Annotated in this window: 48 protein-coding genes and 1 other annotated feature (1 of these 49 cut by a window edge); of the genes, 14 read left to right on the forward strand and 34 right to left on the reverse strand. The window is 43.1% G+C overall.

Annotation, left to right across the window (positions count from 1 at the left end; translation table 11 throughout):
• Positions 1-2565, forward strand: partial view of a cation-translocating P-type ATPase gene (locus N4597_RS10025; RefSeq protein WP_260903775.1) — the 3' portion only. It extends 60 nt beyond the left edge of the window; only the last 2565 of its 2625 coding nucleotides appear in the window; its start codon lies off the left edge, out of view; its stop codon occupies positions 2563-2565.
• A gap of 58 nt (positions 2566-2623) precedes the next feature.
• On the opposite strand, the gene N4597_RS10030 is transcribed toward N4597_RS10025, so the two are convergent.
• The 10 genes from N4597_RS10030 to N4597_RS10075 all read right to left on the reverse strand — a co-directional run bounded on the left by N4597_RS10030 (position 2624) and on the right by N4597_RS10075 (position 11866).
• Positions 2624-3490 (reverse strand): PD-(D/E)XK nuclease family transposase, encoded by an 867-nt coding sequence (locus N4597_RS10030; RefSeq protein ID WP_260903777.1) that lies wholly within the window; start codon positions 3488-3490, stop codon positions 2624-2626.
• Between the two features lie 137 nt (positions 3491-3627).
• Complete coding sequence (locus N4597_RS10035) at positions 3628-4782, reverse strand: acetyl-CoA C-acetyltransferase (protein WP_260903780.1); 1155 nt, start codon at positions 4780-4782, stop codon at positions 3628-3630.
• A gap of 8 nt (positions 4783-4790) precedes the next feature.
• Positions 4791-6035, reverse strand: a complete 1245-nt coding sequence (locus N4597_RS10040; RefSeq protein WP_260903782.1) for an ABC transporter permease — start codon at positions 6033-6035, stop codon at positions 4791-4793.
• A complete protein-coding gene (locus N4597_RS10045) occupies positions 6028-6918 on the reverse strand; it encodes an ABC transporter ATP-binding protein (protein ID WP_260903785.1) in 891 nt (296 codons plus the stop codon). The genes N4597_RS10040 and N4597_RS10045 overlap by 8 nt, the downstream gene beginning before the upstream one ends.
• A gap of 102 nt (positions 6919-7020) precedes the next feature.
• Entirely contained in the window at positions 7021-7320 is a 300-nt protein-coding gene (locus N4597_RS10050) for a hypothetical protein (RefSeq protein ID WP_089144531.1), read from the reverse strand.
• A 75-nt stretch (positions 7321-7395) separates the two neighbouring features.
• Positions 7396-8094 (reverse strand): hypothetical protein, encoded by a 699-nt coding sequence (locus tag N4597_RS10055; protein ID WP_260903789.1) that lies wholly within the window; start codon positions 8092-8094, stop codon positions 7396-7398.
• Entirely contained in the window at positions 8084-8821 is a 738-nt protein-coding gene (locus N4597_RS10060) for a hypothetical protein (protein WP_260903791.1), read from the reverse strand. Before N4597_RS10060 ends, N4597_RS10055 begins: the two co-directional genes overlap by 11 nt.
• 208 nt (positions 8822-9029) lie before the next feature.
• Complete coding sequence (locus tag N4597_RS10065; protein WP_172578903.1) at positions 9030-9968, reverse strand: NAD(P)H-binding protein; 939 nt, start codon at positions 9966-9968, stop codon at positions 9030-9032.
• A gap of 12 nt (positions 9969-9980) precedes the next feature.
• A complete protein-coding gene (locus N4597_RS10070) occupies positions 9981-10922 on the reverse strand; it encodes an NAD(P)H-binding protein (RefSeq protein ID WP_172575700.1) in 942 nt (313 codons plus the stop codon).
• Positions 10923-11014: 92 nt separating this feature from the next.
• Positions 11015-11866, reverse strand: coding sequence for a LysR family transcriptional regulator (locus N4597_RS10075; protein WP_260903793.1), 852 nt, complete (start codon positions 11864-11866; stop codon positions 11015-11017).
• A 331-nt stretch (positions 11867-12197) separates the two neighbouring features.
• On the opposite strand from N4597_RS10075, the gene N4597_RS10080 reads away from it, so the two are divergent.
• Positions 12198-12635 (forward strand): hypothetical protein, encoded by a 438-nt coding sequence (locus N4597_RS10080; RefSeq protein ID WP_225363567.1) that lies wholly within the window; start codon positions 12198-12200, stop codon positions 12633-12635.
• Here the strand turns inward: N4597_RS10080 and N4597_RS10085 are convergent.
• Positions 12622-13614: a dihydroxyacetone kinase subunit DhaK gene (locus N4597_RS10085; RefSeq protein WP_260903796.1), complete on the reverse strand. Its 993-nt coding sequence runs from the start codon at positions 13612-13614 to the stop codon at positions 12622-12624. The two genes, N4597_RS10080 and N4597_RS10085, sit on opposite strands and share 14 nt — an antisense overlap.
• 154 nt (positions 13615-13768) lie before the next feature.
• Here N4597_RS10085 and dhaK point away from each other — a divergent pair, with 154 nt between their 5' ends.
• From dhaK to N4597_RS10105, 4 genes are read left to right on the forward strand one after another with little or no spacing between them, the layout of a single operon-like run.
• Complete coding sequence (gene dhaK, locus N4597_RS10090) at positions 13769-14764, forward strand: dihydroxyacetone kinase subunit DhaK (RefSeq protein ID WP_101812316.1); 996 nt, start codon at positions 13769-13771, stop codon at positions 14762-14764.
• Positions 14765-14780: 16 nt separating this feature from the next.
• Entirely contained in the window at positions 14781-15362 is a 582-nt protein-coding gene (gene dhaL, locus N4597_RS10095; RefSeq protein ID WP_260903800.1) for a dihydroxyacetone kinase subunit DhaL, read from the forward strand.
• A 1-nt stretch (position 15363) separates the two neighbouring features.
• Entirely contained in the window at positions 15364-15741 is a 378-nt protein-coding gene (dhaM, locus tag N4597_RS10100) for a dihydroxyacetone kinase phosphoryl donor subunit DhaM (protein ID WP_056976727.1), read from the forward strand.
• Between the two features lies 1 nt (position 15742).
• Positions 15743-16447 carry an MIP/aquaporin family protein gene (locus tag N4597_RS10105; RefSeq protein WP_056976728.1) on the forward strand — a complete coding sequence of 235 codons (705 nt, stop codon included), beginning with the start codon at positions 15743-15745 and terminating at the stop codon, positions 16445-16447.
• Positions 16448-16521: 74 nt separating this feature from the next.
• Here N4597_RS10105 and N4597_RS10110 read toward each other — a convergent pair whose 3' ends face one another.
• From N4597_RS10110 to N4597_RS10145, 8 genes are all read right to left on the reverse strand, one after another.
• Positions 16522-16779: a hypothetical protein gene (locus tag N4597_RS10110; RefSeq protein ID WP_167589074.1), complete on the reverse strand. Its 258-nt coding sequence runs from the start codon at positions 16777-16779 to the stop codon at positions 16522-16524.
• Positions 16780-17134: 355 nt separating this feature from the next.
• Positions 17135-18160, reverse strand: coding sequence for a helix-turn-helix domain-containing protein (locus N4597_RS10115; protein WP_260903803.1), 1026 nt, complete (start codon positions 18158-18160; stop codon positions 17135-17137).
• A gap of 185 nt (positions 18161-18345) precedes the next feature.
• Positions 18346-21318, reverse strand: coding sequence for a DEAD/DEAH box helicase (locus N4597_RS10120; protein WP_260903804.1), 2973 nt, complete (start codon positions 21316-21318; stop codon positions 18346-18348).
• Positions 21305-21727 (reverse strand): (deoxy)nucleoside triphosphate pyrophosphohydrolase, encoded by a 423-nt coding sequence (locus N4597_RS10125; protein WP_260903806.1) that lies wholly within the window; start codon positions 21725-21727, stop codon positions 21305-21307. Before N4597_RS10125 ends, N4597_RS10120 begins: the two co-directional genes overlap by 14 nt.
• A 154-nt stretch (positions 21728-21881) precedes the next feature.
• Entirely contained in the window at positions 21882-22955 is a 1074-nt protein-coding gene (locus N4597_RS10130) for a DUF4767 domain-containing protein (protein WP_260903811.1), read from the reverse strand.
• 279 nt (positions 22956-23234) lie between these two features.
• Entirely contained in the window at positions 23235-23918 is a 684-nt protein-coding gene (locus N4597_RS10135; RefSeq protein WP_313958058.1) for a PD-(D/E)XK nuclease family transposase, read from the reverse strand.
• 303 nt (positions 23919-24221) lie between these two features.
• Positions 24222-26129 (reverse strand): copper-translocating P-type ATPase, encoded by a 1908-nt coding sequence (locus tag N4597_RS10140; protein WP_260903813.1) that lies wholly within the window; start codon positions 26127-26129, stop codon positions 24222-24224.
• Positions 26129-26497: a cupredoxin domain-containing protein gene (locus N4597_RS10145; protein ID WP_050610661.1), complete on the reverse strand. Its 369-nt coding sequence runs from the start codon at positions 26495-26497 to the stop codon at positions 26129-26131. Before N4597_RS10145 ends, N4597_RS10140 begins: the two co-directional genes overlap by 1 nt.
• Before the next feature lie 158 nt (positions 26498-26655).
• Between N4597_RS10145 and N4597_RS10150 the strand changes: the two genes are divergently transcribed.
• Positions 26656-26946, forward strand: coding sequence for a bacteriocin immunity protein (locus N4597_RS10150; RefSeq protein WP_260903816.1), 291 nt, complete (start codon positions 26656-26658; stop codon positions 26944-26946).
• Between the two features lie 157 nt (positions 26947-27103).
• On the forward strand, positions 27104-27430 hold the full coding sequence (locus N4597_RS10155; RefSeq protein ID WP_260903819.1) for a type II toxin-antitoxin system RelB/DinJ family antitoxin: 327 nt from the start codon (positions 27104-27106) through the stop codon (positions 27428-27430).
• Positions 27431-27660: 230 nt separating this feature from the next.
• Here N4597_RS10155 and N4597_RS10160 read toward each other — a convergent pair whose 3' ends face one another.
• From N4597_RS10160 to coaA, 5 genes are all read right to left on the reverse strand, one after another.
• Positions 27661-27777: a putative metal homeostasis protein gene (locus tag N4597_RS10160; protein ID WP_009551130.1), complete on the reverse strand. Its 117-nt coding sequence runs from the start codon at positions 27775-27777 to the stop codon at positions 27661-27663.
• 8 nt (positions 27778-27785) lie between these two features.
• Positions 27786-28055 (reverse strand): 30S ribosomal protein S14, encoded by a 270-nt coding sequence (gene rpsN, locus N4597_RS10165; RefSeq protein ID WP_009551132.1) that lies wholly within the window; start codon positions 28053-28055, stop codon positions 27786-27788.
• A 204-nt stretch (positions 28056-28259) separates the two neighbouring features.
• On the reverse strand, positions 28260-28466 hold the full coding sequence (locus N4597_RS10170) for a hypothetical protein (RefSeq protein ID WP_167589051.1): 207 nt from the start codon (positions 28464-28466) through the stop codon (positions 28260-28262).
• A gap of 213 nt (positions 28467-28679) precedes the next feature.
• Positions 28680-30233: a glutamine-hydrolyzing GMP synthase gene (gene guaA, locus N4597_RS10175; RefSeq protein WP_275066811.1), complete on the reverse strand. Its 1554-nt coding sequence runs from the start codon at positions 30231-30233 to the stop codon at positions 28680-28682.
• 101 nt (positions 30234-30334) lie between these two features.
• Entirely contained in the window at positions 30335-31258 is a 924-nt protein-coding gene (coaA, locus tag N4597_RS10180) for a type I pantothenate kinase (RefSeq protein ID WP_050610649.1), read from the reverse strand.
• A 126-nt stretch (positions 31259-31384) separates the two neighbouring features.
• Between coaA and N4597_RS10185 the strand changes: the two genes are divergently transcribed.
• Positions 31385-31963, forward strand: coding sequence for a GDSL-type esterase/lipase family protein (locus N4597_RS10185; protein ID WP_056976791.1), 579 nt, complete (start codon positions 31385-31387; stop codon positions 31961-31963).
• 123 nt (positions 31964-32086) lie between these two features.
• Here the strand turns inward: N4597_RS10185 and helD are convergent, their stop codons facing one another.
• Positions 32087-34387 carry an RNA polymerase recycling motor HelD gene (helD, locus tag N4597_RS10190; protein ID WP_089144819.1) on the reverse strand — a complete coding sequence of 767 codons (2301 nt, stop codon included), beginning with the start codon at positions 34385-34387 and terminating at the stop codon, positions 32087-32089.
• Between the two features lie 169 nt (positions 34388-34556).
• On the opposite strand from helD, the gene N4597_RS10195 reads away from it, so the two are divergent.
• Together N4597_RS10195 and N4597_RS10200 are read left to right on the forward strand one after the other, a co-directional pair.
• Positions 34557-35204 (forward strand): VTT domain-containing protein, encoded by a 648-nt coding sequence (locus tag N4597_RS10195; RefSeq protein ID WP_056976789.1) that lies wholly within the window; start codon positions 34557-34559, stop codon positions 35202-35204.
• Between the two features lie 45 nt (positions 35205-35249).
• Entirely contained in the window at positions 35250-35912 is a 663-nt protein-coding gene (locus tag N4597_RS10200; RefSeq protein WP_260903827.1) for a histidine phosphatase family protein, read from the forward strand.
• A gap of 66 nt (positions 35913-35978) precedes the next feature.
• Here N4597_RS10200 and guaB read toward each other — a convergent pair whose 3' ends face one another.
• From guaB to N4597_RS10245, 9 genes are all read right to left on the reverse strand, one after another.
• Positions 35979-37463 (reverse strand): IMP dehydrogenase, encoded by a 1485-nt coding sequence (gene guaB, locus N4597_RS10205; protein ID WP_050610644.1) that lies wholly within the window; start codon positions 37461-37463, stop codon positions 35979-35981.
• Between the two features lie 183 nt (positions 37464-37646).
• Positions 37647-40508, reverse strand: a complete 2862-nt coding sequence (locus N4597_RS10210) for a DEAD/DEAH box helicase (protein ID WP_260903829.1) — start codon at positions 40506-40508, stop codon at positions 37647-37649.
• Complete coding sequence (locus N4597_RS10215) at positions 40508-41287, reverse strand: tyrosine-protein phosphatase (RefSeq protein WP_056976785.1); 780 nt, start codon at positions 41285-41287, stop codon at positions 40508-40510. The genes N4597_RS10210 and N4597_RS10215 overlap by 1 nt, the downstream gene beginning before the upstream one ends.
• Before the next feature lie 69 nt (positions 41288-41356).
• A complete protein-coding gene (locus N4597_RS10220) occupies positions 41357-42700 on the reverse strand; it encodes a hemolysin family protein (protein ID WP_050610641.1) in 1344 nt (447 codons plus the stop codon).
• 138 nt (positions 42701-42838) lie between these two features.
• The gene (locus N4597_RS10225; protein WP_056976783.1) at positions 42839-43657 is read right to left on the reverse strand and encodes a MetQ/NlpA family ABC transporter substrate-binding protein; all 819 of its coding nucleotides are present in this window, start codon (positions 43655-43657) and stop codon (positions 42839-42841) included.
• Between the two features lie 39 nt (positions 43658-43696).
• The gene (locus N4597_RS10230) at positions 43697-44386 is read right to left on the reverse strand and encodes a methionine ABC transporter permease (RefSeq protein ID WP_260903830.1); all 690 of its coding nucleotides are present in this window, start codon (positions 44384-44386) and stop codon (positions 43697-43699) included.
• Complete coding sequence (locus N4597_RS10235) at positions 44376-45422, reverse strand: methionine ABC transporter ATP-binding protein (protein ID WP_172579816.1); 1047 nt, start codon at positions 45420-45422, stop codon at positions 44376-44378. The genes N4597_RS10230 and N4597_RS10235 overlap by 11 nt, the downstream gene beginning before the upstream one ends.
• A gap of 47 nt (positions 45423-45469) precedes the next feature.
• Positions 45470-45700 (reverse strand) — a binding site (T-box leader).
• A 94-nt stretch (positions 45701-45794) separates the two neighbouring features.
• Entirely contained in the window at positions 45795-46223 is a 429-nt protein-coding gene (locus N4597_RS10240; protein WP_089144827.1) for a flavodoxin, read from the reverse strand.
• Positions 46224-46384: 161 nt separating this feature from the next.
• Complete coding sequence (locus tag N4597_RS10245; protein WP_260905315.1) at positions 46385-48337, reverse strand: sucrose-specific PTS transporter subunit IIBC; 1953 nt, start codon at positions 48335-48337, stop codon at positions 46385-46387.
• A 279-nt stretch (positions 48338-48616) separates the two neighbouring features.
• Between N4597_RS10245 and N4597_RS10250 the strand changes: the two genes are divergently transcribed.
• The 3 genes from N4597_RS10250 (at position 48617) to N4597_RS10260 (ending at position 52138) form a co-directional block, all read left to right on the forward strand.
• Positions 48617-50116: a sucrose-6-phosphate hydrolase gene (locus N4597_RS10250; RefSeq protein ID WP_260903833.1), complete on the forward strand. Its 1500-nt coding sequence runs from the start codon at positions 48617-48619 to the stop codon at positions 50114-50116.
• An 18-nt stretch (positions 50117-50134) separates the two neighbouring features.
• Entirely contained in the window at positions 50135-51127 is a 993-nt protein-coding gene (locus tag N4597_RS10255) for a LacI family DNA-binding transcriptional regulator (protein WP_050610635.1), read from the forward strand.
• A gap of 129 nt (positions 51128-51256) precedes the next feature.
• Positions 51257-52138, forward strand: coding sequence for a magnesium transporter CorA family protein (locus N4597_RS10260; RefSeq protein ID WP_202021744.1), 882 nt, complete (start codon positions 51257-51259; stop codon positions 52136-52138).
• The last annotated feature ends 19 nt before the right edge of the window (positions 52139-52157 follow it).

Here is a 52157-nt window from a genome sequence, read left to right on the forward strand (position 1 = left end):
AAAACTGGGCTTAGCCAAACCGAAGCGGCCACTCGTTTGCAAGCGACTGGTCCTAATAAATTAAGCGACCATAAGCAAACTAGTCTTTTAACCAAATTTATCCTGCAGTTTAAGGACTTAATGATTATTATCCTAATGATTGCAGCCTTCGTGGCCCTCCTAGCCGGGGAAGGCTCTGACGCAATTATCATTTTCTTGGTCATCATCCTTAACGCCGTTTTCGGGGTCTTCCAGGAAGCTAAGGCGGAAAATGCGATTGCCGCCCTCCAAAAGATGACCACCCCCAAGTCACGGGTACTCAGAGACCAAACCGTGCAGGTCATTGACTCAGAAGACCTGGTCCCAGGCGATGTTGTCTTGCTTGAAGCCGGGGACATCATTCCGGCCGACGTCTACTTTTTGGAGGCAAACGCCCTTAAGGTCGAAGAAGCGGCCCTAACTGGTGAATCGGTGCCGGTTGAAAAACAAGCTAGCCCTCTGCCTGCTAAAGACATCCCCTTAGCAGAACAAACCAACCTGGGCTTTATGAACACTAACGTAACCTACGGTACCGCCCAGGCGGTCGTAGTTGAAACTGGAATGGCTACCCAGGTCGGCCAGATTGCCAAGATGCTAACGGAAGTTGACCAAACGGTCACTCCCCTTCAAAAAAATATTAGCCACCTCAGCAAGGTCCTATCGGTCCTAATTTTGGTGATTGCGGCCTTTATCTTTGCCTTTGGAACCCTAACTGGGCGCGAAAGTCCCTTAGATATGCTACTGACGGCCATTTCACTTGCAGTGGCAGCCATTCCCGAAGGCCTCCCGGCGATTGTTACTATTACCCTAGCCTTAGGGACCCAAAAGATGGCTAAAAAGCACGCCCTCATTCGCAAGCTGCCCGCAGTAGAAACCCTGGGTGCCACCCAAATTATTGCCTCCGATAAGACCGGGACTTTAACCCAAAATAAGATGACGGTCGAACAATTTTACACTGACGGCCAACTCAAGCCCGCCGCCCAGCTTAAATTTCAGGCTGATTCCAAGTTGGCCCTGGCCATGTTGTTAGCCAACGACAGCCAGCAAACCCCGACCGGCTTGGTGGGAGATCCAACCGAAACGGCCTTAATCCAACATTTCTTAGGTCAGACTGGGTTTGATTGGGATAAGGTTTGCGCCGCCTATCCCCGTACAGCCAGCCTCCCCTTTGATTCCGACCGGAAACTAATGTCCGTCCAAACGGGTGAGTTACTCTTAACTAAGGGCGCACCAGACGAGCTACTGCGGCGGGCCAACTTTATCGAAGAAGCCGGGCAAGTAACGCCCCTCACCAAGGCTAAACGACAAGAGTTAGCAAAGGTCAATAAGCAATTAGCCGACCAAGCCTTACGGGTTTTAGGCTTTGCTTATAAAAAGCTGGCCCCAGCTGACCAACTTAACCTTGAAGCGGAGCAGGACCTAATCTTTGTCGGTCTAATTGGGATGATTGACCCCGAACGTCCCGAGGTCAAAGCGGCTGTGGCTGAGGCAAAGCAAGCCGGCATTAGACCCTTAATGATTACTGGCGACCACATGGACACCGCCCGCGCCATCGCAATTCGTTTGGGAATAATTGCTCCCACCGATACTAAGGGCGTAATCAGTGGTGCTCAGCTAGACCAACTGAGCGACCAGGAATTAGCCCAACACGTCGATGAATACTCGGTTTACGCCCGGGTAGCACCCGAGCACAAGGTGCGGATTGTTAAGGCTTGGCAGGCTCACGGCAAAATTGTCGCCATGACCGGTGACGGGGTTAACGACGCCCCCGCCTTAAAAACAGCTGATATTGGGGTCGGTATGGGTATTACCGGGACCGAAGTTTCTAAAAATGCCGCCGACATTGTCCTAGCCGACGATAACTTTGCGACTATCATTTTGGCGGTCAAGGAAGGACGCAAGGTCTTTGCTAACATCCAAAAGGCCATTCAGTACCTCCTATCGGCTAACCTGGGCGAAGTCTTGACCCTCTTTTTGATGACCATCTTTAACTGGTCAATCTTTGCGCCGGTACAAATTCTTTGGATTAACCTGGTAACCGACACCTTCCCAGCTATTGCTTTGGGAGTAGAACCAGGCGATAAGGGCTTAATGGACCAAGCTCCCCGGGGCTTAAAGTCTAACTTCTTATCAAATGGCGTTGGTTTCAACATCATTTACCAAGGATTACTGGAAGGATTACTGACGCTAGGGGTGTATTTATACGCCATTTGCTGGCCGGTCCACCAAGACCCAACCTTAATTCACCAAGACGCCTTAACCATGGCCTACATCACCCTAGGTTTCTTACAGCTCGTTCACGCCTTTAACTGTAAGTCCCTTACCGCTAGCGTCTTTTCCAAGCAAATTTTTGCTAACAAGTTCTTTAACTGGGCGATTTTAACTTCGGCCTTGCTCCTAGCTGCCACCATCTTTATTCCCCAATTCAACGCCCTCTTCCACGTTAGCCCCCTTGACCTTAGTCAGTGGGGAGTTGTCCTTTTGGCGGGAGCCCTCTTAGTTATTATTGTCGAACTAGTTAAAGCCTACCAACGAACTAAAAAATAAGTAGCCGTAAAAAAGCAGGCAACCTCAGTTTAGGTTCCCTGCTTTTTTGTCGTCCTTGTTACCGGTAGTAATATTTAGTCAGTAACTCGTCAATGTGAGCCTGATCTTTAAAAATCGCCTTGAGGCTCGTAAGCAAACTATCTAGGTCCCGCTGGTTTTGCACCGCGTCTTCGATCAATAGCTTGGCCGCTTCTTCGCGGCCTTCATCCCGGCCCTCTTGCCAGCCTTTTTCATGACCTTCTTGCCTAGCATAGCTTTCTGCCATCGTAATTATTGATTCAATGCTCATAAAGTACTCCCTTCTGGTGTCATTTCCCTTAAGTCGTCTAAATTCTTGATCAACTGCGGCCGTAAAGTCGTCGCTAACCTGCCCCGTATTAAAATAGGTCAGCAAAGCGACATAATCGGCCGGCAAACCTGCTAAGTCAGTGGCTTTTAAGTTAAATATAACATTGGTTTCCCCCCTGTCAACTAAAATATCTTCCTGGCCTTCAACCGTCGTTTTCAGCTTGTAGACTGGGCGGTTGCGACCATAAAGGTCAAAGTCACACAAAAAAGCAATTAAGGTTTGCTTGCGCTCATTAAAAGACTGACCGGCCGCCAAAGCACGTTGAGTTAGACTGGCCTGGTAGATGGCAATGCGCTTTTCGAGGTCATGGCGGTTTTCGTTTTGTAATTCGACGTTGATAATATTATCCAAGTCGTCTTCGCCATAAGTGTCAAACCGAGGCCGATAAAAGACCTGGTGATTTTTGAAACTGCGCTCACTAGTGAGTGCTGCAAAATTCCCCACCTGTCTTTGAAAGAGTCGTTCGACTAAGCCTTTAAATAAGGCGCGATTTTCGCCAAAGACCCAGTTGAAAATAATATTGTTTTTGATGGTTGCTTGCTGCCAGCGTTTTGCTAAGACTGATCTTGTTAGCATATTTATCCCTCCTATATTAAGATACGCAAACAAAGCAGCAATTAATTTAAAAAAATTTGCTTAAAATTATTAAAACTATTTAATTTTACCTACTAAAAAAGCGTGTCTCTCCATGAGTCACACGCTTAATGCTATAGTTATTTAGCTTCGACTGCCAAAGCTACCCCTTGGCCGCCACCCACACACAGGGTGGCCAGCCCTAGGTTAGCCTGCCGTCTTTTTAGTTCATACAGGAGGGTTACCAAAATCCTGGCACCAGATGCGCCTAAAGGATGCCCTAGGGCCAACGAGCCCCCGTTAACGTTTACCTTGCTAGTGTCCAGTTGCAGTTGGTCTAACACCGCTAAAGCCTGGGCAGCAAAGGCTTCGTTAGCTTCGATTAAGTCAAAATCGGCTAACTGTAAGTCGCTTTGGGCCAAAAGCTTCTTGACGGCCTCAATTGGTCCTAAGCCCATCACCTGTGGATCAAGTCCCACGTTGGCGTAGGATTTAATTTCCGCCAGGTAATCTAGGCCGCGCGCTTGGGCAGTTTCCTTAGCCATCAAAACCAAGGCGGCTGCCCCGTCGTTTAGGCCCGCAGCATTACCAGCCGTTACCGTGCCGTTGGCCTTAAAAACGGGCTTGAGCTTGGCTAGCTTCTCGAGGCTGGTATCGTACCGAATTGTTTCATCGCTTGCTAGTTGTGCTAGAGGCACAATTTCTGCCTCAAATCGACCTGTCGTCTGCGCCTTTTGGGCTTTGAGCTGGCTGGCCAGGGCAAATTCATCTTGAACTTGCCGACTGATTTTAAATTGGGCGGCCACCCGCTCAGCCGTCAGCCCCATGTGCTCGCCACTAAAGGCGTCTTGTAAGCCGTCATGAATTAAGCTATCAATTACCTGGCTATCATTTAAGCGGGCACCAAATCGCATGCTAGGCAAGAGGTAGGGGGCAGCGCTCATGTTCTCGCTGCCGCCACAAACGACCACCTGCGCATCTCCGGCCTTAATCATGCTAGCTCCTAGGCAGACAGCTTTTAGGCCCGAACCACAAACCATATTGATGGTGGTGGCCGCCACCTTTTGGGGCAGACCCGCTTTTAGGGCAATTTGCCGGGCTGGATTTTGCCCCAAGCCTGCCGCCAAGACGTTTCCAAAAATCACTTCGTCCACTAGCTCGCCATCAATTTGTGCTCGAGCCAGTGCCTCTTTAACCACGCTTTGTCCCAGTTCCACGGCGCTAACATCTTTTAAGGCGCCCCCGAATTTTCCCAGAGGACTGCGACAAGCGGAGACAATTACCACGTCAGACATAAGGATTCCTACTTTCTTCTCAAAGCTTGACCTAAAGTCACAAAGAGTGACTTATTACTATAAGTTAAGGCATTACGTTGGTAAGCATTTACCGCCAGGAAGTATAGGCCAATCGCGGCTAAGGCGGAGATTCCAACTGCAATCCAACCAGCACTTAGGCTAGCTTCCCCTAAGGCTAGGCGCACCACCATCGGCCCATTGATGATAAACGGAAGGTAAGACAAAATCTTAACGGCTAAAACGTTCGGAGCATACATTGCTATCAAAGCAAAAATGTATGGCACCATCACCAGCATCCCCACCATCGAAGAAAGCTGGCTAATATCTTCTACCCGCGAAACAAATGAAGCCAGTAAGGCGGCTAAGAGGACGTAAAGCACCAGTGACAGGACAATAATCAAACAGATTAATAACCAAAATTGGGGACCAAAGCTAGTTAGGTATTTTTCCAAGTGCAAATCACTTACCAGTTTGCCGTAACCAGCCACCTGTAAGCCAACGTAGAACAAGCCGCCCATCAGGAGGTAAGTTACCAGCTGGAAGCTAATCAAATAAGCAATCCCCAGCATCTTGCCACTAAAATGTTCCCTAGCCGGAACTGAGGCTAATAAGGCTTCGATTAAGTGGCTACTCTTTTCGTTTCCCAGCTCACTACCAACAATCCCGATGTAGCTAGAAACTACTAAAAATAAGATTACCACCACTACAAAGCTGATTCCCTTAGCAATCTGCTTATCGTCTTCCGATTTTTGATTACTTTGGCGAATAACCTCGGTTTTAAGGGGAACGGCCGCGGTGATTTCTTGCCACTGCTTCGGACTAAGCCCGGCTTTTTGGGCTGCCAGCGACGACTTGAGTTTACTCAAAATGGCCGTTAACACCTGGGTCGGCTGGTTCTTATCATTACCGGCTTGGTAGAGGTAGCGGGCCGACTTAAAATCACCCTTTATTACCAAGACCCCGTCGACCTTTTTTTGTGCTAGCGCTTGCTTAATTTGCTTTTGGTTCGTTAAGGTCAGCTTCTTATCCAGGCGGTACCCATCCGCAGGCAAGCTCATCAGGGCAGCTTTGACTTGGGGGTTAGCCACAACCGCAATCTTGGGCTCACTTTTGGTGACCGACTTAGCCACGAAGTAGTTAATTCCACCGATTATGAGACACATTAACAGCGGGCCAAAGATCATCCAATAATAGCTCGCAGACCTTAGGCGCCGACTAAAGACCCCCAAGGCCACAATTTGCTTTTTACTCATGCTTGCTCCCCCCTAACACCATTTTGAAAATATCATCTAAACTAGGCTCCAGCAACCGGTAACCTTCTAAGTTAGGAGAATTTTTAACCTGCTCCAAACAGGCCCGGGCTTGCTGCTCGCTTTCAAAGGTTAAAATTTTACCAGGGTGGTCATCCTTGATGGCCTGATAGCCCGTGAAGTTTTGCCAGTCAAAGTCACCTTCTAAATACAGCTTTTGCCGCTCAAAACTGGCCCGAACCTGGTCTAAGCCCCCGTACAAGCGGCGCTTACCGTTAACGAGCATCAAAACCTTATCCGAAACTTCAGTCACGTTTTGCATATTGTGGGAAGAAAAAATTACCGCTGCCCCCTTGCTCCGCGCCTCCTTAATAACTTCAATCAAAGCCGCCACGTTAACCGGGTCCAACCCAGAAAAGGGTTCGTCTAAGATTAACAGCTTCGGTTCATGGATCATGGTCGTAATCAGCTGTACCTTTTGTTGGTTACCCTTGGATAATTCCTTAATCTTTGAGGTAACCTGACCTTTCACGTGCAATTTATCCATCCAGTCGCCTAACCTGGCCTTGGCTTCCTTAGTCGTTAACCCGTGTAGGCGGGCAAAATAGACTACCTGTTGTTCGATGGTCATATCCATATAAAGACCACGTTCTTCCGACATATAGCCAATCTCATTTAAATCATTCGGGCCAAGTTGGTGGCCTAAAAAACTTAGGCTCCCCGCGGTTGGCTCCAGAAAGTTCAAGATCATTTTAAAGGTCGTCGACTTACCGGCCCCGTTTTGACCAACTAAACCTAAGACTTCCCCTGCTGCCAGCTCAAAACTTAGATTACAAACTGCAGTCAAGTCGCCAAATTTCTTGGTGACATTTGTTACCGTCAGCATCTTACCCCTTCTTTCTGTGAAAACTTTTTCATTAAATTCAATTAATTATACCACATCGCTTAAGCTGATAAAAAAATAGGACCCCACTGAGGTCCTACTAACTTAAGTCCAAGGATCATAACGAAAGAAGGGTAAAATTGACCGCTCCCGTGACAATGCCTCCATCTCCTTTAAAAGCTGAAAGGCCTCGTCATTTACCTTCAGATGACTCAAACGACAAATCCGGTAACTATCTAACACCAACTGTTCCACAATGTTTTGGGGCGCAATTTGGCGGGCCTCAAGCTCTGCTTGGGCACGCTTGATTACCTCCTCTAAGTTAGGATTAGCCGGCGCCTGCTTGGCAAAAGCCGCCACTAATTCATTAGCCTTAGCCGCCAAGTATTTTTTACTCTTAATCATCCCGTATCACCTCAAAAATTACGCTTAACTTCCTTAATGATAACACATTTTCTAAGCGCTTTTAGCCCGGATTTCTCAGCCTTTCCGCAGGCGCGTAAAGAGTTGGACCCAACTTTGCACTGGTTGTTTCTCTAACAGCTTCGCATACTTTGCCTGCAAGCCACTGTTGCGGTAATTATAATTACGCTCTGCCTGTAAGTCCCCTAGCTTAGTTAAGGCAACCTGTGCCTTGTCAGAAGTCGTGGTTATTTGCCCGGTATTGGCCTTGGTTAGTAAATAGTTGACAGCCTGCTGACGGTCCTTATAGTAATGACGCTTCTTGCGACTAGCCCGCAAATCCTTAAGTAAGGCCAAACCTTCGTGCGCCCGGTAGTCCCCTAATTCGATGGTGTGCAGCAAGTCTTGTAAGACCGTCCCATCTTCTTGGGAAATCTTGACAGTAATTTCCTCTAGCAGGTAAGGACTAGCTGCCAAGAAACGACTAACTCGCTCCAACTCGGCATAAAAGGCTTGATCCTTAGCCGCTAGTAACTGGTGGGCGTACTCCCTTAGCTCCGTGTCTTTCTTAACGACTTGTTCTTGTTTGACCTGCTGTTTTAGCTTAGCTGTTTCTTCAATGGCTAGTTCTTGTGCGCCTGTTTTGTCAAGCTCAGCTAAAATCTCTTCGGTCCGACTCAAGGTATCCCACTTGCTCGCTAGCATTAAGTCTTTAGTAAAATTATTGTCTTTCCGCCGGTAGTAACGTGCACCGGCTCCCTCATTCTTAACAATCACTTAGGTCATCTACTTGCCCCCTAAGTCCGTCGCTTTGTTCCAAGTAACGCTTGAAATTATTTTTTAGTTGCTCATCCTTGAAATGGTAGGTCCGCGCGCTAGCAACCTTTAGGTAGTTCTGTAAGGCATCATTGCACTTATCAAGGTCGATACTATTATCTTCCGCCGGAATTAGGGGGGCAATAATCGCCAACAAATCCTTAGCCTTTCTACGCTTAATTCGACTTTGACTCAAGCAATTATAAATCTGCACCTTCCCCATAATCCCAGGCTGGCCTAACTCGGCTAAATGTAAAATATCTTGCAAAACCGCCCCATCAGCCTCAGAAATTTCCTTGCGCAATAAACTTGCAATCTCACCAAGGTGCCGTAAAAACAGCACTGTCTCTTTAACCTGTGCTAGCACTTCTTCCTGACTACATCTGATAAATTTTTGGCTATAGTCGCTAACCACCGGTGCTTTTTGCGTCTGAAATTCATCCGTCAATGAATTTAGTAGATTCTCTTTTAAGGCTTGTTTCTCTTCTAACTTATGCAATGCTTCCCTAGCCGCCGAAATACTCGTCCACTTACTAGCATGGTTATCCTTAGGCGAAAATTTCTTAGTATTTTGGTTGTAGTAAACATACTGACCTTGCTCAAGCTTAGCAATGACGTACATTTGCTCTAACCGCATGATGGCCGGTTGCCCCATAACCGGTTCTAATCCAGTTGCTAATTGCTGCATAACGACACCCCTTTTCAATTATCAAATTTCAGTTCGCCGAACATATGACCTATTTTTATTATATCACTATTTTGATAACCGTAAAGAAAAAACGTACAAAAGTTTGCTAGAAATCTTTTCACCATAAAAAAAGAGCAGTCACCATCATGTATTTGAGTAAATACATCCTGACAACTGCTCTTTTTAAAATTTACTTTGTTAACAATCCTCATTCTGTTGGGTGACGATCACCTAACTGAAAATCGGCTTGGTGTTGAAACATATACCTAACAGTTAATGGTTTTCTACCTGTTAATTTTGAAAAATCGCTTACTGGAACGTCAAGGTACCCAGCTCTAACAGTTGTTCCAAAGGTTACCATTCCTTCTGAAGTTGCTTGAATTGGACTCTTAGAAAAATCACCGTCAGTATTGCGAGGCACTCCAATGCTATCAAAATACTCGTACAATTCTTCATCTGTACGCTTAACATACTTAATTTCATTACCACTAACTTCATTAGCAATTTTCAAAAAATCTGTATACGTTAGTGGTTCAATTCCATTAATATTAAGAACTTCTCTGTGCAATAAATCATTATTTAATGCATTTGCTGCTGCTAAGGCCGCATCTTGTCGCGAAATAAACCATACGCGGCCATCCCCCATATTTTTCTCAATCTTAGTCTCGCCATTATTTACTGCCCGATAATAATCGGTAATAAATGCTTCTGCAAATAAAGAGTTTCGCAGAAAAATATAGTCTAGCGACGTATTCTGAATGAGCGCTTCTGTGTACCCATGATCCCTATTCTCGATGCTAGGATTGAAAGGATTTCCAGCCGATAAAACTGATGTGTAAATTACTTGGCCTACATGTGCTTTTACACAGGCTTCAACAAAGTTTTTATGTGCTTGTCGTCTCTTTGCTCCCACAAATGGCATTGAAATCAATAAGACTTTATCAGCATCCTGATAGATTGCTTGTAAACTATCTGCTGAATTAAAATCTGCTACAGCTGTATTAATTCCTAATTTCTTGTATTCAGCGAGTTTTTCAGCTCTAGGCGCTGTAAAAAGTAGCTCTTCTTTAGGAATTAATTTTAAGACATTGTCAGCTACAACTTTACCAAAATTACCATCTACACCATTGATTACAATTTTTCTCATCACTGTGCCTCCCTAATTATCTTTAGAGTGACGATCACCAATCTGAAAATCTTCATTATGCGCAAACATATAAGCAACTGTTAAAGGCTTAGAACCCGTCAGTTTCTCAAAATCATCGGTATGTTCTGCCATCTTACCTTCACGAATAGCTTGACCAAAGGTTACCATTCCCTCTGAAGAAAATGGCGCTTCGGATTCTTCTTTAAATTGACCATCCGTTGTCCGTGGTACACCCATCGCATCAAAGATTGCATAGTTTTCTTCATCAGATACTTCTTGATAACTTACATTATTACCTGTTTGTTCATTACCAATTCTTATAAAATCACTAATTGTCATTAATTCAGGGCCGTTAATATTTAAAATTTGGTGATGCATATCAGTAGCCAACAAAGCATACGCTACTGCCTTAGCGCAGTCTTTCCTAGAAATATAGGCCATTTTACCTGCCCCTTGATTATTTGTTAACACTCCACTTGTTTTTACATACGTAAAGTAATTAGTAATCATTGCTTCGGCATATTGCGAATTTCTCAAGAAAATATAGTCTAAGCCAGAATCTTTGATGTAGTTTTCCGTATAGATATGATCTAATTTTTCTTTACTTGGATTAGTTGGATCATCTGCGTTAACCAAAGAAGTATAGATAATTTTTTTTACTCCAGCTTCTTTAGCAGCATCAATTACATTTTTATGGGCATTCTGACGCTTACTACCGACAAATGGCATTGAAATTAATGCCAAAACGTCCCCACCCTGAAACTTTTCTGCTAATCCATCCGCATTATTAAAGTCAGTTTGGCGCACTGCTACTCCCATGCTTTTGTACTTATCTAAGTTTTTTTGATCGTATCCACAAAAAACTAAATCTTGAATTTGAGCTAATTCTAAGAGATCCGCTGCTGCTTGCGCTCCAAGGTTGCCATCAACACCCGTTAAAATTAATTTAGTCATAAAATCACCCTCTATATTTATTTTCATTTTTAGTTTATGTGATTTTATTAACAAATTCAAACATGAAATAACTATACAGGTATAGGTAATACCTATACCTCAATAAAGCGTTTTTGAATTTCCGTAAGCCCCACTTTCCTCCAAGCTAGAACAACACTATAAACATGAGGAGAATCAACGATTTTAACTAACTTTATTCCTTCTTCTTTAAGCGTTAACTCATATGTCTTAGGAAAAAATCCTAACAAATTTTCTTGTTTCATATAGAATATTTCACTTTCTATGTCATCAACAATTCTGTTAATTTTCAGTTTACCTTGTGACCTTTTTATCATGATATCATATGATTTTCCGATTATTTTGGGAGACAACATAACTAAGGGGTAAGATTCGAGTTGAGTTAGCGTTACTTCGTTTACTGTTGCTAACGGATTATCTTGACTAATTCCTAGCCAATACTCCCCACTAGTCAATTCTTTAGTTTCAACTCCTGCTACACCTTGAAACTCAGAATCAAATGTAACTGCAAAATCATATTTACCACTTAATAAGTTACTAGCAATTTCTCCCAAATTAACTTTATGCAAAGTAAAGTTAGGTTGCTTTTTACCTTTGAGCAGTAAATTTAGCGACTGAATATCGACAATAGATGCATACTCTATATTAAGTTCCACTTGATTATTCTTCGCTTTTTCCATCTGTTCTTCAAGTAATGTAAATTGCTGTAAAACTTTCTTGGCATTTCGATATAATACTTTACCAGCTTGCGTCATAACTACCGGTTGCTGACGCTTTATTAATTCACACTGGTAATATTGTTCTAACTCTTTAACTTGTTGCGAAATACTAGTTTGAGCTATTCTATTTTTTAACGCTGCCTTAGAAAAAGTCCCCTCATCAACCACATCCACAAAATATTGTAATTTAACTAAACTTACATTCATCTCTACCACCTACTATGCATTATAACTTTAACTTTTAAATAAAAACGGATCCATACTATCTCAACCTGATTATACCTTAAATTCCAACAAGCGTGGATTTCTATTAAATGGTAATAATAGGCACCAATTCATCGTTTTGTTAATAAACATTTCCCATTTATCAATTACAAGTCGGGTATGATACAATGATTTAATAAAGTATTCATAAATAATGATTTTTATTTTAGGTAGGTGTCAATTCTTGTCCTACATCCTTCAAAAACGAATCTCGCAAATATTTATAGAACAGGTTTCTAAACGAGGATTCAACCACGTGAGCGTGGCTTCTCTCATGAAAAAAGGCAACATTCGTCGCCAAACTTTTTATGATAATTTTAAGGATAAATATGACTTGCTAGAATGGACTATTCGCTCAATGATGGAAGACGACATTATTAGCAATTTAGACTACTTATCTTGGGAAGAAATCATCCCCCTCGTTTTTTATGATATTGAGATCAATGCTAAATTCTTTCGTAGTGTAATTGCAGATCAAACTGAAGTTGATGTTGTTAAAGAAATATCACTATATATGACAACACTTCTTCTACACATACTTGAAACAAAAGGCTTAGTCAAAAATGACCAAGCCCGTGATTTCGTAGAAACTTATAGCTTAGGTATGACTTATACAATGACTAATAACCTCTATAAACCACACCCCAAAGAATATGATGAACTATCTAAAAAAGTTGTCAATGCAATCTACTTCACCTTCAAATACTATTAGGCCAAGCATAACAAGTGCTTGGTTGTTTTAAGTACTCTAGCCATTTATCCTGCAAGCGTAAAATTGATACGGAAATTCCTGACATATCATGTGAAGTCATAAAGGAACCAGTTTTTATGAATGGAATCTTTAGTCCCTCTAATTCCAAAAGTTCTGTGATATCTGCAGTAAAGGTTAATTCTTCCATTGGGGATATCTTTCCGATATTATTAACTAGGAGCGCCACGTTCTCTTTTTTTTGCCACCTAAAGTTTAAGCGCATCTTGTTAACAATCTCGCGCGCCATTAACTCTGATTTTTGCCAATGCTCTTTACGATAACCGGCTTCACCATGGATTCCAATTCCATAATAAATATCATCTTTTCCCAAAGATAGAGTGTGACAACTCTGTTTATATAAAACGGAATCACTAAAAGCCAAGCCTATCGTTTTGGTTTCCGGCAAGAGTTGCTCACAAACCATCTTTAAGTCTACTAGGCTCTTCCCCTTTTTCGCCAACGTACCAATAATTTTTTCAATTAAAATGGTTCCAGCTAACCCACGGCGATATTTTCTTAATGAACTTGCATCAACCGAAATATCATCATTTACAATCCCGTATTCTATCGACCAACCTATGTTTCTCAAATATTCAATTGCCTGCTTAAAAACCCGCACATCTTTTTCAAAATTTTTAATAATAAAAAAAGCGCGCTTCTTTTTAGTTACTGCCTTTGCTACTTTAATAATTTCTTCGGGCATAGGTGGTTCAAATAATTTTCCAGTGATTGACGCCGTTAGCATATTTCCACCTACGAAACCCCAATCGGAGGGCTCATGTCCAGCACCTCCACCTGAAATCACTGGAATATACGAATCATCAAAACTTGAATCAACATAACCGTAAATTCCTTCTACTTTTTTTAAATGTGACGCAACTATCTCAATGCCTCTTTGTGTATCAGTTAGTAGGCTATCTTCAGAATTATATATTTTCATACTCAAAAAACCCCCTTTCTCCCTTTATTTTAAACTAACATAGCAATTCCTTTTAGCAATACGGACAACTTTTATTTTCTGTCCGTTACGAGCGATAGCGTTTTCACTTTATAATGGACTTGTCATTAAGATAAGTCAAGAAAGGATCTTTATTATGAAAAAAATTATCAACAATCCTAGCAACGTAGTTAGTGAAATGGTCAGTGGTCTTGTGCGGTCATATCCTCAATACCTCGAACAAATCCCTGGTACAGAAGCCGTTGTGCGTAGCAATAAAGCTAGTATGACTGGCAAAGTCGGAATTGTTTCTGGAGGTGGCAGTGGCCATGAACCTTCACACGCAGGCTTTGTAGGTCAAGGAATGTTAACAGCAGCTGTTTGCGGTCAAGTATTTACTTCTCCAACTCCTGATCAAGTTTACGAAGCTATTAAAGCAGCAAATCAAGGTCAAGGTGTGTTCTTAGTTATAAAGAATTACTCCGGTGATGTAATGAACTTTGATATGGCAAAAGATATGGCTGAAATGGACGATATTCCTGTTAAATCGATTATCGTTGACGATGATATTGCCGTTGAAAATAGTCTCTATACCCAAGGAAAGCGGGGAGTTGCTGGTACTGTTTTAATGCATAAAATTGTCGGAGCAGCTGCTGATCAAGGTGCTTCTCTTGAGGAAATTGCCGCCCTAGCCGAAAAAGTTTTACCTCATATCAACACCATCGGGGTTGCTTTAAAAGCAGCTACTGTCCCAGAAGTTGGTAAACCTGGCTTTGAATTAGCTGATGATGAGATTGAATATGGTGTGGGAATTCATAGTGAACCAGGGTATAGAAGAGAAACAATTAAACCTTCTAAAGATTTAGTTGCTGAAATGCTAGCTAAAATTGATGCTAGTCTGAATTTAAAGAGTGATAAAAAATATGCAGTCCTCGTAAACGGGATGGGAGCAACTCCATTAATGGAGCAGTATATCTTCTCCAATGATGTTTTAAACTGGCTAGAAAATAAAAATATTGTTCCTGTCTTTACTAAAGTTGGAAACTACATGACTTCCATTGATATGGCCGGTATTTCACTTACAGTTTTTGAACTAGCTGAAACAAAATGGTTGGACTATTTAAATTATGAAGTTGACACAATTGCTTGGTAATGGAGAGTGATTAGATATGGAACTAACATTATCTTTAACAAAACAATGGATGAAACTATTTGCTGAAAAAATCGAGGCAAACAAAGCATATTTAAGCGATTTAGATACCCCTATTGGCGATGGAGATCATGGTAACAATATGGCTCGTGGAATGGTCGCAGTCCAAGAGGCGTTTAAAAGTAAGAACCCAACTGATGTAACTTCTGCCCTAAAGTTAGTCGCAATGTCTTTGATATCTAAAGTTGGTGGTGCTGCCGGTCCGCTGTACGGAACTGCTTTTCTAGAAATGGCTAAACTCAGTACATCTACAAACGATTTAGGTCTCTTGACTGAAGCAGCTGTTAATGGCATCAAGAAGCGTGGTGGTGCAAATGCTGGTGATAAAACTATGGTAGATGTATGGTTGGTCGCTGTTCCTGCACTAAAGGAAAATAGCTTAACAGCAAAACAAATAGAAGAAGCTGTTCAATCAACTAAGGACATGGAGGCCAAGAAAGGAAGAGCCTCCTATCTAGGTGAACGTTCTATCGGTCATTTGGATCCTGGTTCAGTTTCTAGTGGCTATCTATTCCAAGCACTTTTGGAAGCCGGTGAATAATATGGCGTATGGTATTTTAATTTGTTCACACGTTCCAGAAATTGCCCAAGGATTACCCAAACTTTTAAAGCAAGTGGCAAAAGATATATCCATTACCTATGCCGGCGGTACTGATGAAAACGACATCGGCACAAGTATGGAAAAAATTTCTGAAGCTTTAACCACAAATACTGCTGATGAAATCTTGGCCTTCTATGATCTCGGTAGTGCACGTATGAATTTAGATATGGCCATTGAATTTTCTGATAAAACTATCCACGTTTACGATACTGCTTTAGTTGAAAGTTCTTACGTTGCAGCCTCATTACTTCAAGCAGGAGTTGAGCTATCCACTATTGAGCAACAATTAAAACCACTTAAAATAAAGGGGGATGACTAACATGTCCGGTTTTTTAGGCGAATTTTTAGGGACGCTGATTTTAATCGTATTTGGTACTGGCTGTGGTGCTGCTGTTAATTTAAAAAACAGTTATGCCAAAGGTTCAAACTGGTTATACATCTCATTAGCATGGGGAATGGCTGTAACATTTGGCGTTTATGTCGCCGGACAATTTGGCGCTCAAGGACATTTAAACCCAGCTGTCACTTTAGGCTTTGCTGTTTTTGGATTTTTCCCATGGTCACAAGTTCTACCTTACATCAGTGGGCAACTACTGGGTGCCTTTGTCGGAGCAATTTTTGTTATTATTCATTATTATCCTCATTTTAAAGAAACTGATAATAACAACGGTAACTCTGTAGGAATTTTTGCAACTGGACCTTCAATTCCAAATGGCTTATTTAACTTCTTAAGCGAAACAATCGCCACCTTCTTTTTTGTCTTTACTTTAATCAATTTAGGCGATTTTACTCAAGGATTAAAACCCTTAATAGTTGGCTTACTAATTATGGTTATTGGTCAAGCTTTGGGCGCCACAACTGGCTTTGCTTTAAACCCCGCCCGAGACTTAGCTCCACGATTTGCTTATAGTATTTTACCTATCCCCAATAAGGGTGGTGCTAACTGGTCTTACGCTTGGGTACCAATTTGTGGCCCTATTATTGGTGGAATCTTAGCTGCTGGATTGCAAGTAATTTTGAAATAATCTAACTTTATCCTTTTCGTAATAATGAGCAATTGGAAGGCTATATTGGGCCCAATCCAATTGTTTTTTATTATTTAGGCCCTAAGTGCCATCACTTGCTCATAATAACTTTCCGCCTGCTCTTGATTTATATTGTACTTAGCTACCAAAGTCGTTATTATTTCTTCATGTCCTTTATTAGCTGCTATTAGCTTAGGAATATCACTTAATATCGCTAAAGCCAGGGTCATACCATCTCTGCGGCCAATACTTAGCCCCTCTTCACGACCTTCTGCAAGGCTATCTGTTCGAACGCGCGCTACTTCTCTTGCTACCCATTCTTTTGCTTCCATGTAGATTGCCCCCCTTTTCGAATCTTGCTTTAATGCTCGCACGGCTTTATCTATTTGCGCCGTAAATTCATCACTTACAATTTGCTTTGTAAAATACGCATTAAGTGCCTGTCTGACGGTGTTTTCAGCACTTAGCTCACCTTTTAAATTTACTATAGCATTTGTTTTTTTGTAAAGCTATTACTAGGAATTATACCCATTGTCACTAAAAATTCTACCCAAAATATTATCATCTGTAATTGTTACTTGCATTTAATTTCCTTCCAGGTGGAAAAATTTTTCCTGTCCTACCTACGAAAATTTCTTCTAGCCTAGATATTCCACTTTATCTAAAGAGTGGTTATTATTAATCGGCTTACGCCGATTGATTAGAAATTAAATTCTTAGTAGTTCTTAAATCACTTAATTTATTTATATTTTTAATTATGTCGGCGAAGCCGACAATAATCTTATCCACTATTGAATTAATATTATCTAACTTAGACTGGAAATTATTTTCTACCCTAGAAGTATTCTTCCCCATGAAATTTTCTTCTACCCCAGTATTATCAACATTTTCTAACCCCTGGAAATTATCTTCTTGCTGGAAGTTTGCTTCTACCCTAGAAGATTTCTTCTCTAGGGGGTAGAAATTTTCTTCCATAGAAGTTTCCTTCCTAAACTCATCTTCGTGTAACCAATCATATTCCTTATTCGCCTGTTCTGTAATTTGCTTCATCATATATATTTGCTTTTCTAGTGGGGGTTCCGTTTCCTTAGACTTCAACTTGTTAAAAAATTCAGTTATCTTTTCTTCAGCATATAAAGCCTTGCCAAGTTGTGCTTCCTTGCGCAGCTTAGGATCATAACTATTTTTTGAGTGTAATTTGTTGTAGGCTACCTTTCTAAACTCTCTTAACTCAGCTTTTTGTTCAGGAGTTAAATGGTCTGGAATGGGTCCAAAACGAGCTGTCATCTCTGCTTCAATCACTTCCGGGTCAACCTTAGTATCAACTGTGTAATCATACTTATCAGCTGGTTCCGCCACGGCTTCAACTACTTCTTTACGACCTGCTTCTTCATCGTAAAGGTAGCCATCCCTATCCAACGGATCAACCCCTGGCACAAAGCTGATAATCCGCTCGTTTTTATCCAAGGAATTGGCAAGTTCAATGTAACCACACTTAGCCAACTTATTGAGCCAAGCTGAAATTGACCTGACCGTCACGTGGTATAAAGCCGCTAAGCGTTGGTTAGAAACCGTAAAAATTCCTGCCATCCCACCAAATGTATATAGTTCCCCGTAAAGTAATTTCTCGTTAGCAGTTAAGCGTAAGTCAAAGCGGACCTTGGCTGGAATTGTAATTGGATAGTTAGCTTCTCGTTTTAAAATCTTAGTCATATCTAGATTCCTCGTTCTATTCTTGATTGTGGGTAAAGTTACCCCCTATATATATGATTCGCAAAAACTTTCCTAATTAATTCTTTTTTTGCCTAAATTTTCACTAAAAAAGTTATCATTATTTTTTAACCTAGCAAAAAAGGTCTTCGGAAAAGCACTCTTTTCCAAAAACCTTTAATTACTTATTAGTCATTTTCCTCAGTCAGCATCCGATAACGCATAAATGGTACAGGTACATCTAGCTTAAGGTCATAAGAAACAATCGGCTCATTTACTATTTTTTCCTTTTTTTCAAGCTCACGGTACTCTTGTTTTAAAGAATTACCATCTACCTTACCAGTACCTAAATAAACAAATTCATCATCATCTTCAGCATCAGATCTTTTTATGAACAGCAAGTATTCTAACTTAGGTGCTCCTTCAACAACCCCAGCAAACATTTTTTCAGTTTCGCCTTTACCTAGTCTTCTTCCTGACTTGGTATAACAGTGAATTTTACTATTAGATATAAACCTGTCTTCATACTTAATAGATTCATTTATATCTTCGCTCTTCATATAGGTTACAAAAATTGGGCAGTAACCATTCTCGATAAAATATCCACCTATACTTTGAGCAGGAACACGTCTTTGCCAATTTAAGAGTCGGTTAACATCTGAACGAGTGTATCGTTTTTCTAAAGTGAATAACTCTCGCAAATTGTATTCCTTTGCGTTTAGCAAGCCAGATTCAACAACATCTTCAAATAATTCTCTAAATCCTGGTGTACTATCTAATAATTCAGAGACTGTATCATTAAACCGATAACCTTTTTCTTCATCAATTCGAATTAGTGGTCGTCCACCTAACTTTGCAAATTCTGTTTTAGTTTTGTCTTGCTCGCTCCTGTCGTCATATCCCTTAGGCTTGTAATAGTCTAAGGTTAAAATCCGTTCAACACTATCTAGCACGTCCTCGTTACAATAGCTACCCGTAGCTAAGACCAATTCCTCCAACTCTGCTCGCGAAGATTTACCATCACGTAAAATTTTTTGTAACAGCAATAATTCATGAACGCGCTTGCCATTTAATAACTCAGTGGTTACAAAAGTGAGCGTAGTATCTAAGTAACCTTTTTCCCATGAATAAGCAGCGTCCTTGTCAACTTTGCGGAGAAAATCATTGTAATTCCCCTTTTTATTTAAAACGGATAAAATAGCTTGTGAAGCAACCATATTATTCTTAATAAAATCAGCTATTAGCGGGATCCTATTCAAACGTCGCTTTAATTCTTGATAATCTTTCTTTATCTCTAAAGTAAATAAATTCTTGCTTCCTTTCAACTGATCCAAAATCCGTTTTTTCGCAACTAATTCAAAGTTAATTGTTGATAAGCCCTCAATCTTACCGGTTTCGACGTGTTCCCTAATCCCGTCGCGCGTCCGCGATTGATCCCCCGTTAAAGCAACTGGAATTAAGTAATTATTCTTGTAATTGCCGATGAAGTCTATAACAGTTAGATACTCTTTACCTTGTGCCTTTCTCAAGCCTCGGCCCAACTGTTGGACAAAAACTATCACAGATTCTGTTTGTCTCATCATAATTACTTGATTTATGAAAGGAATATCGACCCCCTCGTTAAAAATGTCTACCGTAACCAGGTACGTTAGTTGGCCTAGGCGAAGTTTTTCGATTGCTGCTTCACGTTCTTCCTGGCTGTCTTCACCACTCAACATTTGGGCAGGATAACCATATTTAGTTAATAACGTCGCTATTTCGCGAGCTTCTTCCTTCCTGCTAACAAAGACCAAGCCATGTAATACATCGCCATCATAGCCATAGTACTCACTTTGCTTTACCACATACTTGACACGTTCTTCACTAACTAGGTATTTCAAATTAGTATTGTCGCTAATTACTTCACCGTTATACGTATAGTCAGACACTCCAATATAGTGAAACGGCACCAGCATTTCTTCTTCTAATGCTTCTTGGAGCCTAATCTCATAAGGAACATTGTAATCAAACAACTCATAGATATTCTTATCGTCGCTTCGTTCTGGGGTGGCAGTCATTCCTAATAAAAAATCGGGCTCAAAGTAATCTAAAACTTTGTTGTATATCTTACTTCCAACATGGTGCGCCTCATCAACCAAAATGTAGTCAAATTCGTCTTGCTTGAATTGTTTCAAATTCTCGTCTTTGCTTAATGTCTGCACCGTTGCAAAGAGGTACTTGGCGTCCATCACCTTGGAATTGCCGGATAATATTCCATAATTTGAATCCTTATCCCCGCCAAGTACCTTATGGAAACTTTCCAAAGCCTTCTTCAATATTTGTTCCCTGTGGGCTATAAACAAAAAACGCTTAGGCTGATAATTTTTAACGTCTAGGGCTGCTAAGTATGTTTTCCCTGTCCCAGTTGCAGAAATAACCAGCCCCTTTGTCTCCCTTAACAATCTTAAATTCTGCAAATTCTTTAAGGCTTCCGCTTGCATTTTATTAGGTTGAATCGAAGAATAGTTACCTTTATTTTCATCAACTTGCTCAGGAACAATATTTGAGGCTGATTTAACAAATTTTTGATTTAGGTGATAAACCTTCTCGTATTTTTCAATCCATTCAGCCGTTAAAGGGGTAGCTGCATCCCATTGATCTTCAATTTCTGCGGAGATGTCTTCTGTGAGCTGACCATCATTATAAGAAGTAAAGAGTAAGTTCCATTCTTTATTGACTTGCAAGGCGCCCGTAGTAAAGTTCGAACTGCCCACTAAAGCAGACTGATAACCTTCGTGCTGGAATAAATAACCTTTAGCATGAAATTTACCATGATTTTGTTCATAAATTCTGACCTCAACGTTAGGTAACTTCAATAGTTCCTTAAACATTTTTGGTTTATTAAAGTATAGATATGTCGATGTCAGTATTCTTCCTTGAACGGTCCTATTTTTCAAAGCAACTTTTAATGAGTTAAGAATCCCACTTTCAATAAAAGCCACGGCAAATGTAAAAAATTGGCAATGCTTAACTCCATCAAAAATTCGGTCGTACATCGTTTCGCCCTCAGTATTTGCAATCAACTTAGCTGCATACTCGTCATTTGCCTCGAACTTATTTTTATCAAGAAAAGAATTTAAGAGTGAGTCTTTTAATGCTTGCTTTTGACTAATGATCTTCATCAAATCTTACCTCACGCAAGTTTACTTTACTTATTGCTTGTGCTGCAGGTATGTCTGCCGGAGCCCAATTTAAATCTAATGCCTCAGCCGGGTCTATCCACTTAACCTTGCTGTGTGCAACCAAGTCAAAATTCTTGGACAAGAATTTCGCATAGTAGACTGTTAAATGAACCGTACCAAATTCATACTCGTAACTCGCTGTTTCAGTTACTTTATCTCCCACAATAATTTCATCATTGAATTCTTCTTTTAATTCACGCTTCAAACTTTCTTGAGGTAATTCACCTTGTTCAATTTTTCCACCGGGAAATTCCCATAAATCTCCCAAGATACGGTCACTATTACGTTTAGTAACCAATAATTTACCATCTTCTATTAAAGCAGCACCAACAACGTAAATATTTTTCATCGCTTCTTCTCCTATAATCTAAATCTAACCTAAGAATAGCAGCTTTATTTTAAAAAGTTAATACCTAATTAATTTTCCCTATACTAATAACCCTCCGCTAGACCACTAGCGGAGGGTTAATTGTATCATAACAATTTAAAACTATTTACTAATATTACTGATTTAACTTAGCTTTGAGGCCATCTAATGTAGCAGTATCGACATTAAGAATCTCTACTTCTTGGGGGTGGGCCATGGCATTATTAACAATGTCGTTAGGATCCCCGTCGGCAGACATCATAAAGCTACCTGGAAGATAGTAGACCTTAGCTTTATTGTTACCAATTAATTGAAAGGCAACGTCATTAGCGCCGGCAATTGATTGACCCACCATGTATGTATTGGCTGGGAACACGGCGTCAATCGTATCGTTATCGTATACATGGTGGTTAGAAACGTCATGAAAGTATAAACGTGTAACGTTGTCTAAGCCCCAATTAGCGTCCTCGGCCTTTTTGGCGGACCAAAAGACCCGTAAGGCAAGGTCGGTGGTCATCTTGGTGTTGGCTTCGACCTTTTGTTTAGGCGAAGCATACTTGGCTGGGATGCCTTTGCCGGCTGCGATTTGCGCAAAAGCCGCTTTGACGTCGGGGTTAGCCGTCTCTTTGAAGACCGCAGTTCCCTCACTATTACCTTCAGTCTGACCAGTTACTAATGCGACTGGCTTCCCGTTGTAAAAGGCAAAGAGGTAGGCGTAAACGTCAATTGCCCCCAGGTCGTTATGGTAGATGTAACTGGCAACAATGTTATAGGTATTCTTAGGTCCCATACCATCGTTAGACCAAGCCGCAGTTTGCTTGTTTGCTGGCTCGTTAATTGCAAGTGGGGTAGGACCATTGGGATAGACTCCAGTTGGGATTGTAATCCCCCTAAAGTGGCCTGGATTTTGCGGACTATAAGCTTGGTAGCTCTGCTGCATGGTGTAGCCCCAGTTGGTCATAAAGGTGGTCAACTGTTGGCTCTTACTTTGGTCCCACACACTGGCCTGTTGGTTCTTAGTTTCTGCCTGCTTCTTGGCCGACTGACTGCCGCTACTTTTTTGCTCAGCCTTCTTATGACTAGCCTTTTTAACCTGGCTGGTCTTTTGGCTACTACTTGTCTTAGCTTGCTCTTGCTTACCGCTGGAACAAGCCGCTAGCCCTAGTGTTAGTAGCGCCGTAGTTGCTAGATAAATTACCTGCTTTTTCATAGAAAAGTTCCCCCTTGGACTTTCTTTCTCTCTCAAGTAATTATAGCAAATTTTAACCCACCCGCTAGTAATCTTTTGTACCTAGCAACCTTCTTGCCCAATACTAGCTTTACCCACCCGTAGTTGCCTACGAGTGTTAGTCTAGCAAGTTAGGGCGACAAAAAGTGTCTCCCCAGCTAGTAATTTTTCATGTTCGGAAATTAATGTTTTTTCTAATCAAAAATTATCTTCTAAAAAAGTCCCGCTCTCTTTTTAGAGCGGGACTTTTTTGGCGAGAGATTAAGCATGAGCTGCCATAGCGTTATCGTAGGCAGCTTGGGCTTCTTCTTCACTTAAATCCATATTGGTTTTCAAAAATTCTATTATTTGGGCCCGACTCATGTCTAGGGCAGCTAGCCCGGTAATAGTCTTAATCCGCTCGGACTCTTGGGCGTAGGCACTCTTTAACGCTGCATACTCTTCGATTGTCATGTAAATCCCTCCCCTAATTGCATCTGCTTTTATCGCCGCTACTGCGGCCGCTAGTTTCTGACTAAAAGCTCCGCTCACGGTACCATCATTAAAATACACTACCATTTCTCTTTGCGCTTGCGTAAGCTGACTAACATCTGTTTTTAAGTTCACTATAACATTGGTTTCCTTGTTGTCAACTGAAAAGTTTGGACACCCGACTAGCTCGACTTTCAAGGTGTAACTAGGCCAACCTAATCCGTAAGGGTCATGGTCGCAAATAAAAAAGACCACCGTGCGCTTGCGTTTCTTGAACGGTTGCCCTGCATACAGGGCTTGCCTGCTCAAATTACCCTGGTAGATTGAGATTCGTTCGGCTAAATCATGTTGGTCCTCATTTTGCATCTCAAAATCATAGATAATCCCTTGGTCGTCTTCGGCATAAACGTCAAAGCGGGGCCCATGAAAAATTGCATTCTTCTTAAAATCATCTTCCCGATTAACTTTGACAATTTTGCCTGACTTTTAGCCAGGGCACCCACAATTTTAGTAACTCTTCTAGCAGTTCCGGATGGTCGTTGAAAACCCAGCTAAAAACCAAGTGATCCTTAATTGTAGCTTGGCGCCATTTACGGGCAAGTTTTTTTCTCAAATCCAAATTCGTCACCTCTTTGCGAATAAAAAAATTTCCCCCTCTACTATTAACATTCGCAATTTAGGCTAGAATTATTTTTTTCAAAAGCAGTCTTAACTAAAACTTAAGAATTAACAAAATAGCCTAGGATTTGCTTTATCCACAAATCCTAGACTATTATTTCAATCTCCAATTTTAACTTTATTCAAAAGCAAGGAGGAACCCACAACCGAAATAGATGATAAGGCCATCGCTAGGCCGGCAAATTCAGGACTGAGACTTAGCCCCAAGCCACTAAAGAGCCCGGCTGCCAGTGGAATCCCAATCACATTGTAGATTAAAGCCCAAAACAAGTTGAGCTTAATCCGGTTAAAGGTCTTTTGACTAATGTCAAAGGCGTTGACCACACCCATCAACTGGTTGTTGGTCAAGACAATCCCGCCGGCTTCTAAGGCAATATCAGTCCCGGAGCCCATAGTAATCCCCACGGTAGCGGTCGAAAGAGCAGGGGCATCGTTAATCCCATCCCCCACAAAAGCCACTTTGCCGTTAGCTTGCAGGTGTTCAATCGTCGCCGCCTTTTGATCTGGTAAGACTCCAGCAATCACTTCTTTAATCCCCACTTCGTCCGCAATCGCTTGGGCGACCACCTCATTATCACCAGTTAGCATGACTGGCTTTAAACCTCGCTTGACTAGGGCAGCCATAGCCTGTTTAGCATCTGCTTTAGGCCGGTCTTGAATTCCAATTAAGCCCAAGACTTGCCCGTCATAAACAACAATCACCACGGTTTTAGCTGCTTGCTTTAACTTTGTTAGGGTCGCTTGTAACTGAGGAGAGAGCTCATAAGCTTGGGTGAGCTGTTCATTGCCTAAGAGGGCTTCTTTGTTGGCTAATTTCGCCTTAACCCCCTGGCCCGCCACTACTTGGAAATCAGTTACCGGGCTTAAAGTTAAGTCAGCCTGCTTAGCAGCCGTTAAAATTGCTGCTGCCAGTGGGTGTTCCGAAGCAGCTTCTAGGCTGGCAGCCACACGTAAAAGGTCTTTTTGTCCGACAACATCGGTCACCACCGGTTGACCCTCCGTGATTGTACCGGTCTTATCAAAGACCACGGTTTGAACACCATCAATGGCTTCCAAGACGGTAGCGTCTTTAATTAAGACCCCTAACTTGGCAGCCCGGCCGGTCCCCACCATAATTGCGGTTGGTGTCGCTAACCCTAAAGCACAAGGGCAGGCAATCACAACGACCGCCACGGCATAAAGCATGGCGTCTACCCCGCTAGCTCCTAGAAATACATACCAAACCAAGTAGGTCAGCAGTGCGATTATTAACACGATGGGGACAAAAATATCGGCAATCTTATCCGTCAAACGTTGAATCGGGGCATGACTAGTTTGAGCCTTTTTGACTAGCTCCACGATTTGAGCCAGCATTGTATCTTGCCCGATTTTTTCCACCCGGAAGGTAAATGTCCCGGTCTTATTAAGCGTGGCACCTACAACTCTGTCTCCTACTTTTTTGGTTACCGGCATACTCTCACCAGTAACCATTGATTCATCTACACTTGAAACCCCTTCAGTAATAAGGCCATCTAGGGGCACCTTTTGTCCTGGTTTGACCCGCACTAAGTCCCCAACTTGAACCTGAGCTACAGGGACTAGCTGATAGTGACCGTCCCGCCAAACCTCTGCTTCCTTTGCTTGCAGCTGTAATAATTTTTCTACCGCGCTGGAAGCATTATTGCGCATCCGTTCCTCGAAGACTTGCCCTAACAGGACAAAGACTGTGACAAAGGCGGCACTTTCAAAGTAAACCGCCCGTCCAGTTGCCATCGCATAGATGCTGTAAAAATAGGCCACCGCCGTACCAATCGCAACTAAGGTATCCATGTTAGCGTGATGGTTTTTAAAGGCCGCCCAGGCACTTTGCCAAAATGGTAAGGCCGACAGCGCCATGATAATGGTGGTTGTTATTAAGGCAATCCAATTATAGGCAGGCATCATCCAGGAAAAAGCCATTCCCACCATTTGAATAATCAGTGGCACCGACAGTACCAGGGAAATCACAAAGCGTTTAAAGTAAGACATTACTTAATGACAACCTTTCCGTGGAACATATCCATCCCACAAGCATAAGTATATTCGCCTGCCTTGCTGGTATCAATTTCGATAACCTTATCTTGCTTAATTGGCAATTCTTCACTAATCCCAAAGTCCTTGAAAACCACTTCCTTCAAGCAGTTAGACTTATCCAAGCGATTAAAGACCAACTTAGCTGGTACCCCTTGCTTCAACACTACCGTTTCTGGGCTATACCCCCCATTAACGGTAATCCGCGCTTCTTGACTATTTCCCTTAACCTGAGCCTGACTTTGGCCTTGATCATGCTTGCCAAAGAACCACCAAGCGATAAAAGCAATCGCAGCTACAACAACAATCACAACTAAAATTTGCATTCTGATGCACCCTTTCATTAGTTCGTTTACATTTGTAATCTTACACCTTTAAGTATAGTCTCTCGCCACTTCCTGTCAAGGATTTTATGTTGTGTTCCATTTGCTAACACACTTAACTTCTGTTACACTAAATTAAATTTTTACACAGGAAGTGCTTTATGTCAGACGAACAACTATTAACTTTTATCTACAACCTCATTTTAGATCCTAGCCTTACTGAGGCCGAACGTAAGCTCCTTGTCGATTTCAAGAACCGACTCAAACCCAAGAGCGACCTCGAAGACGAACTACGCAACTTAGCAGATGACATGCGCCGCCTAGCCGTCAAAAATCTTGGCCACACCAGCTTTTCACCTAAGATGCAAACCATCTACAAACTTATCTCCCAGTCCGGCCTGCTCAAGGAAAACCTGGCACAGGGATTAGCTGCAGTGGGGCCAATGTTGTAAGAACTAGAAAAATAACTGAGTACCCATTGCTTTTAGGGGTGAACAAATTTCAATTGTTCGCCCCCTACTTATGCATAAAGGCCCATTTTCTTGAGCTAAGGTTATGAAAAAGTATAGTATATAATTAGTATACTAAAATAGGAAGGCGGGATATAATATGACTACTACAGGACACAAATCTAAAAATAAGTTAGTTCAATTAAAACTCCCAGTTGACGTCAAGAATAAGTTAGACGACATCTTTGCTAAAGACGGTACTACCACCCCACAAGCACTCAAAATGATTGCCACCCAAATTGCTAACCGTGGTTTTTCCCCCTTTACTACCGTTCATTATGAACAATATAGTGAACCTGTTAGTGCTGAACTTGAGGCAAAACTGCGCGAAGATGAACTAAAAATAATGGGTTATTTACCTGACGATACTGATGAATTTGCCGACGAACAAAGCCTTAACCAGGCTTTTGAAAAAAATTTAAAATAGGAATATGAAATATAAGGTAAAGATTAGTAAAGGCTTTTGTCGAAGTAACTGACCACAAAAACTTACATGACGATAGTAATTAATTATTGACTAGACATAACTCAACACGTGTTTCTTCTAATACTCAAACCATTTGTAATAAAACCTAACTTTCTAAGTGAATTTTGAAATAGCATCATCAAAAAACCGCTAGCAATCAACGTTTTAGTAACGTAATTGCTAGCGGTTAGTTATTTTTGTCCTTTTTGTAGCTTAAATTGCTTAATAATTTTCAAAGCGCGCTTGCGCGTCTTAATGTTAGGACTGTTTAAATTACGTAACGCCGTTGCATAATCACTTTTTGACATAGTATCACCTACCAACTAGCTTTCTTAATCCCAGGGATTTTTCCCGCCAACGCGAGTTTTCTAAAGTTTATCCGTGAAAGTCCAAATTCACGAAGATACCCCCGGGCTCGACCGTCTAAGGCATCCCGGTTATGCAACCGCACTGGGCTAGCATCCCTAGGAAGCTTAGCCAAAGCTTGGTAATCACCCTGCGCCTTTAATTGAGCTCTTAACTCTGCATACTTTGCTACCAGTTCTTCACGTTTCTTTGCCTTAGCAATCTTTGCTTTTGTCGCCATAAAAAACCTCTCTTTAAGTTAAATAGTAATTATTACTATTTACAGTTTAAATTAATACTTCACGTAGGTCAAGTACTTTTATTTAGTCTGACGACTTTTCTAAAGTAATATCGTGGAATTGACGCTGTAAATATAAAAAACTCCATCCCGCATAATAAACTTAGGATGGAGTTTTACCCTTTCACACAAGTATCAAGGTGTATGTCAGCTTAGCCATTCTTTACCTACCGGTTTGACTTCAGCTAACTCTTCATCTTCGACTAAATCCATGTAATAATCGTATTCCTGCCACTCTTTAGTTTCAAAAATATTGGTAGGCTTGTGGGTCTGGTGGCTAAACTTCTTCTCAACGACTTTACAAGTAGAATCTTGAGGCAGTGTCAGCGAACTACTATTACTAATTTTCGTCATTACTTCAGTTCACTCCTATATATCTTTTGACCTAACTTAGCGGAAGTACTACTTTTTGTCTACAAAAAAACCAGTAGCTATTATACTACTGGAAAAAACAAACCTTGGCAGACATTTGGCAAACAACTATCTTTATGCACCCTGTTTTTCGTAGGTCTACCTTCTTCAAAAGCTTGATTTATAGGTATTCCCTCACCAAGTTATATTTGATTTTTATTCCCACTCAATCGTTGCAGGTGGCTTGGAAGTGATGTCGTAGACGACGCGGTTGACGTGGTCTACTTCGTTGACGATTCGAACTGAGATGGCTTGGAGCACGTCCCAGTCAATCTTAGCGAAGTCGGCGGTCATTCCGTCGATGGAAGTAACGGCCCGGATACCGATAGTGTAGTCGTAAGTCCGGCCATCACCCATGACCCCCACGGAGCGGATACCTGGCAAGACGGTGAAGTATTGCCAGATTTCCTTGTCTAAGCCGTGCTTAGCAATTTCTTCGCGCAAGATGTAGTCGGAGTCACGCACGATTTGAAGTTTTTCATCGGTAATTTCACCGATAACCCGGATACCAAGTCCAGGACCAGGGAATGGTTGGCGCCAAACTAATTCGTGTGGCATCCCTAGCTTTTCACCTAATTCACGGACTTCATCCTTGAATAAGGTGTTAAGTGGTTCGATTAATTCGAACTGCATGTCTTCTGGCAAGCCCCCAACGTTGTGGTGGGACTTGATAGTTTGAGCAGTATCTGTTCCTGATTCGATTACGTCAGTGTAAAGCGTACCTTGGGCCAAGAACTTGATGCCTTTAAGCTTAGTAGCTTCGTCATCGAAAACTTGGATGAACTCATTGCCGATAATCTTGCGCTTCTTTTCTGGGTCAGAAACGCCAGCAAGTTTGCCTAAGAAGCGGTCCTTAGCGTCAACCTTGATGATGTTTAAGCCAAATTTACCACCGAGGCTGTCCATAACTTGTTCGGCTTCACCTTTCCGGAGCAAACCGTGGTCAACAAAGATACTGGTTAATTGGTCACCAATGGCCTTGTGTAATAGAACCCCAACAACTGAGGAATCTACCCCACCGGAAAGACCGAGGAGTACCTTTTGATCACCGACCGTTTGGCGAATCTTGGCAACTTGCATGTCGATGAAGTCTTCCATTGACCAGTTAGCTTGGGCACCACACACATCGAAAGCAAAGTGACGTAAGATGTCATTACCGTATTCAGTGTGACGAACTTCGGTGTGGAATTGCAACCCATAAAGTTTCTTTGCTGGGTTAGCCATAGCAGCAATTGGGCAGTTAGCACTAGTAGCACTGACAGTAAAACCAGCAGGTACTTCAGTTACTAAGTCCCCGTGACTCATCCAAACAGTTTGAGTGGTTGGTAAGTCCTTAAACATTACGGCATCCTTACCGACTACTTCAATATCGGCCTTACCGTATTCCTTGTTGTCAGCACTTTCGACCTTCCCACCTAAATTGTGGGCCATCAATTGCATCCCGTAGCAAATCCCTAAGATAGGTAGTCCCAATTCAAAGATTGCTGGGTCAACTTTAAATGCGTCTTCGTCGTAAACACTGTTAGGGCCACCTGAGAAGATGATACCCTTAGGGTTCATTTGCTTAATCTCTTGAGCTGTAAGCTTGTGAGAAAGAAGTTCAGAGTAAACCCCCATTTCGCGAATACGCCGAGTAATTAATTGGTTATACTGACTTCCAAAGTCCAAAACGATAATCTTGTCGAAAGCCTGCATATCAACATTTGCCAAGATATTCACCTCATTAATTAATTTATTATCCTATATTGTAACGACCCAAGGGCTTTCGGTCAATGATTTTCACCTTAATCACGGATAATTCTTGCCTTTTTCTAATATTTTTTCAAGTAAAGTTCGTTTATCAAGTGATTTTTACCCTTGGTTAAGACTAAATCTGCGCGATTTCTTGTCGGTAAAATGTATTCTAATAAATTAGGGTGGTTAACCTTTTGCCAGACATCTTTAGCCATGGCGTGGGCGGCTTGGCGGTCACCGATTGCGTAGGCGTAATAGTAGTTACTCTTATCCTGGGCGGCTAAGTCTAACAGCATGTCAAAGCGTTCCAGGTACCATTGCTTGATTAGCTCTTCCCTAGCGTCAACGTAGATTGAAAAATCGAAGTAGTCACTGACATACAACTGCTGGTTACTTGGTAGCTGCAAGACGTTAATCCCTTCCACAATCAAGATATCGACGTCTTTAACCAGCTCGTACTCGCCACTAACAATGTCATAGATTTTATGTGAATAGACTGGGGCCTTGGCTGGGAGGTTATTTTTCACATCATCCATAAAACGAAGCAACCTGTCCATATCGTAACTTTCAGGGAAGCCCTTTTTGGACAAAATGTGGCGCCGCTTTAGCTCCGCGGTTGAGTACAAGAAGCCATCAGTGGTGATTAGCTGCACCTTTTTGTGGGGGTAGATTTCTTTTAGTAAGGTTTGCAAGAGCCGGGCGGTCGTACTCTTGCCCACGGCCACCGACCCAGCAATTCCAATCACTAGCGGTACCTTTTGGGGCTTTTTCTTCCCTAAAAATTCCGCCTGCTGTTTTAATTTTTGTTGTTGGATTTTCCACCTCAGACCAATTAAGTGGACTAAGGGCATATAGATTTCACTAACATCTGCCTGGGAAATCCGGTCATTTAAAGACATGATCCGTGCCAGTTCTCCCTTGGTTAAAGGCACAATGTGTTCTTTATAAAATTCCTTCCACTCAGCGCGGCTAATTTTATAGTAGTTTAATTGGTTTTCCATGATTTACCTCATTTAAAACAATTTATGCCCCTAATTATAACATAGTTGCTAACCGCTTTCTTCATCGTAACAAACCAAATTTTGTGTTAAAATTTAGTTGACATTAACAAGTGAGGTAAGTGAAAAATGAATCGGATTGTTCTTTTAGGTGATAGCATCACTGCCGGAATGACTAACGGCTACCCATCACCTATCTTTAGTCATAAATTAGCCAGTTTTCTTCCTGAAGTAGAATTTATCAACCGCGGGGTGCCCGGCGACATTACCCGCCTAGCTAAACTCCGCTTGCAAGCAGACGTCTTGGAAGTTGATCCTGACTTAGTGGTCGTCTTCTTTGGTACTAACGACGTGGCTGACCCGCAAACGGACCTTGAAGACTACCGCTCTAACCTAGAAGAAATCTGTCGGACGGTTGGTTTGGAAAAGTGTCTCCTAATTACGCCTGGTTTAGTTGGTCCTAGTCAGGAAGCTAGTCGGCCAACCCCTAAAATGGCTGCCTTTGCTAAGGCTACCCTTGAATTAGGCCAAGACCTCGATATTCCAACTTTAAACTGGCAGGCCATCATGGAAAAACACATCCCCGCCAGCCTCTTACAGGCAGATGAGATTCACTACAATGAGCGGGCCTACGACCTCCTAGTGGCTAACCTTGTTCCCCTCTTAAAAACCAAGTTAGCCCAGGTTAAACCTAAGATTATCCATTAACACTAAACAAGCAGGTGAAAAGCTTAAGCTTCACCTGCTTGTTCTTTAATAAAAAATTTGCTCGCCAAATTTTTTTGCAAAATAAGAGAGTCGTAACTATGCTAGTTACGACTCTCTTATTTTCTATTTGGTAATTAATTCGTAAAGCTTAGGGTCAATCCGGTCAAATAAAGGGGTAACTTGGCCGCTGACAAAAATATCCAAGCGGTGCATCGCCCGCGAGCAGATGGTATAAACCAACTGCCGGTCGCTATCGGCATGGTAATTTTTTGCGTTAGCCTGCCACATAATAACGGCATCAAACTCTAGCCCCTTAGCTAAGTAAGCTGGCACCACAATCGTCCCCGCCGCTAGCCGCTGATTTTCGGTCTTAATCAAGGTTACCGCTTGACCTTCAGCCCGTAAAGCCTGGGTCAAAGCTTCACACTCGGCTAGACTCTTACCAATCACGGCCGTGGTTAAGCGGTCGGCTTGATTTTGCTTTAGGCGCGCCACCACGTCGGCAATCAAGTCAGCCTCGGTCTTAGCCGTCGTTAACCGGGGTTTTTCTCCCGCCCGTTCAAAGGCGGTCACCGCTTCACCGTGTAGGAGGATTTCCTTAGTAAAGTCGGTAATCTGTTGGGTGGAACGGTAAGATTTGGTCAACTGGACTACCTTGGTCTTATCTTGAGGAAACATCGTCCCTAATTCCTTTAAGAGGCTGTGGCTGTTTTCGTGGGTGAAGATGGCCTGGTTTAAATCACCCAACATAGTAAACTTAGCCCGGGGGAATTCTTCTTTGAGGTAGGCCAACTGGTAGGCCGTATAGTCTTGAATTTCGTCAATGAAGACCTGCTTAATATCGGTTTGCCCCCGTTTACCACTGATTTGGTCGTACAAGAATAAGTAGGCGGTCACGTCACTTAGGGCCAGCTTTTTAGCCTTAAGATCTGCGACGACCTGGGCTAGTTCAAGTTGCCATTCTTCCTTGGTTAAGTCGTACTTGGCTAGGTCAACCAAAGCCGGAACGCTCTTTAAAAAGTGGACGTACTGGCCGTTAATACTCAAGAAGCGGTTCTTGATGATGGCTTGATGTAGGGGCTTAAAGGCGTGCATCACATACTGACGTCCTAAGAAGTTGAGCTCTTTTTCCCCGTTAGCAAAGTTTCTTGGGTGGTCGCCGTAAAGGGCATTTAACTGCTCTTGGCTAAGGTCTTGGATGGCCTTTTGAACCTGGTCACTCTTAGCGTAACGGTTAATCTGGCCGTTTAGTTCTTTAACCAACCGTTCCTTGGTAGCTTCCAGCCTATTTCTCAAGTGGTAGTTTTCATTGAAACTATAGTAGATTTGTTTGATGTGGGCCTTAGAAAAGAAGACCTCGCCACCTAGTTTCAAGTCCTTAAAGCGCATGCCCTTTCTTTCCAGGTAAGCCCCGTAAGCCTTGCTGGCCTTAAAGAAGTCCAAGCTATCCTTTAACCTTTTCACCTTTTGCTTAAGGGGCGCTTGGTCTTCTTCAAACCGTTCCTGCAAGGTTTCCACGTGTAGTTTAGGCAAGCGGCGCTTAACGTGTTGATAGTAGGTCAACTGCACCATATTTTGCTCCCCTAACTCCGGTAAGACCTGGTCAATGTAGTCATTAAACAACTGGTTAGGTGAAAATAAGATGACCTGGCTTGAAGTCAGCTTGCCCCGGTAACGATACAAGAGAAAGGCCACCCGTTGTAGGACGGCAGAGGTCTTCCCAGAGCCTGCCGCTCCCTGTACAAAGAGGAGGTCTGAACTGGTGTCCCGGATAATCTTATTTTGTTCACGCTGAATGGTGGTCACGATACTTTTCATCTTGGTGTCGGAATTTTCATCCAAGACCTCTAGTAGCATTTGGTCGCCCACCGTTTCGTCAGTATCAAAGACGACTTTAATCTTACCATCTTCCACCATGAACTGCCGCTTAAGCCGCAAGTCCACCTTCCGCTCACCATCCGGGGTTTGGTAACTGACTTCACCTAAGCCCCCGCCATCGTAATAGATGGAAGAAATGGGTGCCCGCCAGTCATAGATTAGAAACTTGTCGGGACCGTCAGTAAAGGAACCAAGGCCGATATAGATTTTTTCTTCCTTACCCTCGCCTTCTTCTTCAAAGTCAATCCGGGCAAAGTAGGGTTTCTTTTCTAACTTCTCTAAAATCTCCAACCGCCGGCTGGCCTGTTGCATGTTATTTTCCCGCTCTTGGAGCAGCTGTTGTTGCTGGCGCACCGTCAGCGCGGTTTCCATCATCCCCGAGTAAGTGCTCGTCTTAATCCTAACATTATTAGAAAAATCGGCTTGGATTGCCTTCTTATCAGCCTCGACACTGGCCAAGTTAGCTTGATCCTTGGCGATTGCCTCCTTAACCTTAGTTACTACCATATCCATCCGCGCTTGCTCTTGTTCCTTAATTGACGCCATCCAAACACCTTCCCTGACAAATTTTTCGGTAAATAATTGTAGCACATTTTTAAAAGCCCTAGCAAGAACTTACACTTCCTAAGAAATTTATAAATTCTCCTTATTTTTTCCTTAGCGCGCTAGTATTTGCCTTAACTTTGTCCTATGCTAGCTGTACGGAGGTATTTTTATGGACAAATTCTTTGACTTACTTTTTAATTTTCATGACTATCTCTTCCCCCTGGTTCAATCGGCCGGGGCTTGGTCTTACCTTGTCTTTTTTGCCCTCATTTTTGCTGAAACCGGGCTGATTATATTTCCTTACCTGCCGGGAGGTTCACTAATCTTTTTTGCCTCCTCGATTGCAGCCGTTAACGGTCAGGTTTTAAACATTTACGCCTTACTGGCTAGTTTTTTTATCTCCGCTTACCTGGGTGATAGTCTGAACTACTTTTTTGGAACTAAACTAGAACAACTTTCATTTTTCAAAAAACACATTCCTGAAGCCAAACTCCTAACTGCCCGCCGCTTTTTTAAGCGTCACGGGGGCAAAACCATCATCTGGGGCCGCTATCTGCCCCTAATTAGGAATTTTATCCCCCTAATCGCCGGCAGCATTGGCTTTAACTTCAAAAACTTTGCCCTTTATAATTTGCTTGCAGTTAGTCTGTGGGTCTTTGGAACCGGCCTTTGTGGTTACTTCTTCGGCCGGATTCCCCTGGTCCAAGAACATTTTTCGACCATCTTCTTACTGATTGCCTGCCTGGCCTTGATTCCAACCATTTTTACCGCCCTCCTCCACCTTTACAAACAAAGGAAGGCCTTCAAGCGTTCCTAAAAAATGGTATACTGTAGGTACTACACGTAAAGAAAGGATTCGCATATGTCATTTACAGTCTACTTAGTTCGTCATGGTCAAACCATCCTCAACCGCTACAACCGGATGCAGGGATGGTGTGACTCGGATTTAACCACCTTAGGCATTAGCCAGGCCCAACAGACCGGCAAACGCCTCGCTGCTATTAAATTCGACCACGCTTTTCACAGTGACACTATCCGGGCAACCCAAACTTGCCAAAACATCCTCGCCCAAAACCATAACTTAGTCCCCGCCCACCAAGAAAGCTTCTACTTTAGAGAAGAAGGCTACGGCTACTATGAAGGGGCCGATTCTGGTAACGCCTGGATGGTTATCGGCGGACCCCACGGGTGTAAAACCTTCTCCGAAATTATCAGCACCTACTCGATTGAAGACGCTAAGAACTTTGCTAAGGCGGCCGATCCTTTTGACGACGCCGAAGACAACGCCGAATTTTGGCACCGACTCGACTGTGGCTTCGACCTCCTTCGTTCTGTTGCTACCAACGGTCAAAACGTGCTTTTAGTTAGTCACGGGACAACCATTCGCAGCATCGTTGCCCGCTTTGCCCCTGAAATCGACATTACCGTTAGCCCTAAAAATGGCTCGGTCACTAAGTTAATCGTAGATCAAGCCGAAGTTAAGGTGGACTACTTTAACCAATTTGCAGACGATTTTGCTTACTAGACAATATAAAAGGCGGTGGACCTGACTGGTAACTATCCCAGTCAGGCCCACCGCCTTATTTAACCTTTATTTTGAGTAGTTAGGTGCTTCCTTAGTGATTTGCACATCGTGTGGGTGAGATTCGATTAACCCTGCCCCAGTAATTTGAACGAATTGTGCTTCTTCACGAAGTTTGTTAAGGTCACCGGCACCACAGTAACCCATTCCGGCCCGCAAGCCACCAACCATTTGGTAAACGATATCGGCTACTTGGCCCTTATAAGCTACCCGGCCTTCAATTCCTTCTGGCACCAACTTGTTAGCTTCGTTAACCCCACTTTGGAAGTAACGGTCTGAAGACCCGTGGGAAGAGTCCATGGCTGCCATGCTCCCCATCCCGCGGTAAGTCTTGAAGCGACGCCCTTGATAAATTTCAGTTTCACCAGGTGCTTCATCAGTTCCGGCTAACATTGAACCAAGCATTACGGCGAAACCACCGGCTGCAATCGCCTTAACAATGTCACCAGAGTACTTAATCCCACCATCGGCGATGATAGTCTTACCGTATTCACGGGCTACCCCAGCTGCATCGTAAATTGCAGTTAATTGTGGTACCCCCACCCCAGCAACAACCCGGGTGGTACAAATTGAACCAGGTCCAATCCCGACTTTAACTACGTCAACCCCGACATCGTATAAGGCCCGGGTAGCTTCGGCTGTGGCCACGTTCCCTGCAATTAAGGTTGCATCTGGGAATGTTTCTCTGATTTCCTTAATCTTGCGGATAACCCCAGCTGAGTGACCGTGAGCAGTATCGATCACTAAGGCATCAGCACCCGCATTTAGTAAGGCAGTTGCCCGTTCGTAGGTGTCACTAGTTACCCCGACTGCGGCAGCTACTAACAAGCGCCCATGTTCATCCTTAGCAGCGTTAGGGAATTCGACTACCTTTTCGATATCCTTGATGGTGATTAACCCAGTCAAACGTCCAGCTTCATCAACCATTGGTAATTTTTCAATCTTATGCTTTTGTAAAATTGCTTCTGCTTCCTTCAAAGAAGTGCCTTCTGGTGCGGTCACTAACTTATCTTTGGTCATGACGTCCCCGATTCGTTCACTAGCATCAGTCACGAACCGCAAGTCCCGGTTAGTAATGATTCCGCAAAGTTTACGGCTAGCTTCGCTTTCCACGATTGGCACCCCAGAGATGCGGTACTTTCTCATCAAAGCTTCTGCTTCGCTAACACTATTATCAGGTGTTAGGAAGAATGGGTCGATGATAACCCCGCTTTCGGAGCGCTTAACCTTACGAACTTCATCAGCTTGCCGTTCAATGGTCATATTTTTGTGGATAACCCCTAACCCACCTTGGCGTGCCATCGCAATCGCCATTGCAGATTCAGTAACTGTATCCATCCCCGCACTGATGATTGGGATATTTAATTTGATATTCTTAGCTAACTGCACACCGAGGTCAACCTCGTTTGGTAGCACGTGACTTTCTGCTGGTATCAACAAGACATCATCGAATGTGAATCCTTTTTTTGCAAATTTTGTATCCCAATTTGACATTACAAAACTCTCCTTTGAATTTATTTTTGTTTTCTAATGTACAAAAATTTCTATCCGATTGCAAGTATTCTAATCTTTTTCTTATAAAATTAACGATATTTGTAATTTAAATGTTATTGTTCGCTATAACTCGTACGTTTTTCAACTTATTCAGTCTAAGGTAGATAAAAGCCGAAAAATCTCCTACAAGCGCTGTAATTCGCTAAAGCTTAGGGCCTGGGTTAATTTCAAGTCCATCCCCACTACTTGCTTTGGCTTTCGACCCGCTTGCACCAAACTTTCCTCTTTTACCGAGTCCTCGACAATCGTTGCCGGACCTAGATAGTAAAAGCCGCTTTCCTGGCTGTCACTTGGCTTGACAAAGAGTTCAATTTGGACTTGAAAACTCCCGTCTGCACGCTTAGCCAATAACTGCTTAACCTCCGGCGAATCCAAATGACGTGGGCTTCTAGTATACCAGCGAATCCGGTCATTATGGCTGAAGTTATTTTGGTAAAGGGCCGCCCGCTTGGTCTGATCTAACTTTTGGTGAATGATAAAGACCGGACAGACCCTGTCAAAGACCTTATAACCATACATTGGGGCCGAAACATCCTTGGCTAAATTAAGTAAGCGGCAGACGTCCTTTCTACTGTAACGCTGAAAGCGGGTGAACGTCTGGTGGTTATCATAGGCTTGATTTAAGGTCAACCCAGCCTCTAAGGCATCGCTAAATAAGAGCTTAAACCAGTGGTTAGTATCTAAGCTAGCTTGGAGTTGCGCGTTTAAGTGGTAACTACCAGCTTTTATTTCCACCAATGGTAAGTGCCCGTACTGGTCTGATTTTAGGCCACTGCCCGCCTTAATCTTAAAGAAACCTAACCCTAAGATATTCTCTACCCCGGCTAGGGTTCCTTCATCTGCCAACCACCCCTGAGCCTGCAGCTGCTTTTTAAAGTCAACCTTAGCTAGCCTTCTTTTGGCCACCAACTGCTTTAACAGGGTCAATTCCTGCGGTCGCAACCCTAAGAGCAATTCCTTAGTGACAAAGGTTAACACTTGGTCCTCATAGGTGCTTAGGTCTACAGCTTGGCCCATTCTTTGCAAGAAGTGCCCATAGTTAGGTAGTTTGAGGCGGGCAAAGACCTGGGCGTCAAAGTCACCTAGCCTTTGGAAATCCATCAGCAAGGCAGGCCGGTTGAGGCGGGCGCTTAAGGACTGGTAAGCGGCCTTTAACTTTTGCCAGGCGTCTAACTTAACCTTAGCTAGGGCCTGGAAAATCTGCTCCTGGGCAATTTTACTAAAGTTAATCGTAGCCAGGCCTAAATTAGTCTGACTAAACAAAGTCTGGTAGGCCTTATCCTTGCTAGCCGACCGGTCCCCACTCAAGGCTTGGGGAATGAGGTAGTTATTTTGGTAGTTACCGATAAAATCTAAGACTAAGACGGCCTCCTTGCCCGGCGCCTTGCGCAACCCCCGCCCTAACTGTTGGGCAAAGACAATGCTTGACTCGGTATTGCGCAAGAAGACCACCTGGTTGACGCTGGGAATATCGATGCCCTCATTAAAGATATCAACCGTTACGAGGTAGGTTAACTGCCCGGCTTCTAGTTGGGAGACCGCCTTTAATCTAGTCGCCACTGAATCCTGGTTAGTCAAGGCCAAGCTCGGGTAACCCCGCTTCGTCAGTAATTGTGCTAACTGGCGCGCTTCATCTTGGCGGCTAACAAACATCAAGCCCCGAATGGGTTGACTGCTTGGCTGGTAATAGTTAATTTCCTCTAGTAAGTAGTCTAAGCGGTCACTTACTGCCACTTGTTGCAGGGAGCCTTTAACACTAGTCCCCTCTACCTTTGCGAGCTCGTAATCGACTAACCCTACATAGTGGAAGGGGGTTAGCATCCCGGCCTGTAAGGCATCTTGGAGCCTAATTTCGTAAGCCACCTGGTAGTCAAAGTTAGCAAAGACACTGAGATCATCGTTTCGTTCGGGCGTAGCCGTCATCCCCAGTAAAAACTCGGGCCGGAAGTAATTTAAGATTGCTTGGTAAGTCTTGGCCCCAACGTGGTGGGCTTCGTCAATCAAAATGTAGTCAAACTCCGCCTGCTCAAACTGTGCCAACACTTCCGGCTTACTTAGAGTTTGCACAGTGGCAAATAGGTAACGGGCTGTAAGCTGCTTTTGGCCGCCCCCTAAAATGCCGTAGTCACTGGCTGGTCCCCCTAAGACCCGGCGGAAACTTTTCAAAGCCGCCGTGAGAATTTGCTCCCTGTGAACTACAAACAAGAAGCGTTTAACTTGAGCTTGCTTAACGTCAAAGGCGCCTAGGTAGGTCTTTCCTGTGCCCGTGGCTGAAATAACTAGGCTCTTCTTAGCTCCCTTAGCCCGTAAAGCCGCTAATTCCTTTAAAGCTGCCGCCTGCATTGAGTTAGGTTTAAGCCGACTGCTTTTTTCAGTCGGGTGGCTTACGACTTTAGGCGCTTGGTAAGTTTGTTGATAATTTTTGAGCCACTGTTCATCAAGAACCTGCCCGCTATCAAAGGCTTGTTCAAACTCCGCCTTTACTTCGCGGGTAAAGCCACCTGCTACTAGCGAGCTTACCGCCAGGTTCCACTCAGCATTCTTTAGGAGGGCCGCCCGCGTAAAGTTAGCACTCCCAATAATTGCTGTCTGATAATCGCCGTGGTCAAATAAGTAACCCTTAGCGTGAAACCCCTCTTGGCTAGCAATTTTAACGGTTACGTTAGGTAGTTTGAGTAACTCCCGAAAAACCGCGGGGCTATTAAACCCTAAGTAAGTCGAGGTTACTAGTTGACCAGTTACTCCGGCTTTGGCTAAGTCAGCCAAAACCACCTTCAAAGGCACGAGCATTTCCAAGGTGATAAAAGCCACCGCAAACTTAAAAGACCGACAAGACTGCAACTCCGCCTTTAACCGCCCCCATAGATTGTCTTCCGCCGTGTTGGTTAGTAGTTTGGGGGCAAGGTAATCGTTGACCTCATAGTCGTCTTGCTTTACTAAGCTGCCTAAAACACTAGCTGCCAAGCTGGCTTTGATTTGCTCCATTAGTCCACTTCCTCTAGATAAATTTCTTTTAAGCTAGCTAAGTCTGCCCGCCTTAAGCCTAATTTAGTAACCAAATAGTTTTCGACACTACCGGCCAGGACCTCACAGGTCTTATACATAATCTCTATGCCTTCAGGAATAACGGCTAAGTGGGTGTTTAGCTTATCTGCTAGTTGGTTTTGCGGGGTGTTGGTTAACAGACGGTTAACCTGTTCAACCGAATCATTGCTATAAGCTAGGTTGGTCAAGAGGTAATCTGCCATTACCGCCTGCTTTTTGACCCCCAGGGCGTTCAAAATCAAAAAGGCTGCCACCCCGGTCCGGTCTTTACCGGCGGCACAGTGAAAGGCTAGACTCTCCCCGTCCTTATCATTTGCTAAAAGGTAGGTAAAAAATTCCCGGTAGGCCACCTGGGCGTGGGGGTCGGCTAACATTTGAACGTAAGCTTCCTCCATAAAGTTAAGCTCGCCTAGCTTCATGGAAGCAACAATCCCCAGGTTCTTAAAAACCGAGTTCATGAAGGGGTAAACCTTAGCGTTGTGGTAAATCACTTGCCCCTTGATGGTGTCTGGATAAATTTCCGTTTCATCATCGGAACGAAAATCAATATCATACTTTAAACCGTAAGCCAAAATCTGCTTTTCTTCGGCCGCAGTTAGGTAGCTCAAACTCCCACACCTAATTAACTTACGCCACTTCACCTGGCGCCCATCCTCGGTCGGATAGCCCCCTAGTTCCCGAAAATTGGCTGCGTTTGCTAATGGAAAAATCCGTTGCATTTCTTATCACCCTTTCTATTTGACCTAAAAGAAAAAACAGTAACCGCCTTAACCGTTACTGTTTTTTCGCTAATCTACTTTGGGCTTGGAATCGGCGGCAACCTTTTTAGTCACCTTCATCCACTCAATGTAATTTCGTTTGAAATCAATTACCTCAATTTCAAAGTCACCAATCGTAATTACCGTGCCCAGTTTAACCTTGTAATTTTCCAAGAGGTAACCGGCAATCGTGACACTATCTGACTCCTGGAAATCTTCATTACGATAACGGAAATAGCGTTCAAAGTCATATAAGGTGGTCTTACCAGAGACCTTATACGAACCGTCCGCCTGTTTAATTATATCTTCACCCGAAACATCATCTATTTCGTCCTTAACTGTTCCAAAGAGCTCTTCGTAAATATCACGGTCGGTAACAATCCCGCTGGTACCCCCATACTCATCCAAGATCACCATAATTGGGGTTTGCTTTTTAATCATTTGTTGCAACAAATCTTGAATAGGGGTCACTTCGGGAACCGTAATAATCGTCCGCAAGACCTTGCTTACCCGGACGGTAGCATCGACTTGGGCCTGGCGAATCATATCGTAGATATAGACGTAGCCTAAAATCTTATCCTTATCATTATTGGCCACCACCGGAAAGCGCGTGTAGCCTTCCTTGAGGTAGGCATTTATCACGTCTGCCACCGTAGCGGTAATGTCAATCACCTCTAAACTCGTGCGGTCAACCATAATGTCTTTGGCCACCTTGTCATTAAAGTCAAAGGCCCGTTGCATGTAAACCAAATCTTCTTTATCTAAAGCTCCACCGGACACAGCCGCCCGTGAAATACTTAGGATTTCATTTTGGGATAAGACATCGTCTTCTTCACCAGCCGGCTTCATCCCCAACAGTTTGACGATACCGGTTGCCGAAACATTTAACAACCATACGAATGGATAAAAAACAATGTGGAAATAATGCAAAGGCTTAGCCACAAATAAAACCATTTGTAGGGGCATATCGATACTGATATTTTTAGGCACGATTTCTGTCAAAACCACTTCTAAGTAAGTTAATAAAATTACCCCTAAAGTTGCACTTAAAGCAACTGCGGTGGCGTGATTTAAATTAAGGGTTTCAAAGACTGACTTCAACATCTCTGCTAAAGCATCGGCCCCAATCCAACCTAAGATAATTCCTGCTAAAGTAATCCCGACTTGGGTGGTAGATAAATACTCGTTTAAGTTATTGGTCATCTTCAAGGCCAACTCTAACTTCTTTTTATTTCCCTTGCCCGCTTCCAAAGCACTCTCCAGGGCACTTTTCCGCACCCCGACCAGCGCAAACTCAGCAGCCACAAAAAAGGCGGCAAAGAAAAAGACTATGACGACAATGATCAAATCGAGACTCGCCTGACCACTTGACAATTGACATTCCTCATTTCTTAATTCATAAAAATTTTATATCTATTCCTAATCATACCATGATTTCTAGGTTTTGGGTATCAAACACCCTGTTAATAAAAAACACTCGAAGTTTCATCACCCCGAGTGTTTTGCCAGTTATTATTTAGCAGGTAAGACTGCACCCTTGAAGTGCTTCTTGATCCACTTTTGTGTTGACTTGGATTGTAAAGCCTTAACCAACTTCTTGATAGCCTTGTTGTTCTTTTCGTCCTTGCGGATTGCAATCAAGTTAGCGTAATCAGAAGAGTCACTTTCGCGAGCGATTGAGTCTTTTGATGGGTTCAAACCAGCTTGAACTGCGTAGTTAGCGTTAATTACTGTGGCAGCAGCTTCATTTGATTCGTAAAGCTTAGGCATTAACTTAGCTTCAAAGGTGTGAACAAACTTCAAGTGCTTCTTGTTAGTCTTAATATCATCGAAGTTAGCAGAAGCAAGCTTAGTCCCCTTCTTCAAAGTAATTAAACCTGCATCCTTAAAGATTTTCAAAATCCGGCCGTAATCGGCTGTGTTAGAAGAAACGTAGATTTTAGCACCCTTTGGTAGGTCCTTTAAACTCTTATACTTCTTGGAGTAAACTGCGATTGGTTCCAAGTGAACGTTACCAGCGGAAATCAATGTGCCGTGATTCTTCTTGTTCCAGTTATCCAAGAATGGAGTGTGTTGGAAGTAGTTAGCATCGATATCGCCGTTAGCTAAAGCCTTGTTAGGGAGGATGTAATCATCGTAAACCTTAACCTTTAGGTTAACTCCTTCCTTCTTAAGTTGCTTTTGAACGTGCTTCAAAATAATGGCGTGGGGGTTAGCTGAGGCACCCACAGTTAAAGTAGTATCAGCTGAGGCTGTTTTAACCCCACCGACAAAGAGCGCTGCGGCTGCTAAACCTGCGGTTAAAAACCCAAAAAGACGTGATTTTTTCATAAGATCTTCCTCCAATTTGTTTTTGCTTAAATTTAATAACTAACGTTTATCAATTCGTTTAACGACCCGGTCACCTAAGAATTGGAATACCATCACAATAATGACAATTGTGACCGTTGCGGCTAAGGTGATGGCGTTGTTATAGGACTGGAAGCCGTCGGTATAAGCCAACTGACCTAACCCACCGGCCCCGATTGCACCGGCCATTGCGGTGTAACCAATCAAGGAGATGGCAGTCACCGTGATTCCGGAAACTAAAGCCGGCATACTCTCAGGGATTAACACCTTATAGATAATCTGCCAGCGGGTTGCCCCCATCGCGGTAGCTGCTTCAAGCACCCCACCATCAACTTCCCTAAAGGCAATTTCTACTAGGCGCGCATAGAAAGGAGCGGCCGAGAAAACCAGGGATGGGATGGCTGCTTTAGGCCCCGTAATCGAGCCAACAATCACCTGGGTGAAGTTTAACAGCAAGACAATCAAGATGATGAAGGGGATTGAACGAAAGACGTTAACCAAGGCGGCGACCACCCAGTTTAAGGTCTTAACCAAGGGGCTCTTAGAGTCCTTAGTTTCAAAGAGCAGCAAGCCTAAAAGCAAACCAACTATGGCGACAATTACCACCGCCACCACCGTCATCCAAATGGTTTCCCAAGCGGCTGCCCCTAGGTTGGGCCAGTTAACATTTTGAAACTTGAAGTATGAGGCTAAGCCTGTATTAGAATTCATCGTTAATCACCACCGTTTCTACCCTAACTTCTTTGAAGAATTCCAAGCAAGCAGCAACTTGATCTTTAGGCCCTAGTAGCTGGATATAAAGGGAACCAATCGTTGCCGTCTTATCTGCCACCTGGTGAATGGAACCTTCTAAAATACTCAATTCAATTTCAGGGAACTTACGAATTGCCCGGTTAACAACGGGTTGCCCCACTTGATTGCCGTGGAAATTCAGTTTAACCAACAAGCCGTCAGGATACTTTCGTAGCAGTTCCTTACTAATCTCTTGCACATCAGGCGTTTGACTAGTATCTAGCTCTGCGTTCACGAAGCGTTTCGTTAACTCTTGTTGTGGGTTGGTGAAGACTTGTGCCACCAGCCCTTCTTCAATCACCTTCCCCGCTTCCATCACGGCCACGCTGTCGGCCAAGCGCCGAATCACGTGCATTTCGTGGGTGATAATCACAATCGTTAATGCTAACTTCTTATTAATATCCTCCAATAGTTCCAACACTTCATCGGTTGTTTGGGGGTCAAGGGCGCTGGTGGCTTCGTCTGAAATTAAAATATCTGGATCATTAGCCAAGGCCCGCGCAATCCCGACCCGTTGTTTTTGCCCCCCGGATAATTGGGAAGGGTAAGCGTGAATCCGTTCGCCTAAACCGACTAATTCAGCTAGGTGCTTGGCCTTAGCTACCCGTTCCTTCTTAGGGGTACCGGTTAGTTCCAACGGGAACATGATGTTTTCCAAAACCGTCCGGGACCATAGCAAGTTGAAGTGTTGGAAAATCATCCCAATCTTGCGCCGCTTTTGCCGTAAAGCCGTCCCAGTCAAATTATCAATCCGTTCCCCGTTGATAATAACCTCACCACTAGTTGGCGTCTCTAACCCGTTTAACATTCGGACCAAGGTACTTTTCCCTGCCCCTGAAAAACCAACGATTCCAAAGACTTCACCCTTGTTAACCGTTAAGTTAACGTCGGCTACTGCTTGGACCGGCCCATCAGCGGTTTGGAAAGTCTTGGTTAAATTCTTTAATTCTATCATTTCCTCAATTCCTCCCCTTTTTGCGTAAAAAAAAAAGTTTTCATCCTAACAAGGACGAAAACCGTGGTACCACCTTTATTCGCCTAGAGCTCACACTCCAGGCCTCACTAGCTCTTTTAATCAAGCCGTCAATTATATCGCATCTCAACGGATTAACAGCTTGCACCGTTAATCAAACTCCGAGCTCATCTTCATTTTCTTTCGCAAGGCTCCATCTCAGCAACCAGGAGCTCTCTTTACAAGCGGCCAAAAACTACTCTTCTCTTCAACGTTTTAGTTATTCACTTATTTATGTCTTAGATATTAACGTGCTTTTTCTAATTTGTCAACTGTTTTTATGAGACTTTTTTAATTGTTTTATCCTAACTAATTTTAAACCTCGCGGTTAACCAACTTCACCTCATACTTTTGGGCTAATTCATTCATTTCACACAAGGTTGCACGCAGTGGCTCCTCCACAATCTCCGAGAAAGGAATAATCGTTTTGCCCCTAAGATCAAAGGACGAAAAGAAACTGTGGATGATTGAAGGCAGGCGGTTGCCAAAAACAGGCGGATAGCCTAAGTAAATTTCCCGGTATTTCTGCAAGTTAGGCAAGGTCGTTTTTATCTGGGGCAACTTGCCCTGTTGAAATTCCCGTTCAATCATGGCCAAGCGCTTCGTATACTCACTAGGGTAAGGCTTCACGGGTTCTAATTTAATAATGTCCGCCTCAATTTCACGTCTAAGGCGTTCAACTTCTCGATTAGCACCGTCATCAAATGAAAAGTAAACAATTAAGGTTTTAGACGACTTGGACATAAGCTTCACTTCTTTCCAAATTTCTAGTTACCCCTATTATAATCTTTTTGTAAGCGGTTTTACAATTTTTTATTCCGTTTGAAAATTCTTTATTTAGTTTGTGCAAAACCCTTTAATTAAGCCCATAAAAAAAGACACCCCGTAGGTGCCTTTTTAACTTACTATTTAGTTGTAACGGCTACAACGTTGTCACCGTGTTTTACAGCGGTAACGTTTAGGCGGTTGACGCTAGCGTAGTTATTGGTGTTAGTTACAACTACCATGACAGTCGGATCATAACCTTCAGCCTTAACCTTAGCTAAATCAACAGTTCCGAGCTTGTCGCCAGCCTTAACTGTTTGACCTTGCTTAACGAAACTTTCAAAGCCTTCACCTTTAAGGTTAACAGTATCAATCCCAATGTGAATTAATACTTCGGCCCCGTCTTTAGACTTTAAACCATAGGCATGTTTGGTCTCGTATGCAACCGTCACTTGACCATCAACTGGTGAATAAACCGTACCGTCGCTAGGGACAATCGCAGCCCCATCACCCATTAACTTAGTTGAGAAAACTTGGTCATTAACGTCACCTAAGTCTTTTACTTGCCCATCGACTGGAGCAGCAATGTTTTCATTGTCAACGTCGGCAACATCTGCCACCATTTCACTGGCCGCTTCTACTTGACTGCTAGTAGCACTAGCTTGGGCTGCAGAAGCAGCTGTAGCTGCTACTTCTGGATTAACTAAGTCTGCGTGAGTCTTGCCGTAGAAGAATGTCAAAGCAAAGGCTACTGCGAAACTGATTAATTCACACATTACGTAAAGTGGAATTGACTTAGCGTTAATTGATAAGAAACCAAGGAAGGCAGCTGAACCTAAGGACACAGCGATTACGTGAGTTAAACCTGCGATTGCAGAGGCAATCCCTGAACCGATTAAAGCACAGAAGAATGGGAAACGTAACTTCAAGTTAACCCCGAATAAAGCAGGTTCTGTAATCCCTAAGAGGGCTGAAACAGTTGCAGATGAGGACAGACCCTTCATCTTCTTGTTCTTAGTTAACATGAAGACAGCGAAGCAGGCAGCCCCTTGGGCAACGTTAGCCATAGAAGCAACAACAAAGATAAAGTCACCGTAACCAGTGTGGTTTTGCGTAAAGGCTGTAATTAATTGTGTTTCGATAGCTGGGAAAGCTTGGTGTAACCCAGTTAATACGATTGGTGAGTAAAGTAACCCAAAGACACCAGTTCCAACAAAGCCTAAAGTATCGTATAACCAAACAATTCCGTTAGTGATAGCGTCAGATAAACCACGCATAACAGGTCCAACAATCACGAAAGTTAAGAAACCTGTAACCATTAAGGAAATAAGTGGTGTAAAGGTAAAGTCAACTGCATCTGGCAACTTCTTGTGTAACCATTTTTCTAAAACAGACAAGATGTAAACAGCTGCTAAAACTGGGATAACTTGGTAGTAGTAATTAGTTTGGGAAACATGTAAACCAAAAATGTTCCAGTACTTACCTTCAATCAAACCAGGGGTAGTCATGATCATCCCGACAGCTGCCCCTAAGAATTGGTTAGCACCGAAGCGCTTAGCGGCTGAGATACCTACCAAGACAGGCATGAAGATAAATGGTGCGGCTGACATAACTTGAATCATTGAGGATAAGCCCTTGATTGCTGGGTAAGTTTCAACTAGGGCTTTTGGTCCAAATAAACCTGCTGAGGTCAAGAAGTTGTTCAAAGCCATCAGCAAACCACCAGCAACTAAGGCTGGAATGATTGGAACAAAGATGTCTGATAATAACTTGATAAAGGCCATTACCGGGTTAAACTTTTGGTTACCAGCTGCAATTTGCTTTAAATCTTCTGTTGAAGCTTCTGATAAACCTGTTTGTTTAATCAATTCATCATAAACAAAGTTAACGTCCCCAGGACCAATGATAATTTGGTATTGGCCGTTGGTCTTAAAAGTTCCCTTAACATCAGCGTTGTTATCGAGGGCTGCTTGGTCAATCTTTTGATCATCCTTTAAAACCAAGCGTAAGCGGGTTGCACAGTGAGCCGCAGCGACCATGTTGTCGCGCCCAACAGCTTCGATCACTTGAGAAGCGACCTTTTTGTAATCCATAGCCATAATTTACACTCCTTTGAATAAATGTCTCACGAAAAAATAATTGCATTTTGTAACCGATTTCGGTTATCTACATGTATTATGATAACGCATTCTAAAAATATGTCAATCGTTTATCAGATATTTTTTAAAAAAGTTGCTATTCAAGATAAAACCCCTTTTAAATAGCGATTAAATCAAGGATAAATTATGTAGTTCGATTGACACAAGGCGATTTATCAGCTAAAATTAGGCTAGAATAAGACAACGTTTTCATAAATTGAGAGGAGTTTTTTTATGGAATGGACGAGAGAACAACGTTACCTTCCCTATAATAAGTGGGACGCTGAAACCTTACTTAAACTACAAGCCCAGGCGGATAATTCTTCCTACCAGCTTAACTATCACATCCGCCCAAGTTCCGGGCTGCTAAACGATCCGAATGGTTTTTCTTACTATAACAACCGTTGGCACGTTTTTTACCAATCATATCCCTTTGGCGCCGTTCACGGGCTGAAGTCCTGGGTACACCTTGAATCTTGCGACTTGGTTCACTGGCAAAATAAGGGTTTAGCTTTAGGGGCCGATACTAAGTATGACAGCCATGGGGCTTACTCCGGTTCTGCAACCGTTATCGACGACAAGCTTTTTCTAATGTATACTGGTAATGTCCGCGACCAAAATTGGCAACGAATCTCCTATCAAAATGGAGCTACCATGGATAAAAATGGAATAGTTACCAAATTGGCCGCTCCCTTAATTTATGCGCCAGCTCACGTTACCGAACACTTCCGTGATCCGCAACTTTTAAAGCACCGGGATGCCTACTACGTTTTGCTGGGAGCCCAAGACAAGACCACTCTTAGTGGCAAGGTTGCCGTCTTCAAATCTAAGGACCTTAAGAATTGGGAGGACCTAGGCTACCTAGACTTCAGCCCCGAAACGATGGGCTACATGATTGAATGCCCTAACCTGGTTTTCATCGACGACAAGCCGGTCTTAATCTTCTGCCCACAAGGCCTAGATAAAAACGTGGCTAACTACGATAATATCTACCCTAATATGTATGTGGTGGGTGATAAATTGAAGTTTGACGCTGCCCGAATGGAAACTAAGCAAACAGCCCCAATCAACCTTGATGACGGCTTTGACGTTTACGCTACCCAGGCCTTCAATGCTCCTGACGGTAAGGCCTATGCGATTAGCTGGGTCGGCTTACCAGACATGACTTATCCAACCGATGAAGAAGGCTGGGCCAACTGCTTTAGCCAGGTTAAAGAGCTTAGTCTAGACAACCAAAACCGGCTAGTCCAACGGCCAGTCCCTGCCATGGCTGACCTTAGACAGGCCGGGCAAGTTATTAAGGCCGAAAAAGCTATCAACGGCCGGCAAATCCTAGTTGATAATGCCAGTCGTAGCTACGAATTGAAGTTAACCATCCCTAAGGGCCAGGCGGGCACCCTCCACTTGGTAGCCAACCAAGACCTAAGTGAAAGTCTCCAGCTCAAATTTGCTACCGGTGACGCGGCTCAGCTAGTAGTCGACCGTGCTCACAGTGGTATCCAGTTTGCAAGCGACTACGGCTTCACAAGGCAAATTGACCTAACTGCCAACGAAGACTTAGAGTTGGATATTTTCGTTGACAATTCCCTCTTTGAAATCTTCGTTAATGGGGGCTTAAAGGTCTTAACCGGCCGCTTCTTTGGTAGCCAAGCCAATAATCAAATTGCTATCCAAGGAACAACTAAGGAGGAACTAGCTTTCCGCGGTACTTACTGGCGCATCGATCATATTTAATAATAATGAGGTATTTATATGCGACCAAAATTAACAGACGTTGCTAAAAAAGCCGGTGTTTCGGCAACCACCGTTTCCAGGGTGATTAATAACTACGGCTACTTAAGTCAACAAACTAAGGAAAAAGTCTACGCTGCGATGAAGGAACTCAATTACCAGCCTAACTCACTGGCCCGTTCCCTCCATGGCAAGAGCACCAAGTTAATTGGCCTGATTTTTCCTTCAGTTACTAACCCCTTTTTCGCCGAATTAGTTGAAGAAATTGAAAATAAGTTCTTTAACGCGGGTTACAAGGTGATTTTGTGCAACTCGGCTGATAACAAGGAAAAAGAACGGGCCTACATTCGGATGTTGATTGCCAACCAAGTGGACGGGATTATTGCCGGTGCACACAATCTAGGCATTGAGGAATACAATAAGGTCGGTTTACCAATCGTCTCCTTTGATCGTAAGCTTTCTGATCAAATCCCAATCGTTAGCTGTGATAACTATCAGGGGGGGAAGTTAGCTACAGAAGAACTCTACCACGCCGGCTGTCGGCACATTTACTTTTTGGGTAGCGCCCGTAGAAAAGGCCACCCAACCGATTACCGCTTAAACGGCTACCTTGACGCTATCACCGATTTAGGCCTGACCCAACACGTCCATTCAGTCGCCTTCTCAGAATCAGCTACGATTAAATCGGTTTCCGTCAGAAAGTTGCTTGAGCATCATCATCCCGACGGCATCGTTTGTACCGATGACTTAACCGCCATTTTGGTTTTACAGATGGCCCAAAAATTAGGCCTCAACGTACCCGCTGATTTGAAGGTGGTTGGGTTTGACGGCACCAAGTTTATCCAGGATTACCACCCTGAGCTCTCAACCATTGCCCAACCAATTCCTGATATCGCCGCCCTCTTGGTTAACTTACTCCAAGAGCGGATTAGCCAGCCTAATAAAAAGCTAGCTCAAAACCAATATATTCTCCCGGTTAAATTCATCAGGAGTAATTCCACTTTTAGTTTGTAAAAAGGCCGAGACCATAGGAAGTTGCCCTTTGGTCTCAGCCTTTTCTTATGTTACAATGGACTAGACAAAAATTAACAGAAAGGGGTAATTAGCGTGATTACACGGCAAGAGATTAACGGCAAGGCGCCAATGAACTATAACTGGTTTGACGTTAATGAGCTCAATGACAGCGATACTCGACAACTTAAACGCCTATTTAGACTAACACCAGAGATTATCGACTATGTTTCTGATAGGCATGAACGACCACACTACGATTTTGATATCCATACCCAAAGTGAACTGGTCGTCTATGACGTCCCCTTATGGCCCGATAAGGTTACCGCTCATTTTACGACCCGGCCGATTATCTTCTTGCTACAAGGGACCACGGTTTTTACCTTCCATACGGATGAAACGGCCTATGTCTTTGAGCAGTTCAAACAAGAGAAGGTTAAGGAAATTAAAAACGCAACCGAGTTTATCATGACCTTCCTTTTACACGCAGCCAAGTATTTCAACCAGGCTTTAGACAAGCTTAACGTGGAGCGCAACCGGCTAGATAAAAACTTGAATAGCCACATCGGCAACACCGACCTGCGGCACCTAGCCCAGATTGAAAAAAGTCTAGTCTACCTCTCTTCGAGTATTAAAACTAACTTGATGATGCTCGAAAGCCTGCGCCACACCCCCCTAACGCTTCAAATCACTAAGGAAGCTCAAGAAAAGTTGGACGATATTTTGATTGAAACTGAACAAGCTTCACGGATGGTACAAATTTCTAACGAGGTGACTGAAAAAATCTCGACTACCTCTAATAATATCTTGAATAACAACCTAAACGACACCATGAAGTTCTTAACCGTTTGGTCTTTAATTTTGACCATTCCCACAATTATGACTGGTTTCTTTGGAATGAATGTTAAACTCCCTGGAGCTCAATTTCCCCTCGCTTGGATAGCAATCATCATCTTAAATATTGTCTTCATGGCCTGGCTTTACTTCTATTTGAAGAAAAACCATTTTCTCTAAGCAAATTAATAGTAATCCC

Origin of the sequence: Ligilactobacillus agilis (assembly GCF_025311475.1) — a bacterium.
GTDB lineage: Bacteria > Bacillota > Bacilli > Lactobacillales > Lactobacillaceae > Ligilactobacillus > Ligilactobacillus agilis.

Coding starts and splice junctions, on each gene's coding strand:
- N4597_RS10255 (WP_050610635.1), top strand. CDS start 50,135: ATGCGACCAAAATTAACAGACGTTGCTAAAAAAGCCGGTGTTTCGGCA.
- N4597_RS10085 (WP_260903796.1), bottom strand. CDS start 13,614: ATGAAAATATATAATTCTGAAGATAGCCTACTAACTGATACACAAAGA.
- N4597_RS10260 (WP_202021744.1), top strand. CDS start 51,257: ATGAACTATAACTGGTTTGACGTTAATGAGCTCAATGACAGCGATACT.
- N4597_RS10155 (WP_260903819.1), top strand. CDS start 27,104: ATGACTACTACAGGACACAAATCTAAAAATAAGTTAGTTCAATTAAAA.
- N4597_RS10185 (WP_056976791.1), top strand. CDS start 31,385: ATGAATCGGATTGTTCTTTTAGGTGATAGCATCACTGCCGGAATGACT.
- guaB (WP_050610644.1), bottom strand. CDS start 37,463: ATGTCAAATTGGGATACAAAATTTGCAAAAAAAGGATTCACATTCGAT.
- N4597_RS10210 (WP_260903829.1), bottom strand. CDS start 40,508: ATGGAGCAAATCAAAGCCAGCTTGGCAGCTAGTGTTTTAGGCAGCTTA.
- N4597_RS10160 (WP_009551130.1), bottom strand. CDS start 27,777: ATGTCAAAAAGTGATTATGCAACGGCGTTACGTAATTTAAACAGTCCT.
- N4597_RS10225 (WP_056976783.1), bottom strand. CDS start 43,657: ATGAAAAAATCACGTCTTTTTGGGTTTTTAACCGCAGGTTTAGCAGCC.
- N4597_RS10050 (WP_089144531.1), bottom strand. CDS start 7,320: ATGATTAAGAGTAAAAAATACTTGGCGGCTAAGGCTAATGAATTAGTG.
- N4597_RS10245 (WP_260905315.1), bottom strand. CDS start 48,337: ATGGATTACAAAAAGGTCGCTTCTCAAGTGATCGAAGCTGTTGGGCGC.
- N4597_RS10240 (WP_089144827.1), bottom strand. CDS start 46,223: ATGTCCAAGTCGTCTAAAACCTTAATTGTTTACTTTTCATTTGATGAC.
- N4597_RS10170 (WP_167589051.1), bottom strand. CDS start 28,466: ATGACGAAAATTAGTAATAGTAGTTCGCTGACACTGCCTCAAGATTCT.
- N4597_RS10125 (WP_260903806.1), bottom strand. CDS start 21,727: ATGAAAAATATTTACGTTGTTGGTGCTGCTTTAATAGAAGATGGTAAA.
- N4597_RS10150 (WP_260903816.1), top strand. CDS start 26,656: ATGTCAGACGAACAACTATTAACTTTTATCTACAACCTCATTTTAGAT.
- N4597_RS10250 (WP_260903833.1), top strand. CDS start 48,617: ATGGAATGGACGAGAGAACAACGTTACCTTCCCTATAATAAGTGGGAC.
- N4597_RS10230 (WP_260903830.1), bottom strand. CDS start 44,386: ATGAATTCTAATACAGGCTTAGCCTCATACTTCAAGTTTCAAAATGTT.
- N4597_RS10110 (WP_167589074.1), bottom strand. CDS start 16,779: ATGGAAGCAAAAGAATGGGTAGCAAGAGAAGTAGCGCGCGTTCGAACA.
- N4597_RS10105 (WP_056976728.1), top strand. CDS start 15,743: ATGTCCGGTTTTTTAGGCGAATTTTTAGGGACGCTGATTTTAATCGTA.
- N4597_RS10140 (WP_260903813.1), bottom strand. CDS start 26,129: ATGTCTTACTTTAAACGCTTTGTGATTTCCCTGGTACTGTCGGTGCCA.
- N4597_RS10120 (WP_260903804.1), bottom strand. CDS start 21,318: ATGAAGATCATTAGTCAAAAGCAAGCATTAAAAGACTCACTCTTAAAT.
- N4597_RS10065 (WP_172578903.1), bottom strand. CDS start 9,968: ATGAGAAAAATTGTAATCAATGGTGTAGATGGTAATTTTGGTAAAGTT.
- N4597_RS10060 (WP_260903791.1), bottom strand. CDS start 8,821: ATGCAGCAATTAGCAACTGGATTAGAACCGGTTATGGGGCAACCGGCC.
- rpsN (WP_009551132.1), bottom strand. CDS start 28,055: ATGGCGACAAAAGCAAAGATTGCTAAGGCAAAGAAACGTGAAGAACTG.
- dhaL (WP_260903800.1), top strand. CDS start 14,781: ATGGAACTAACATTATCTTTAACAAAACAATGGATGAAACTATTTGCT.
- N4597_RS10040 (WP_260903782.1), bottom strand. CDS start 6,035: ATGAGTAAAAAGCAAATTGTGGCCTTGGGGGTCTTTAGTCGGCGCCTA.
- N4597_RS10145 (WP_050610661.1), bottom strand. CDS start 26,497: ATGCAAATTTTAGTTGTGATTGTTGTTGTAGCTGCGATTGCTTTTATC.
- helD (WP_089144819.1), bottom strand. CDS start 34,387: ATGGCGTCAATTAAGGAACAAGAGCAAGCGCGGATGGATATGGTAGTA.
- N4597_RS10195 (WP_056976789.1), top strand. CDS start 34,557: ATGGACAAATTCTTTGACTTACTTTTTAATTTTCATGACTATCTCTTC.
- N4597_RS10115 (WP_260903803.1), bottom strand. CDS start 18,160: ATGACTAAGATTTTAAAACGAGAAGCTAACTATCCAATTACAATTCCA.
- N4597_RS10215 (WP_056976785.1), bottom strand. CDS start 41,287: ATGCAACGGATTTTTCCATTAGCAAACGCAGCCAATTTTCGGGAACTA.
- N4597_RS10035 (WP_260903780.1), bottom strand. CDS start 4,782: ATGTCTGACGTGGTAATTGTCTCCGCTTGTCGCAGTCCTCTGGGAAAA.
- N4597_RS10235 (WP_172579816.1), bottom strand. CDS start 45,422: ATGATAGAATTAAAGAATTTAACCAAGACTTTCCAAACCGCTGATGGG.
- N4597_RS10080 (WP_225363567.1), top strand. CDS start 12,198: ATGAAAAAAGGCAACATTCGTCGCCAAACTTTTTATGATAATTTTAAG.
- N4597_RS10130 (WP_260903811.1), bottom strand. CDS start 22,955: ATGAAAAAGCAGGTAATTTATCTAGCAACTACGGCGCTACTAACACTA.
- N4597_RS10030 (WP_260903777.1), bottom strand. CDS start 3,490: ATGCTAACAAGATCAGTCTTAGCAAAACGCTGGCAGCAAGCAACCATC.
- N4597_RS10200 (WP_260903827.1), top strand. CDS start 35,250: ATGTCATTTACAGTCTACTTAGTTCGTCATGGTCAAACCATCCTCAAC.
- N4597_RS10045 (WP_260903785.1), bottom strand. CDS start 6,918: ATGCTGACGGTAACAAATGTCACCAAGAAATTTGGCGACTTGACTGCA.
- dhaK (WP_101812316.1), top strand. CDS start 13,769: ATGAAAAAAATTATCAACAATCCTAGCAACGTAGTTAGTGAAATGGTC.
- dhaM (WP_056976727.1), top strand. CDS start 15,364: ATGGCGTATGGTATTTTAATTTGTTCACACGTTCCAGAAATTGCCCAA.
- N4597_RS10075 (WP_260903793.1), bottom strand. CDS start 11,866: ATGAATGTAAGTTTAGTTAAATTACAATATTTTGTGGATGTGGTTGAT.
- N4597_RS10070 (WP_172575700.1), bottom strand. CDS start 10,922: ATGACTAAATTAATTTTAACGGGTGTTGATGGCAACCTTGGAGCGCAA.
- coaA (WP_050610649.1), bottom strand. CDS start 31,258: ATGGAAAACCAATTAAACTACTATAAAATTAGCCGCGCTGAGTGGAAG.